Source organism: Ectobacillus antri, assembly GCF_003852715.1.
Taxonomy (GTDB): domain Bacteria; phylum Bacillota; class Bacilli; order Bacillales; family Bacillaceae_G; genus Ectobacillus; species Ectobacillus antri.
Genome location: NZ_RIAV01000001.1, coordinates 115,344 through 171,522 on the forward strand (window position 1 = coordinate 115,344; position 56,179 = coordinate 171,522).

General features: G+C 39.9%; 63 protein-coding genes and 2 riboswitches (2 of these 65 only partly in view). Of the genes, 44 read left to right on the top strand and 19 right to left on the bottom strand.

The genetic code is table 11. The features are described 5' to 3' along the window. Nucleotides 1-2,584, top strand: partial view of a DUF5057 domain-containing protein gene (locus tag EEJ45_RS00540; protein ID WP_124562829.1) — the 3' portion only. It extends 1,520 nt beyond the left edge of the window; only the last 2,584 of its 4,104 coding nucleotides appear in the window; the start codon falls outside the window, past its left edge; the stop codon is at nucleotides 2,582-2,584. A gap of 18 nt (nucleotides 2,585-2,602) precedes the next feature. Here EEJ45_RS00540 and EEJ45_RS00545 read toward each other — a convergent pair whose 3' ends face one another. The 3 genes from EEJ45_RS00545 to EEJ45_RS00555 are packed head-to-tail and all read right to left on the bottom strand — an operon-like array spanning nucleotide 2,603 to nucleotide 5,573. Then, nucleotides 2,603-4,327, bottom strand: coding sequence for a hypothetical protein (locus tag EEJ45_RS00545; RefSeq protein ID WP_124562830.1), 1,725 nt, complete (start codon nucleotides 4,325-4,327; stop codon nucleotides 2,603-2,605). 9 nt (nucleotides 4,328-4,336) lie between these two features. Then, nucleotides 4,337-4,960, bottom strand: coding sequence for a prepilin-type N-terminal cleavage/methylation domain-containing protein (locus EEJ45_RS00550; RefSeq protein ID WP_124562831.1), 624 nt, complete (start codon nucleotides 4,958-4,960; stop codon nucleotides 4,337-4,339). Continuing rightward, nucleotides 4,944-5,573, bottom strand: a complete 630-nt coding sequence (locus EEJ45_RS00555; RefSeq protein ID WP_124562832.1) for a type IV pilus modification PilV family protein — start codon at nucleotides 5,571-5,573, stop codon at nucleotides 4,944-4,946. The genes EEJ45_RS00550 and EEJ45_RS00555 overlap by 17 nt, the downstream gene beginning before the upstream one ends. 186 nt (nucleotides 5,574-5,759) lie before the next feature. Here EEJ45_RS00555 and EEJ45_RS00560 point away from each other — a divergent pair, with 186 nt between their 5' ends. The 10 genes from EEJ45_RS00560 to EEJ45_RS00605 all read left to right on the top strand — a co-directional run bounded on the left by EEJ45_RS00560 (nucleotide 5,760) and on the right by EEJ45_RS00605 (nucleotide 14,683). Next, the gene (locus EEJ45_RS00560; protein WP_124562833.1) at nucleotides 5,760-6,041 is read left to right on the top strand and encodes a hypothetical protein; all 282 of its coding nucleotides are present in this window, start codon (nucleotides 5,760-5,762) and stop codon (nucleotides 6,039-6,041) included. After that, the gene (locus EEJ45_RS00565) at nucleotides 6,038-7,276 is read left to right on the top strand and encodes a VanW family protein (protein WP_124562834.1); all 1,239 of its coding nucleotides are present in this window, start codon (nucleotides 6,038-6,040) and stop codon (nucleotides 7,274-7,276) included. Before EEJ45_RS00560 ends, EEJ45_RS00565 begins: the two co-directional genes overlap by 4 nt. 10 nt (nucleotides 7,277-7,286) lie before the next feature. Then, a complete protein-coding gene (locus EEJ45_RS00570) occupies nucleotides 7,287-8,939 on the top strand; it encodes a GspE/PulE family protein (protein WP_124562835.1) in 1,653 nt (550 codons plus the stop codon). A gap of 6 nt (nucleotides 8,940-8,945) precedes the next feature. Next, entirely contained in the window at nucleotides 8,946-9,977 is a 1,032-nt protein-coding gene (locus EEJ45_RS00575; RefSeq protein ID WP_380017951.1) for a type IV pilus twitching motility protein PilT, read from the top strand. A gap of 1 nt (nucleotide 9,978) precedes the next feature. Further along, on the top strand, nucleotides 9,979-11,184 hold the full coding sequence (locus EEJ45_RS00580; protein ID WP_124562837.1) for a type II secretion system F family protein: 1,206 nt from the start codon (nucleotides 9,979-9,981) through the stop codon (nucleotides 11,182-11,184). Between the two features lie 18 nt (nucleotides 11,185-11,202). Then, nucleotides 11,203-11,640: a type IV pilin protein gene (locus tag EEJ45_RS00585; protein WP_124562838.1), complete on the top strand. Its 438-nt coding sequence runs from the start codon at nucleotides 11,203-11,205 to the stop codon at nucleotides 11,638-11,640. A gap of 92 nt (nucleotides 11,641-11,732) precedes the next feature. After that, nucleotides 11,733-12,479 carry a prepilin peptidase gene (locus tag EEJ45_RS00590; RefSeq protein ID WP_124562839.1) on the top strand — a complete coding sequence of 249 codons (747 nt, stop codon included), beginning with the start codon at nucleotides 11,733-11,735 and terminating at the stop codon, nucleotides 12,477-12,479. Between the two features lie 15 nt (nucleotides 12,480-12,494). Then, entirely contained in the window at nucleotides 12,495-13,433 is a 939-nt protein-coding gene (pilM, locus tag EEJ45_RS00595) for a type IV pilus biogenesis protein PilM (protein WP_124562840.1), read from the top strand. Nucleotides 13,434-13,436: 3 nt separating this feature from the next. Further along, a complete protein-coding gene (locus EEJ45_RS00600; RefSeq protein WP_124562841.1) occupies nucleotides 13,437-14,009 on the top strand; it encodes a hypothetical protein in 573 nt (190 codons plus the stop codon). Further along, nucleotides 14,006-14,683 carry a hypothetical protein gene (locus tag EEJ45_RS00605; protein WP_124562842.1) on the top strand — a complete coding sequence of 226 codons (678 nt, stop codon included), beginning with the start codon at nucleotides 14,006-14,008 and terminating at the stop codon, nucleotides 14,681-14,683. Before EEJ45_RS00600 ends, EEJ45_RS00605 begins: the two co-directional genes overlap by 4 nt. A 154-nt stretch (nucleotides 14,684-14,837) precedes the next feature. Here the strand turns inward: EEJ45_RS00605 and EEJ45_RS00610 are convergent, their stop codons facing one another. The 7 genes from EEJ45_RS00610 to phaQ form a co-directional block, all read right to left on the bottom strand. Beyond that, complete coding sequence (locus EEJ45_RS00610) at nucleotides 14,838-15,704, bottom strand: formate/nitrite family transporter (protein ID WP_124562843.1); 867 nt, start codon at nucleotides 15,702-15,704, stop codon at nucleotides 14,838-14,840. A gap of 128 nt (nucleotides 15,705-15,832) precedes the next feature. Beyond that, complete coding sequence (locus EEJ45_RS00615; protein WP_124562844.1) at nucleotides 15,833-16,582, bottom strand: TerC family protein; 750 nt, start codon at nucleotides 16,580-16,582, stop codon at nucleotides 15,833-15,835. A gap of 14 nt (nucleotides 16,583-16,596) precedes the next feature. Beyond that, nucleotides 16,597-16,762: riboswitch (yybP-ykoY riboswitch) on the bottom strand. 69 nt (nucleotides 16,763-16,831) lie between these two features. Further along, nucleotides 16,832-18,148, bottom strand: a complete 1,317-nt coding sequence (locus EEJ45_RS00620) for a TrkH family potassium uptake protein (RefSeq protein ID WP_124562845.1) — start codon at nucleotides 18,146-18,148, stop codon at nucleotides 16,832-16,834. 247 nt (nucleotides 18,149-18,395) lie between these two features. Further along, complete coding sequence (locus tag EEJ45_RS00625) at nucleotides 18,396-18,581, bottom strand: alpha/beta-type small acid-soluble spore protein (RefSeq protein ID WP_124562846.1); 186 nt, start codon at nucleotides 18,579-18,581, stop codon at nucleotides 18,396-18,398. A gap of 115 nt (nucleotides 18,582-18,696) precedes the next feature. Next, entirely contained in the window at nucleotides 18,697-19,140 is a 444-nt protein-coding gene (locus EEJ45_RS00630; protein ID WP_124562847.1) for a MaoC family dehydratase, read from the bottom strand. A gap of 64 nt (nucleotides 19,141-19,204) precedes the next feature. Continuing rightward, complete coding sequence (gene phaP / locus EEJ45_RS00635) at nucleotides 19,205-19,726, bottom strand: polyhydroxyalkanoic acid inclusion protein PhaP (protein WP_124562848.1); 522 nt, start codon at nucleotides 19,724-19,726, stop codon at nucleotides 19,205-19,207. A gap of 99 nt (nucleotides 19,727-19,825) precedes the next feature. Further along, nucleotides 19,826-20,254, bottom strand: a complete 429-nt coding sequence (gene phaQ / locus EEJ45_RS00640) for a poly-beta-hydroxybutyrate-responsive repressor (protein WP_342769329.1) — start codon at nucleotides 20,252-20,254, stop codon at nucleotides 19,826-19,828. A gap of 202 nt (nucleotides 20,255-20,456) precedes the next feature. Between phaQ and phaR the strand changes: the two genes are divergently transcribed. Genes phaR through phaC form a run of 3 tightly spaced genes read left to right on the top strand, consistent with a single transcriptional unit; the run spans nucleotide 20,457 to nucleotide 22,808 of the window. Beyond that, nucleotides 20,457-20,888 carry a polyhydroxyalkanoic acid synthase subunit PhaR gene (gene phaR, locus EEJ45_RS00645; protein ID WP_124562850.1) on the top strand — a complete coding sequence of 144 codons (432 nt, stop codon included), beginning with the start codon at nucleotides 20,457-20,459 and terminating at the stop codon, nucleotides 20,886-20,888. Between the two features lie 40 nt (nucleotides 20,889-20,928). Then, complete coding sequence (gene phbB / locus EEJ45_RS00650; RefSeq protein WP_124562851.1) at nucleotides 20,929-21,672, top strand: acetoacetyl-CoA reductase; 744 nt, start codon at nucleotides 20,929-20,931, stop codon at nucleotides 21,670-21,672. A 50-nt stretch (nucleotides 21,673-21,722) separates the two neighbouring features. Then, the gene (gene phaC / locus EEJ45_RS00655) at nucleotides 21,723-22,808 is read left to right on the top strand and encodes a class III poly(R)-hydroxyalkanoic acid synthase subunit PhaC (RefSeq protein ID WP_124562852.1); all 1,086 of its coding nucleotides are present in this window, start codon (nucleotides 21,723-21,725) and stop codon (nucleotides 22,806-22,808) included. Nucleotides 22,809-22,833: 25 nt separating this feature from the next. Here phaC and EEJ45_RS00660 read toward each other — a convergent pair whose 3' ends face one another. Further along, nucleotides 22,834-23,169, bottom strand: coding sequence for a DUF3905 domain-containing protein (locus EEJ45_RS00660; RefSeq protein ID WP_124562853.1), 336 nt, complete (start codon nucleotides 23,167-23,169; stop codon nucleotides 22,834-22,836). A gap of 140 nt (nucleotides 23,170-23,309) precedes the next feature. Here EEJ45_RS00660 and EEJ45_RS18235 point away from each other — a divergent pair, with 140 nt between their 5' ends. Further along, on the top strand, nucleotides 23,310-23,462 hold the full coding sequence (locus tag EEJ45_RS18235) for a hypothetical protein (protein ID WP_164464156.1): 153 nt from the start codon (nucleotides 23,310-23,312) through the stop codon (nucleotides 23,460-23,462). A gap of 19 nt (nucleotides 23,463-23,481) precedes the next feature. On the opposite strand, the gene EEJ45_RS00665 is transcribed toward EEJ45_RS18235, so the two are convergent. Continuing rightward, complete coding sequence (locus tag EEJ45_RS00665) at nucleotides 23,482-25,236, bottom strand: B12-binding domain-containing radical SAM protein (RefSeq protein ID WP_124562854.1); 1,755 nt, start codon at nucleotides 25,234-25,236, stop codon at nucleotides 23,482-23,484. Between the two features lie 166 nt (nucleotides 25,237-25,402). Here EEJ45_RS00665 and EEJ45_RS18810 point away from each other — a divergent pair, with 166 nt between their 5' ends. The 3 genes from EEJ45_RS18810 (at nucleotide 25,403) to cbpA (ending at nucleotide 27,068) form a co-directional block, all read left to right on the top strand. Then, nucleotides 25,403-25,525, top strand: coding sequence for a hypothetical protein (locus EEJ45_RS18810; protein ID WP_278018320.1), 123 nt, complete (start codon nucleotides 25,403-25,405; stop codon nucleotides 25,523-25,525). A gap of 160 nt (nucleotides 25,526-25,685) precedes the next feature. Beyond that, nucleotides 25,686-26,300 (top strand): class II aldolase/adducin family protein, encoded by a 615-nt coding sequence (locus EEJ45_RS00670; protein WP_124562855.1) that lies wholly within the window; start codon nucleotides 25,686-25,688, stop codon nucleotides 26,298-26,300. 144 nt (nucleotides 26,301-26,444) lie between these two features. Beyond that, on the top strand, nucleotides 26,445-27,068 hold the full coding sequence (cbpA, locus tag EEJ45_RS00675; RefSeq protein WP_124562856.1) for a cyclic di-AMP binding protein CbpA: 624 nt from the start codon (nucleotides 26,445-26,447) through the stop codon (nucleotides 27,066-27,068). Here cbpA and EEJ45_RS00680 read toward each other — a convergent pair. Beyond that, nucleotides 27,065-27,820, bottom strand: coding sequence for a divergent polysaccharide deacetylase family protein (locus EEJ45_RS00680; RefSeq protein WP_124562857.1), 756 nt, complete (start codon nucleotides 27,818-27,820; stop codon nucleotides 27,065-27,067). The two genes, cbpA and EEJ45_RS00680, sit on opposite strands and share 4 nt — an antisense overlap. A gap of 281 nt (nucleotides 27,821-28,101) precedes the next feature. On the opposite strand from EEJ45_RS00680, the gene EEJ45_RS00685 reads away from it, so the two are divergent. Further along, complete coding sequence (locus tag EEJ45_RS00685) at nucleotides 28,102-28,389, top strand: aspartyl-phosphate phosphatase Spo0E family protein (RefSeq protein ID WP_245999788.1); 288 nt, start codon at nucleotides 28,102-28,104, stop codon at nucleotides 28,387-28,389. Nucleotides 28,390-28,448: 59 nt separating this feature from the next. Here EEJ45_RS00685 and EEJ45_RS00690 read toward each other — a convergent pair whose 3' ends face one another. Continuing rightward, a complete protein-coding gene (locus EEJ45_RS00690) occupies nucleotides 28,449-29,945 on the bottom strand; it encodes an ATP-binding protein (RefSeq protein WP_124562858.1) in 1,497 nt (498 codons plus the stop codon). A gap of 247 nt (nucleotides 29,946-30,192) precedes the next feature. Between EEJ45_RS00690 and EEJ45_RS00695 the strand changes: the two genes are divergently transcribed. The 3 genes from EEJ45_RS00695 to EEJ45_RS00705 all read left to right on the top strand — a co-directional run bounded on the left by EEJ45_RS00695 (nucleotide 30,193) and on the right by EEJ45_RS00705 (nucleotide 33,159). Beyond that, a complete protein-coding gene (locus EEJ45_RS00695; RefSeq protein WP_124562859.1) occupies nucleotides 30,193-30,642 on the top strand; it encodes a MarR family winged helix-turn-helix transcriptional regulator in 450 nt (149 codons plus the stop codon). 71 nt (nucleotides 30,643-30,713) lie between these two features. Beyond that, nucleotides 30,714-32,408: a M3 family oligoendopeptidase gene (locus tag EEJ45_RS00700; protein WP_124562860.1), complete on the top strand. Its 1,695-nt coding sequence runs from the start codon at nucleotides 30,714-30,716 to the stop codon at nucleotides 32,406-32,408. 232 nt (nucleotides 32,409-32,640) lie between these two features. Then, a complete protein-coding gene (locus tag EEJ45_RS00705) occupies nucleotides 32,641-33,159 on the top strand; it encodes a DinB family protein (protein ID WP_124562861.1) in 519 nt (172 codons plus the stop codon). 50 nt (nucleotides 33,160-33,209) lie between these two features. Here EEJ45_RS00705 and EEJ45_RS00710 read toward each other — a convergent pair whose 3' ends face one another. After that, nucleotides 33,210-36,245 (bottom strand): efflux RND transporter permease subunit, encoded by a 3,036-nt coding sequence (locus EEJ45_RS00710; protein ID WP_124562862.1) that lies wholly within the window; start codon nucleotides 36,243-36,245, stop codon nucleotides 33,210-33,212. Between the two features lie 186 nt (nucleotides 36,246-36,431). Here EEJ45_RS00710 and EEJ45_RS18565 point away from each other — a divergent pair, with 186 nt between their 5' ends. From EEJ45_RS18565 to queF, 5 genes are all read left to right on the top strand, one after another. Further along, nucleotides 36,432-36,545 (top strand): DUF6254 family protein, encoded by a 114-nt coding sequence (locus EEJ45_RS18565; RefSeq protein ID WP_222928020.1) that lies wholly within the window; start codon nucleotides 36,432-36,434, stop codon nucleotides 36,543-36,545. A 173-nt stretch (nucleotides 36,546-36,718) separates the two neighbouring features. Continuing rightward, nucleotides 36,719-36,762, top strand: a riboswitch (PreQ1 riboswitch). 260 nt (nucleotides 36,763-37,022) lie between these two features. Continuing rightward, nucleotides 37,023-37,679 (top strand): 7-cyano-7-deazaguanine synthase QueC, encoded by a 657-nt coding sequence (queC, locus tag EEJ45_RS00715; protein WP_124562863.1) that lies wholly within the window; start codon nucleotides 37,023-37,025, stop codon nucleotides 37,677-37,679. Then, nucleotides 37,676-38,158: a 6-carboxytetrahydropterin synthase QueD gene (gene queD / locus EEJ45_RS00720; protein WP_124562864.1), complete on the top strand. Its 483-nt coding sequence runs from the start codon at nucleotides 37,676-37,678 to the stop codon at nucleotides 38,156-38,158. Before queC ends, queD begins: the two co-directional genes overlap by 4 nt. Then, complete coding sequence (gene queE / locus EEJ45_RS00725; protein ID WP_124562865.1) at nucleotides 38,151-38,867, top strand: 7-carboxy-7-deazaguanine synthase QueE; 717 nt, start codon at nucleotides 38,151-38,153, stop codon at nucleotides 38,865-38,867. The genes queD and queE overlap by 8 nt, the downstream gene beginning before the upstream one ends. A gap of 17 nt (nucleotides 38,868-38,884) precedes the next feature. Then, on the top strand, nucleotides 38,885-39,382 hold the full coding sequence (gene queF / locus EEJ45_RS00730; RefSeq protein ID WP_124562866.1) for a preQ(1) synthase: 498 nt from the start codon (nucleotides 38,885-38,887) through the stop codon (nucleotides 39,380-39,382). A 102-nt stretch (nucleotides 39,383-39,484) separates the two neighbouring features. On the opposite strand, the gene EEJ45_RS00735 is transcribed toward queF, so the two are convergent. Both EEJ45_RS00735 and EEJ45_RS00740 read right to left on the bottom strand, forming a co-directional pair. Next, a complete protein-coding gene (locus EEJ45_RS00735) occupies nucleotides 39,485-39,667 on the bottom strand; it encodes a YkvS family protein (RefSeq protein WP_124562867.1) in 183 nt (60 codons plus the stop codon). A gap of 781 nt (nucleotides 39,668-40,448) precedes the next feature. Further along, nucleotides 40,449-41,012: a GNAT family N-acetyltransferase gene (locus EEJ45_RS00740; protein ID WP_124562868.1), complete on the bottom strand. Its 564-nt coding sequence runs from the start codon at nucleotides 41,010-41,012 to the stop codon at nucleotides 40,449-40,451. A gap of 89 nt (nucleotides 41,013-41,101) precedes the next feature. Here EEJ45_RS00740 and EEJ45_RS00745 point away from each other — a divergent pair, with 89 nt between their 5' ends. From EEJ45_RS00745 to nrdF, 6 genes are all read left to right on the top strand, one after another. Continuing rightward, nucleotides 41,102-41,296: a hypothetical protein gene (locus tag EEJ45_RS00745; protein WP_124562869.1), complete on the top strand. Its 195-nt coding sequence runs from the start codon at nucleotides 41,102-41,104 to the stop codon at nucleotides 41,294-41,296. A gap of 14 nt (nucleotides 41,297-41,310) precedes the next feature. After that, entirely contained in the window at nucleotides 41,311-41,658 is a 348-nt protein-coding gene (locus EEJ45_RS00750) for a hypothetical protein (RefSeq protein ID WP_124562870.1), read from the top strand. Between the two features lie 97 nt (nucleotides 41,659-41,755). Further along, entirely contained in the window at nucleotides 41,756-42,598 is an 843-nt protein-coding gene (locus EEJ45_RS00755) for an SPFH domain-containing protein (protein WP_124562871.1), read from the top strand. A gap of 740 nt (nucleotides 42,599-43,338) precedes the next feature. Next, complete coding sequence (nrdI, locus tag EEJ45_RS00760; RefSeq protein WP_124562872.1) at nucleotides 43,339-43,698, top strand: class Ib ribonucleoside-diphosphate reductase assembly flavoprotein NrdI; 360 nt, start codon at nucleotides 43,339-43,341, stop codon at nucleotides 43,696-43,698. Continuing rightward, nucleotides 43,685-45,769, top strand: coding sequence for a class 1b ribonucleoside-diphosphate reductase subunit alpha (nrdE, locus tag EEJ45_RS00765; protein ID WP_124562873.1), 2,085 nt, complete (start codon nucleotides 43,685-43,687; stop codon nucleotides 45,767-45,769). The genes nrdI and nrdE overlap by 14 nt, the downstream gene beginning before the upstream one ends. A gap of 17 nt (nucleotides 45,770-45,786) precedes the next feature. Continuing rightward, nucleotides 45,787-46,755 carry a class 1b ribonucleoside-diphosphate reductase subunit beta gene (gene nrdF / locus EEJ45_RS00770; protein WP_124562874.1) on the top strand — a complete coding sequence of 323 codons (969 nt, stop codon included), beginning with the start codon at nucleotides 45,787-45,789 and terminating at the stop codon, nucleotides 46,753-46,755. 22 nt (nucleotides 46,756-46,777) lie between these two features. Here nrdF and EEJ45_RS00775 read toward each other — a convergent pair whose 3' ends face one another. Next, nucleotides 46,778-47,551, bottom strand: a complete 774-nt coding sequence (locus EEJ45_RS00775) for a class I SAM-dependent methyltransferase (RefSeq protein WP_124562875.1) — start codon at nucleotides 47,549-47,551, stop codon at nucleotides 46,778-46,780. A gap of 161 nt (nucleotides 47,552-47,712) precedes the next feature. Here EEJ45_RS00775 and EEJ45_RS00780 point away from each other — a divergent pair, with 161 nt between their 5' ends. The 11 genes from EEJ45_RS00780 to EEJ45_RS00825 all read left to right on the top strand — a co-directional run bounded on the left by EEJ45_RS00780 (nucleotide 47,713) and on the right by EEJ45_RS00825 (nucleotide 56,117). Beyond that, nucleotides 47,713-48,678 (top strand): quinone oxidoreductase family protein, encoded by a 966-nt coding sequence (locus EEJ45_RS00780; protein ID WP_124562876.1) that lies wholly within the window; start codon nucleotides 47,713-47,715, stop codon nucleotides 48,676-48,678. 114 nt (nucleotides 48,679-48,792) lie between these two features. Next, nucleotides 48,793-49,509, top strand: a complete 717-nt coding sequence (locus tag EEJ45_RS00785; protein WP_124562877.1) for an IclR family transcriptional regulator — start codon at nucleotides 48,793-48,795, stop codon at nucleotides 49,507-49,509. An 84-nt stretch (nucleotides 49,510-49,593) separates the two neighbouring features. Beyond that, the gene (locus EEJ45_RS00790) at nucleotides 49,594-51,198 is read left to right on the top strand and encodes a M20/M25/M40 family metallo-hydrolase (protein ID WP_124562878.1); all 1,605 of its coding nucleotides are present in this window, start codon (nucleotides 49,594-49,596) and stop codon (nucleotides 51,196-51,198) included. Between the two features lie 330 nt (nucleotides 51,199-51,528). Continuing rightward, nucleotides 51,529-51,897, top strand: coding sequence for a GntR family transcriptional regulator (locus tag EEJ45_RS00795; protein ID WP_124562879.1), 369 nt, complete (start codon nucleotides 51,529-51,531; stop codon nucleotides 51,895-51,897). Beyond that, on the top strand, nucleotides 51,894-52,589 hold the full coding sequence (locus EEJ45_RS00800) for an ATP-binding cassette domain-containing protein (RefSeq protein WP_124562880.1): 696 nt from the start codon (nucleotides 51,894-51,896) through the stop codon (nucleotides 52,587-52,589). Before EEJ45_RS00795 ends, EEJ45_RS00800 begins: the two co-directional genes overlap by 4 nt. Further along, on the top strand, nucleotides 52,583-53,356 hold the full coding sequence (locus tag EEJ45_RS00805; protein WP_124562881.1) for a hypothetical protein: 774 nt from the start codon (nucleotides 52,583-52,585) through the stop codon (nucleotides 53,354-53,356). The genes EEJ45_RS00800 and EEJ45_RS00805 overlap by 7 nt, the downstream gene beginning before the upstream one ends. An 11-nt stretch (nucleotides 53,357-53,367) precedes the next feature. Further along, entirely contained in the window at nucleotides 53,368-54,267 is a 900-nt protein-coding gene (locus EEJ45_RS00810) for an ABC transporter ATP-binding protein (RefSeq protein WP_124562882.1), read from the top strand. Beyond that, a complete protein-coding gene (locus EEJ45_RS00815) occupies nucleotides 54,264-55,025 on the top strand; it encodes an ABC transporter permease (RefSeq protein WP_124562883.1) in 762 nt (253 codons plus the stop codon). The genes EEJ45_RS00810 and EEJ45_RS00815 overlap by 4 nt, the downstream gene beginning before the upstream one ends. Before the next feature lie 87 nt (nucleotides 55,026-55,112). Beyond that, on the top strand, nucleotides 55,113-55,439 hold the full coding sequence (locus EEJ45_RS18240) for a hypothetical protein (RefSeq protein WP_164464151.1): 327 nt from the start codon (nucleotides 55,113-55,115) through the stop codon (nucleotides 55,437-55,439). After that, nucleotides 55,403-55,606, top strand: coding sequence for a CPBP family intramembrane glutamic endopeptidase (locus tag EEJ45_RS18985; RefSeq protein WP_380018053.1), 204 nt, complete (start codon nucleotides 55,403-55,405; stop codon nucleotides 55,604-55,606). Before EEJ45_RS18240 ends, EEJ45_RS18985 begins: the two co-directional genes overlap by 37 nt. 58 nt (nucleotides 55,607-55,664) lie before the next feature. Further along, nucleotides 55,665-56,117 (top strand): GNAT family N-acetyltransferase, encoded by a 453-nt coding sequence (locus tag EEJ45_RS00825; RefSeq protein ID WP_124562885.1) that lies wholly within the window; start codon nucleotides 55,665-55,667, stop codon nucleotides 56,115-56,117. A gap of 39 nt (nucleotides 56,118-56,156) precedes the next feature. Here the strand turns inward: EEJ45_RS00825 and EEJ45_RS00830 are convergent, their stop codons facing one another. Further along, nucleotides 56,157-56,179 carry the final stretch of a DUF3913 family protein gene (locus tag EEJ45_RS00830; RefSeq protein WP_124562886.1) on the bottom strand. The gene runs 163 nt beyond the window's last position, so the window shows 23 of its 186 coding nt (coding positions 164-186); the start codon falls outside the window, past its right edge; its stop codon occupies nucleotides 56,157-56,159.

The following is a 56,179-nucleotide window of genomic DNA, read 5'->3' on the forward strand; positions in this document are numbered from 1 at the left end:
TGTAAACGAGGGGATGATTACACAATTTCCGCATCAATTAAAAGGAAATGTAAATGTCGCTTCTACACATGCGCAATATTTCGCGTTAGATTTGGAAGACCCCGCCGTTATGCCTTGGTATAATCTCAATCATAGTAAACTAGATAATAGCGATAGCTATAATCATTATTATATTTATTCTCGCAACAACATTACGTATACAGGTGCTGGTCATACATCAAATACGTTAACGCCAGATGAGCAATTGTTATTTATTAATACTATGTACACAGCGTTTGCAGGTGCAAATCATGCGCCGCTTATTACAGTACATAGTCCAAAAACGGGAACCGTTGTACCAAGCAATCAAAAGCAGCAGCTTTCATTTACTGTAGAAGATTTAGATGCAAAAGATCGCCTCGTCAACGTGCGTATCTTTGTCAATGAGGAAGAAGTAGGTACAACACGACGCATTGTTAGCGGAACGACAGTAAGTGAAGAGGTCGACCTAAAGAGACCGGACGGTGGACAAGCGACGATTCGTATTGAAGCAACAGACGATGCGAGTGCCAAACAAGTGGAAACCATTACATTACAGGTTGAAAAGACTGCGCCTGATTTAGAAGTGACAAGAATGTTCAGCAAAATGGGTATGGTAAAAGTAAATGAAGATACGATTAAAGTGGATTATACATTGCAGGCACAGAAGATTGCAGAGAGTGGTGTCAATGGACAAGAAGTAAAAGTAAGTGGATTGCGTCCATTTGCAATGCATCAAAGTATAGAGAAAAAGCTAGGACCACCAGGGACAAAGATGTCGTTTGATGATTTTATGAAGTCTACTAAACGGCTCAAGTTTACAGAATCGATTCCAAATGATGTGCAGGAAGGGTTAACAAAATCTGTAACAATAACCGAATTAAATAACAATCCAAATATCGCTGAGCTTATTGTATCGAGAAGTGAAAATAGAGATGAATATGAAGAGGAATTAATAGCATACGTAAATCGAACAAAGAATGCCACTTTGACAATCGCAATTGTAAGTAATTTAGGGAAACATCCAAACTTTGTAAAGTTTGCTCAATTTCAATTGCAACCTAGCAAATTAATCAAAGGTGAGATTGATGTTACATTTACAGGTATTGTGGATGATAATGTTTATGCATTAAACAATATCGTATATAGTGAAACCTTTCCCAAAGGCATAACTGTTGACGTCAGTTCATCAAGTATTTTGCAACAGCAGGTTAATAGCGACGGAACTACTACTGTAACGGGCTATATAGGAGATATCCTTTACAAGAGAGAGAAGCAGCTCTTTACAGCAGAAGAATTTCGCTTTTCTGTTTCCATGAAGGCTGTTGAGTCAGGAGATTTTACACTAAAGCAAGGAAACGTAACCTATATTAATGTGAGAGGAAAAGAAGAGAGAGCAGAGATAAAGCCACATGTTATTACAGCACGGCAACCATTAAAGGACATCAGGGTACCCGACAATATAGAGCTAAATATAGATAGCGTCCCGCAAAATGTTATTATCACGCAAACGCCAAAAGATGCGATTGTTGCTTCCTACCAATGGGAAGTGCAAAGTCCTATCGTAAAAGTTGATTCCATTACACATGAGATACTACCTATTCAGGTTGGCGAAACGAAGATTCGTGTAATCGCTACTGACATATTTGGAACGTCAATTACGAGCAACTGGATTACAGTTGTGGTAAAAAATCCAATTCGTGATATTCGCATGCCTGAGGAGATTACCTTACGAGTTGGCGAAACAAGGCCCCTCGGATTGGTAGTGATCCCAGAGAGTGCGATTGAAAAGTTGCAATGGACAAACAGTGCGGCCCACATTGCTTCTGTAAGCAGTGATGATTACAGTGTAACAGGGAGGGCTCCAGGGACAACGGTTATTACGGCGCGTGGTGAAGGTATGAATGGCGAAGTGATAGAAAAAGCTGTACGAGTAACCGTGCGTCCGTATCTTTCCGCTATTCGTGTCACGCCAAACGAGATAGAAGTGATAGAAGGGCAGACGCGCACGTTACAGCTCTCTGTACAAGTCGGTCCGGAAGATGCCGGAGATAAGGGTTTGTCATGGAGTTTGTCTAATCCGATTCATAGTGCCTTTATGCAAATAGAGGATGTGAATAGTGCAAATGAAGAAGAAACGACACAAGTTGTTTCACTTACTATAACAGGTAAGGTACCAACAAATTTGCCAATTCCTATTACTGTACGCGCACGCGATGGAGGTGGTGCGCAAACGACTGTTTATGTAATGGTAAAATCCTCATTTGTACCGCTAGAAGATTTATATTTTTCACCGGATCGCTTGATTATCTCGGTGGGAGAAACACGTGATTTACGAAATATGCTTCAATTTGTACCTGCAAATGCAACGAACAAGCGTATTGAAAGCTGGCATACAAGCAATCCACAGGCTGTTATTGTCAGCGGCGGTGTCATTGTAGGAAAAGTACCTGGTACTTCGGTTATCACAGCTGTATCGCAAGGAAAAGCAAAAACAGTGACAGTCACTGTTCAGGAGCAAGGTAGTATTTTACCAAATCCGGATTTGCCGTTATTGCGTTGGTAAGTGAAAAAGGCTTCCTCATCATGGTGAGGAAGCCTTTTTGCCAGGTGTAATCGTATAGTCTTCAACAAGCACTTGCAGTTGACTGACGTGGGGTAGCGCGTCCAGTTGCTGCAAAATGACGGATTTATCGTATTCAACAACAAAGCGAGAGGGTTTGTTTTCTTGTAGGCTTCTTGAAAGCAATGGCAACTGAACAATTTGATTCACAATGCCGCCAAGAGAAGAAAAGGTATCTTGGCGGATTGCATTAATCGTGAGCTCTTGCTTGGCGAACAGACCACCGTGAATTTTGAATAAAGAGCCGACGCCGTAAAGTTCCGCAGATGTGTCTGTATAGAAGAATGCTTCAAGCGGCTCCACGGCATCGCTTGTTCTTTGAAACTCGTTGATACGGCTGATGAGTAAATCATCCTGACTAAATGCTACAAGCTTACCTTCTTCAGTACCTGTAATATCTGTACTATAAATAGTAGTCTTACCGGTTGTATAAATGGTGGAGTTAAAGACAATTTTATCTTTTTCGTCACCTACATCCAATGCGTTACCACGAATAGTAAGGTTACCAAGTACAAGCAAGTTTCCTTCTATTGTGATGGGAGTTTTATTGCTGTACAGTTCTAAGTCACCTTGTACAATAAGCCATTGTTTTCGTGCGAGTTTCACATCGTTGGCAATCAAAAAGGGCTCTGTACGGTTTGTTTTTAATAAAATCACGTTTTTGTCAGCTGCTAAAGCAGCGAAGTTAAAGGAACTAGCACTTTGATCTACGGTGTACACGCCAGGATGGTCCTGTAGTTGCTCTGCAATTGTTCTTGCGCGTTCAGGATGGCTATTGTCGGGAATGTCTTCCGGTTTTAATGATAAACCAACATTCATTGCATGTAATTTATCAGCAACGGTTTTCTTGAAATCAATTGAAATAAACGGATCATATGGTTTTCTTATAAGAGGTGGTGCACTTTTTTGATAAAAATAAGGTGCCAATGTTTCAGGCTTTTGTCTCGACAGCAGCTGTTTATTAAAAGAAACGTGGCTGTTGCCATCAAATTTGGTTACATCTTCGTAAATGTCCAGTTGCTTATCTACGAATAAATCTCCTTGAATAGCTGGATAGAGCGTGTCTCCTTTTTGAAACGGTAAGGCGCTTGTTAGATTGTTGCTCAATTGATTTACATAGCGAGCAACATTGGCAAGGCTTACTGTAGCACCGTATACATTTCCAATAATTTCAGAAGCGCCGTTTAAGTTCAAGGCGTCTTGTGAACCGATTGCATATTGTAAAAAGCTTGGGGTAGGTGAAAGTAACACATTCCGTTCAATTGTTTTAGTGATTGTTGGTTGTGCTGGGTTCTCATCATTTATGTAAATGAGAGAAAGGGTGTAATAACGAGCGAATATATTGTGAACATCGGCGCCAAAGACTTCAGTTGTATGATCGCGAATTGTTAATACCGCATCGTTTGTGTATTTCTGCTGTAATGTTTCTTCAATTTCTTGCAGTTTTATACGATATTCTGCTTTAGAAAGATTGTCGAGTGAAATAGCACGAACAGACTTTTTAAAATCACTGATTACCAGATTCATTTCCTCGATTGCACGTTGTGTAGTCACAACATCTTCTTTCCGAATTTCCGCACGTTTGGCACCAGAGATGGTCAGAGAGAAGATTGTTAAGCCAGCTGTGACAAACACAAGGCTAATTAATAATACAAGAATAAGGGTAGAACCGCGTTCGTTAATCATAACTCCTCCTTAAAAACCAATCTCACTTTTGACATTCAGAGGCTGAATGCGCTCGTTTGCAGCTTTAAAAATAAATTGCAGCTCAACGATGCCGTTGCTGCACATCGTGACGGGCTCTACTTTGTTTTGTACGTAAGTAAAGACGGTGCTTTTACTCGTGCAAAGCATATTGAATTGAGAATCGGCACCTAGTTGAATATCTGTATCAGTGCCAAATGTAACATGTTTTAATACTTTTCCTTCTGCGTCCATTTTCTCAAACACCACTTCTCCATCAGCAATAAAAAGTTGTGCAGAAGGAATGGTATTATTTGTATATACATAGTGCAGGTCATCGTTTTGCAATATAGGCATCTCACTTTTTCGCTGAAAGAATTGTAGACTTTGTTGATTTGCATCGTAGCGTACATCGTCGTAATCTGATGAATATAGCTCGTTCATAATCATTGTTACAACATAATCTGCTTCATCACGCAGACGGGCTTCGATATTAATACTTTCATAGGTACGTAAGCCAAGACTTAGCAAACCATACATAGAGCCACCTATTATGGAGATAATGGTTATAGTAGCCATGAGCTCAACTAGTGTAACACCGCGTTCGTTGCTGATTCTTTTAACGAATGGCTTCATGAGCAATACTCCCTTCTAGCAGTACCCCTTCTTTCGTATCTTTTTCCTGTAAATCTACGTAAACAAAAATACGAAGAGCATCTGTATTACCTAACTTTTGCGGATTAGATGCAGTCAACTGCTTTTGTATTGAGGTAAAAGTTGTATTCGGATGCACCGATTTCAAGTGCTGCATGACGGATTGAATTTGATCTTCTCCCCATTTTTGTGGCATTAAAAAGATTTGAATGTTTTTGTTGTTGTATAGGACATTATTAATAGTAGGAGCAAGTATTTTGCCGCAACTGGTTTCATCCGTGAATAGAGAAAGCTGAAATGTTTGTTCCGATAGCTGAATAGGAAATATTTGTTTGCATATGCTTGTGTTGTCTAATATGCCTGGTTTGGTGTTAAGAGTGAGTACATACCCTTTTAACAACTCATAGTCCTGCTTTTCCATGTAGTGAAGTGCTCCTCTTGCCAGATTTACTGCTACTGTTTTTGTTTGATTCTCTTTTGTAAACATGTAAGCTCTTGGAAATACAGCGAATAAACCAACAGTTACAATTGAGAAAATAGTGATGGATGTGAGTACTTCAATGAGTGTGAGGCCGTTTTCGGATTTTTTTTGCATTTCAATCTTTCCTCTTCTACATTACTAGTATAATATAATGCTATAATACAATGGTGTTATACAAAAATGAAATGAAAAAAAGATGAAATTACTTAAATCAATTCAAAGTACGCTGCTTTTACAAAGTTTTATTCATACATAAGCAGTTTGAGTTACTAAAATAACACTTTGAAAAGGAGTATGAAGATGGCATATGTATTTCCAACCTTATTGTCGTCTGTCTTGCTGTTTTTGATTTTATATGTGATTAAGTTTAATCTAACGACCCTAGGTCATGTGATTATATCATGTATAGCGTTTTGTGCTGTTATGCTTTTTCTTTTGCTGCAATACGTAATTCCTTTATGGCAAAGTATATTGTTTGTTGTCTTGTTTATCGGAAGTGCTGTTTATATCTTATATAAACAAGCAGGGCATTTTTTATTTAGGGAAGAAGAGTTGGAACACAAAAAGGGAGATTGGATATGAAGCGTTTTGCTCGTTTGGGAATTGTAGTAGGTATTTCGTGTATCTTTGTTTTTGTTGTCCAATTCGGCTTGCGCACTGCCATGATGAAATTGTTTGATACTACAGCACCTTTTCAAGAAGGAACATATATTGGCTCTGTGAATGTGAGCGGGATGGGACGTGAGCAGGCGCAGCAAAATGTACAAAAACAAGTGGATGCTTGGCTAGCTTCTTCAAACATACAAATTACATACCAGGAAGCGACAGTGTCAGTTCCGGCTACAGCTTTTGTATTTGATGTACCTGGTAGTATAGCGAGTGCTAAGCAAAAAATGCGTACGCCACTGATTGTCACTGTGGATAGCAAGCAGTTGATTGCTTCCTTACAGTTCAGTCAGGAAGTGGTGGCAGCGATCAATCAGGAAGTACTGCAAAAGGCGTTGCAACAAGCAAGCGCAAATCTTGCACGAGATAAAACGTTTGTTGCAACCGAATTTTTACAAAAAGAAAGTATACATCGAGTTGTAGCACAGAGTGAAATTAAAGCGATTGACAAGTATAGGGATGAACTGGGCTTATGGCTCACTGAGTACGAAACGCTTACGTTAGAGCCGGGACATGAGCTATCGCTGCAGGAACTTGTAAAGGAAAAGCTGTCTCTAACAGACAGTGCACTGAGTGTCATTGCCACGCTTATGAACGAGGCCGCTCTATCTACCAATTTAGAAGTGCGTAAGCGCAGCATCAGTCTGCAACTACCGGCGTATGCAGAAGCGGGAACAGAAGCGCGGATTGAAAAAGATAAAGCAGACTTTATTTTGTATAATCCCAATAAAACACCTTACACAATGCGGTTTCAGTTAACGAATAGCAGTATGAGCTTATCTATAGAAGGTTTGCCATTCGCTTATATATATATGCCTTATACAGAAAGGACGGATGTAGCCAAAACGAAAATCGTACAGGTGATGACACCTGCTAAGCATGATGCGGTAACGGCTCGCAGAGAGGGAAGCGACGGCTTATTTGTGAAAGTATACCGAGATGTATACCGAGACGGGGCATTTATTAAGCGTGAACAAGTTGCTGAGGATCGATACTTACCGGTGAGTCAAGTGAAACACGCGCTCGTAATGCCAAAATTGCCAAGCGAAACTACCTCACAAACAGCTGTAGTACCTACGCCACCAACTACAGAGGCGCCTGTAACGCCTCCAAATACAAGTGCATCGGTCGTGCCGGCACTATCGGAATAAGGAGAAAAATATGAAACGAGTTCGTATACGTCTTGGAGATTTATTAGTTGAACATGGATTGGTAACAGAGGAACAATTACAGCACACGCTGAGTACCAAGGAACCTGGACAAAAGCTTGGTGATGCGCTCTTGCAACGAGGGTATATTACGGAGCAGCAGTTAATTGAAGTGTTAGAATTTCAACTTGGTATTCCACATGTCAGCTTATATCGTTATCCGTTTGATGAAACTCTATTTTCTCTTATCTCGAAGGAAACAGCAAAACGGAATTTAGTAGTGCCGCTTAAAAAGCAAGGAGACAAGTTGTATGTGGCGATGGTTGATCCAATGGATTACTTTGTCATTAACGATTTGCGTCTTTCTACCGGTTTTCAAATTGAGCCATTGATTGCAATGAAAGATGATGTACTCCGAACAATCAGTCGCTATTACGATTTACAGGATTCGTTTGAACAGTGGGATTTTCAACAAGAAACGATACCAGAGGAAGATGTGCAAGAGGAAGATTCACCTGCCGTTGTCCTTGTAAATCAGATTATTCAGGGTGCTGTCCAGCAAAAGGCGAGCGATATTCATATTGATCCACAAGAGACGAAGGTGATAATACGTTATCGTGTTGACGGACGCCTTCATACAGAGCGCATGCTTCCCAAGCATATGCAAGGCATGCTGACAGCACGTATCAAAATTATGGCCAATATGGATATTACTGAGCATCGTATGCCCCAAGACGGACGGATTAAATTTAACTATGAATTTCATCAACTGGATTTGCGGGTTTCATCATTACCGACAATTTATGGAGAAAAGCTCGTTCTCCGTTTGCTGGATCTCGGAAATACACTAAACGATATTACCAAACTCGGCTTTCATCCAGTAAACTTAGAGCGCTTTTTACACTTTATTCAAAAGCCACACGGTATGGTGTTAATCACTGGTCCGACGGGAAGCGGAAAATCTTCGACATTATATGCTGCGTTAAATAAGTTAAATAGTGAAGAAGTAAACATTATTACAATTGAAGACCCTGTTGAGTATCAGCTTGAAGGTATTAATCAAATTCAGGTGAATGCAGGAACGGGTATGACCTTTGCGACTGGACTTCGCTCCATTCTTCGTCAAGATCCGAATGTCATCATGGTTGGGGAAATTCGTGACCGCGAAACGGCGGAAATTGCGATTCGTGCATCATTGACAGGTCACCTTGTTCTCAGCACACTTCATACGAACAGCGCCATTGGAACCATCACACGTCTTGTTGATATGGGGATTGAGCCATTTTTGCTTGCTTCCTCTTTATCTGGCGTTGTATCACAGCGTTTAATTCGGCGCGTGTGCCGTGATTGTCGCATGGAAACAGCGGCAACGCAACGAGAAAAGAACATTTTTGCGCAGTATGGCTTGCGAATTGAAACAGTTACGCGCGGTCGTGGTTGTCCTACTTGTGGTATGACGGGCTATAAAGGCCGCTTGGCTATTCATGAGCTTCTTGTTGTGGATGATGCAATTCGTACGGCAATGGCAAATAACGCAAGTTTTACAAAGTTACGAGAATTGGCGATTGACAATCAAACCATTTTCTTGCTAGAGGATGGTTTATTGAAAGTACAGCAGGGCTATACAACAACAGAAGAAGTGCTTCAAGTAGCCATGGAGCAATAGGAGGTTGTGATGAACAAACTGCATGAATTACTGTATAAAGCATGTCGGATGCGCGCCTCTGATCTTCATGTGGTAGCTAATCTGCCTCCATCACTTCGATTGTACGGCGAATTACACCGCATGCAAGAGGTCATAACAGAAACAGATGTGCATGAAATGATCGATAGCATCATCACAGCGGAGCAACGTGCGCGCTTGCTCGCGCAAGGAGAACTAGACTTTTCGTATGAATTGCCAGATGTGGCACGTTTTCGGTTGAATATTTTTCGGCAACGCGGCTCTGTATCAATGGCAATTAGAATCATTCCCTTGCATATTCCGCTACTTAGCGATCTGCAGCTACCGCCCGTTTTACAAACGCTGATCACAAGACCGCAGGGGCTCTTGCTTATAACAGGACCGACAGGAAGCGGTAAATCTACTACGCTTGCGGCACTAATTGATCATATCAATCGCACCGAGCGCAAGCATATTATAACGCTCGAAGACCCTATTGAGTATATGCATACACACCGGCAAAGTGTCATTCAGCAACGTGAAATTGGACAGGATACAAGCAGCTTTGCAATAGGGCTACGCGCGGCGCTCCGACAAGATCCGGATGTGATTTTAGTCGGAGAAATGCGTGATTTAGAAACAATTCGTACTGCTATTACAGCAGCGGAAACCGGTCATCTCGTTCTAGCGACGCTGCATACTTCAAGTGCGGCGGCAACAGTAGAGCGTATCATTGATGTATTTCCGGCTGAGCAACAAAATAAAATTCGCCTGCAATTAGCCAATATATTAGTGGCCTCTGTATCGCAGCGCTTGTTTCCGCGCATGGATGGACAAGGAAGACTAGCGGCAACAGAGATACTCATTAATAATACAGCTGTTGCTAACCTCATTCGCACAGGAAAAATGGAACAGTTGCCAAGTATTATGCAAACGAGCAAAGAACAAGGTATGCATTTGCTAGAAGCAAGCGTAAAAGAGTATATGGCACGAGGACTAATTTCATATGAAGCCGCCAAGTTATTTATAGAGGGGGTGTAATATGCCACAGTTTCAATATGTTGTACGCACAAAAACAGGTAAAAGGCAAACGGGGAAGATATCTGCAGTTTCTAAGCGCGATGCGTATGACCGGCTCAGAGAACGAAAACTTCGCGTGCTAGAAGTTAAAGAAGTACCAGAAACGCTGTTAAACAAGGAGATTGCGATTGGGAATCCATTAAAGTTGAAAGATTTTGTGATCTATTTACGACAGTTTGCAACGCTATTAAGAGCAGGGATAACGGTTGTAGACGCAACGCGGATTTTAAGTGGCCAAACAGAAAGTAAAACACTGGCTCGTACGCTACAAGCGATTGAAGACGAACTACGTTCAGGACGAGCGTTGTCGGAAGCATACAATATGCATAAACGTTTGTTTGCCCCAATGTTCATCAGCATGGTGCGAGCAGGCGAAGCGACCGGAAAGTTAGATGAGTCGCTAGAAAGCATGGCGAATTATTATGAAAAACAGCTACGGACGCGTCAAAAAATCAAATCTGCTTTGTCTTATCCTATTGCGGTTGGGCTCATTTCTATGATTGTTGTTATTTTTCTATTGGTTAAGGTTGTACCAACGTTCGTTGAGATGTTTGAGGAAAATAATACTGAGCTGCCTCTACTTACAAAACTGGTATTGCAATCGAGCGACTTTATGCAACAATATTGGTGGATATTGATTTTTATGATTATTACCCTATATATAAATTTTTCGTTAATTGTCCACTACAAATCTAGTAAATATTATTACGATTATGCTATAATGAGAACACCCATAATAGGAAAATTAATTCAAAAAAGTGTTATAGCGCGCATGACACGAACGTTGAGTTCACTTGTAACAAGTGCAGTTCCTATTTTACAGGCAATATCAATCACAGAAGAAGTCGTCAATAATGAAGTTGTCTCTCGAGCGCTTCGCAAGTCGCGGGAATCCTTACAAAATGGAAGCACGCTTTCAGAGCCACTCAAGCAGAGCTGGGTCTTTCCGCCCTTGGTCACAAGTATGATTGCCATTGGAGAACAAACTGGTTCTCTAGACTATATGCTTATCAAAGTGGCAGATTTTTACGAAGCGGAAGTGGAAAGTGCAGCAGACGGCTTTAAAGCTCTTATTGAACCCGTTATGGTCGTGTTTTTATCAGGTGCAGTTGGTGTCATTGTATTAGCTATCATGGTGCCATTATTTAAACTATATAATTCAATGTAAAGAAAAGGAGATACATATATGTTGAAAAAAGTTCTTAAAAACGAAAGAGGTTTAACGCTAGTTGAATTACTTGCGGTAATCGTAATCTTGGGTATCGTAGCGGCAATCGCGATTCCGAGCATTGGCAGTATCATTCAAAAATCTAAAGAAGATGCATATAAAGCGGATGCTATTCAGGTTCTAAATGCTGCTAAAACATATGTTGCAAGCAATGGAATTCCAGATGGAAACTCTATTACAAAACAGTTGTTAGATCCTTTTGTCAGTGATGTAGATCTACCAGACGGATATACTGTTGCTGTTACTGATGATGGTAAAGTATTTGAATTAACAGCTGCAGCAAAAAAAGTAGGTACTGCTACAATTACTTTCACTGGTGCTACAACATCTGAAATTGATGCGGATAAAGAAAAAGGTACGAGAACAATTGGAGTACAAAAGGAAGAACAAGAATAACTATTTTATTGATGGGTATGAAAAGGAACAACAAGTTCCCTTTCTCATACCCTTTCTTTATATCATAAAACAAAAAGACAGGAGGACACGCGTTGATTGGGTTATATGTGTATGTGTTCGTTGTCGGTCTGGTGCTTGGGTCGTTTTACAATGTTGTCGGGATGCGGGTACCGGTGGGAAAGTCAATTGTCAGTCCACGCTCGGCTTGTACGAGGTGTGGGTATACACTGAGGTGGAGAGAGCTTGTGCCGGTATTGTCATACTTCTGGCAAAAGGGCAAATGCCGCGGATGCGGCGGAAAAATTTCACCGATCTATGCGGTCTTTGAGTTGTTAACAGGCGTATTGTTTATCTATGCGTTTTATGCAATTGGTTGGGACGCGGAGGTGTTCATCGCATGGGCACTCATTTCCTTACTGATAATAATTGTCGTCTCGGATTTATCATATATGTTAATACCGAATAAGATCGTATTGGTATTTTTAGTTGTATTTATAGGCTTATTGCCGCTTTCTCAATTGATGTGGTGGGAGCACCTGCTTGGCGCAGCGCTAGGGTTTGGTTTGTTATTTGCAATTGCCGTTATTAGCAAGGGCGGTATGGGTGGCGGCGATGTGAAACTGTTTGGACTACTGGGGTTAGTGCTAGGACCTAAGATGGTGCTGCTTGCTTTTATGCTTTCTGCGTTTTATGGGACGGTGTTTGGATTAATCGGATTGTGGACAGGTCATGTACAGCGCGGCAAGCCGATGCCGTTCGGTCCGTTTATTATGCTTGGAACGCTTACGGCGTATTTTGTTGGTACGCAATTGCTAGAATATTATTTTTTATTATTTTAAAAGCGGTGGGGACAGATGAAATTTTTATTACCGACAAAAAAAACAATTGGTTTAGAAATAAAAGATTATGTAATCCGCTATGCAGACAGCAAAAAAGGCCTTGCTGCGCCCCTCGTTGATGAAGTGTATTTGCCAAAGGGCATTATTGAGCAGGGTGTCATTGTCGATCCGCAGGCATTTGAAGTTATTTTGCGAAATTGTGTAAATAAGTGGGGACTGAAGAATAAACTTGTGCATTTTTTGGTTCCCGATTCGTACGTTGTTGTACGAAAGCAATGGATTCCAAGTGATGTAACCGATGAAGAGATTCGTGGCTATATCTTTTTTGAACTAGGGCGAACGATTCATTTGCCGTTTGACCAACCAACAATTGATTATGTGGTACTTGGTGAAAAAGAAGATAAACGTGAAATATTATTGTTTGCAGCACCGGAAGATGTAGTCGTAAGCTATGCGGAAATGCTCAAGCGCGTTAAGGTAAAGCCTATTTCTGCAGACCTTTCTTCTCTTGCATTTTTCTCATTGTATCGTTACATGCAACAAGTGACGAAAGAAGAAGAGATGTTACTTGTTAAGTTAGATTTATTTGATGCCAATTTAACAATCTTTCAAGATGGTGCACCTGTGTTCATGCAAACACAAAATGTGATGGTAGAAGGTGCGATCGAAGTGGCAGATGAAGGGGTTTTTGTACATGACCGTACGGCAATTATGCTTCAGATAGATGAACTCTTAGAGGAAATCGACCGGATTTTGCATTTTTATCAATATTCGTTTGGACAAGGTTCACGTGAAATTCAAAAAATTATGTTAATTGGTGATCACCCGCTTCGACAGGAATTGCAAAGTATCATAGAGAGTCGCTTTTCCTTTCCCGTTGAGCATCTAGACATTACCGACGAGTTATCACCTAAATATTATCCTGCTCTCGGCTTGTCTTTAAAGGGAGTGTAATGTATGAGTATCAATGTTAACTTATTGCCAAAACAAGAAAAAGAAACGTCATTTAAGTGGGTGCTTTTATTGGCGCTTGTGGTAATGATTGGATTGATAAGCTGGATGTATATGACGGTGACGAACCTTACAAAAGAGCGCGATATCAAGCAAAAGCAGCTCCTTGTTGTAAGAGCACAAACCGAGAAGAATGAGCAAAATGTGCCGGTACAACAAGCAGTTTCCATCAAGTCTTTTGTTGATGAATTAGAAACAACAAAATTACCAACTGTACCTTTATTAAAGCGCCTGACATCGTTGTTACCAGGGAGAGGCGTTTATGAAAGCTTCTCCTATAAAGAACCAAGTATAATCGTTCTAGATATCCGTTTTGATGAAAAACAAGATGCAGCTTTTTACTATAGTCGCTTACAAAGGGAGAAGTGGGTTAAACATGTAAAGCTTACAAAATTAAATGCCATCGAGCTACAGGACGAAGAAGGAATGGTGCAGGGGATGCCACGCTATGTAGCAAATTTTGAAATTGAACTACAGTCTGAGCAATTGAAATTGTTAAAGCAGGAGGGTAACTCATGAACGCCTCCAAACGTCAAATCAGTATTGCAGTAGCACTACTGTTATTAAGTGGTCTTGTATGTTTGTATATCTATTTTGCAGTTGTAAAGGAATTGCAATTAGAGATTGAGCAAGCGAAGCAAGAGATAAAAGTGGAGAACACGTTGCAAGCAAAGAGAAAACAAAAGTCAAAGACGGTGGCAGCTAATGAAGGCAATACACAGTTTATGCTGCAAAAGTTGCCAACTAGACCTTTGCTTGATCAGTATATTTTAGATTTAACTAATGCTGAAAGTATATCAGGTGTTGTCATACAAAGTACGGTTATCCAAGAGGGGGTAGGGGCCTCGGTTTCGGCAGAAGGAACGAAGGAAGGTAAGATAACAGAAGCACAGCTGAAGCCAATACCTGTTGTATTGAATGTAGAAGTGAAGTATACCGCATACGAACAACTGCAATCCTTTATTGATACTGTGGAAAATATGGCACGCATCACACATATACAGGGCATTGATTTTAAAGGGCGTGAGGAGATCGTCTCTGCTGATATGATGCAGGAGCCTTATAAGTGTACCGTAACACTTGCAACGTATTATGTACCTGCTAAAGAGTTAGATCAGGATGTATCGCAGTTTGAATTACCGGCGCTTTGCAAAGACCGAAATAATCCGCTTGAGCCGCAAGTATGTAAGTAAAAAGAGGCTGACTAAAAGAAGATAATGCTCCTTGAGTCAAGATGAAAAATAGACCATTACTGAAAACCCAGTAAAATCAAGGGTTTTAGTGATGGTCTATTTTTCATACTTCGTTTAAATTTCGTGAAAAAGAGGCTTTTGGGTCAATTCCTCTTTATGCTTCTGCTGTTTGTAATTCCACTTCTTCTATTTCTTTCACTTGTTCCTCTTTTGTTGCCTTTGACATGTTGAAGTATTGATATACCATACCAACAAAAACAGAGCCGCCGACAATATTGCCAAGTGTAACAGGAACCAAGTTGTGCAGTGCACCTGCTAACGTTACTGTATCAGGATGTGTGTGAATAAGAGATAGAGAGAAAATGGCCAAGTTAGCAATGCTGTGCTCGTAACCTGAGATAAAGAATGCAAAGACAATGAGCATCATCATGGCAATTTTTGCCCCATCTCCTTTTACACGAGTAGGTAAGAAGCAAGCCAAGCAAACGAGCCAGTTACACAAAATACCTTTAAAAAACAAATGCATGGTTGTTGCGTTCATTTTTGTATCAGCTACTTTGTTGAGGAGATGAGATTCTGTAATCGTTTCAAAAAGACCAGTTGCATAAAAGAGACTTGCAAAAAATACAGCACCTATTAAGTTACCAGCGTAACAAGCAACCCAGTTACGAAGGGTATCCATTACTGTTGTTTTCTTTTGCATGGTAGCAACTGTAAAGTACATCGTATTTCCTGTAAACAACTCAGCTCCGCCATACACAATGATTACAAGTGCAATGCCGAAAGCCACTGCGGCTGACATATAAGTTGCAGGAGAATCGACTACGCGGAAAAACTCACCGAGCCTGAAGGAGACAACCACGACAAATCCTATATAAATACCGGCCAAAATTGCACGAAGCATATATTCGGTCGGGTTCGTATCCAACATTTTTTTCTTTTTCACCGCTAATCCAGCTAAATAATCTACACCTTGTTCCATAAGGAGCACCTCTATCAATAAATGTGAATTTCTTAACATACCTTAAGATACATCTCTTTCCACACTCTTTCAATACTCTTTTATGTTTGTCACAGAATGTTCACATTTGTATATTGAAAATGCTTACATGATTAATATATAATGTAAAAATTGAAAAAGCGCTGTAGCTACAGCGCTTTTTCTGTTTCTTGTTTTGGTTTTGAAAAAAACCAACCACCAATTGCGATGCAAAGAAGCACACCCCAGAAAACAGCTTTCCAAGCAAGAGATTTTGGAAAATCATAAGGCAGAACACTTAAAGAAGGGTGAGACAATGTGTAAACAGCTAGTTTCACGCCTACCCAGCCAACGATGAGAAATGCGGCACTCTCAAGCCCTGGTCGTTTTTGGAGTAAGGCAACGAAATAGTTAGCGGCAAAGCGCATGATAATAAGTCCGATTACGCCACCTGCTAAAATAACTAGAAATTGTCCCGTATTTAAACCGCCAATTGTCCCGCTTCCGAGTTTCGGCAATGTTACGGCAAGTGCCACCGCTGCCAAAATAGAATCTACAGCAAAAGCAATATCTGCCAATTCTACTTTAAGCACTGTTAACCAAAAGCCGTCTGTACGTTCTTTTTGTTCCTTGACTACTTTTTTCTTCGTAAAATGCGATACAGCAATAAATATTAAATACAGCGCGCCAATCGCTTGCACTTGCCATACATCGACAAGAAACGAAATGAGAAACAGTGATCCGAAGCGAAAAATGAATGCACCAGCTAAGCCGTAAAATAAAGCTTTCTTACGTTGATCTTCTGGTAAATGCTTTACCATTATGGCGAGCACAAGTGCGTTATCAGCTGCTAAAATACCCTCTAGTGCAATCAGAATTAGCAATACCCACCCATACTCCAACAAAATTGCAAAATCCATTAACCATTCTCCTCTCATTTTGGCAGGAGGTCACAAAAAAGACCTCTGCCACCTTAGTGTTGGCAAAGGTCTTGCTAGACATGTTGGTAAATGTCAACAAAGCCGATGGAAAAATCCATGTAATGACGACTTTGTTACAGAAAGCTTAGCTTTCTGCCGCTACTCCCCTTTGGAGTTATTTTCTTATCACTATTTTATGAAGGAAGGATGGTTCTGTCAACAATTTATATGAGATAAATATCTTATTTTTCAACCTGTTAAGATATCTTCAGAAGGATGCTTAATTTTAACGGGTTTGGATTTCGAAATTGTAAAAGCCAGCGTTAAAGGACCAATTTTTCCTGCGAACATCATGAAGGAGATAATCAACTTCCCCATTACAGTTAAGTTAAAGGTGAGGCCCATTGTAAGACCTACTGTCCCAAATGCTGAACATATTTCAAAAATAATGAGTAAAGTAGGAGCCTTTTCAGTAATGGTCAGCGCAATAATTCCTAAAAAAATTAAACCAACCGCAACCATCGTGATAGATAACGCTTTAATAATAGTGCTGTCTCTAATAGATTTTTTAAATACAGAAACTTCCTGTTGCTCTCGTATGAATTTAATAACCCCAAGAATCATAATCAGAAATGTGGTGAGCTTAATACCGCCACCTGTTGAAGCACTACCTGCTCCAATAATCATAAGCACACACATAAATAAAATAGTTGAATCGGAGAGCTTAGCGATATCAAGTGTGTTAAAGCCGGCTGTTCTAGTCGTGATAGCCTGGAAATAAGCGCTCATTGTTTTGTCAAAAAAAGATAAGCCACTCATAGCTGCCCCGTTGTACTCTAAGAGTAAAATGAGCACTGTAGCAACCATATTGATAATTAATGTGGAAACCAGCATTAATTTAGAATGAAGGGTAAGTCTCTGGAAATTGCGTTTTTTCCATATATCAATTACAACTGTAAAGCCCAGACCACCAATAATAATAAGAGCTGTAATGACCATGTTTACAAGTGGACTGTGTACATGGCGCATTAAATTATCGGGCCAGATTGAGAAACCAGCATTGTTATACGCAGAAATGGCATGAAAGAAGCTAAAGTACGTCCCTTTTTGCCAACCATAGCGCGGTACCCATTCCAAACACAGCAACACGAACGCAACAAATTCAACCAATAAAGAAAAAATTAGAAGAGCCTTTGCGAGACGAATGACACCACCAATATTGATTTGATTTAAGGCCTGTTGTAACAAAATGCGATTGTGAAGACCAATTTTTTTACCCAGCATAATAAAAATAATGATTGCAAATGTCATCATACCGAGACCGCCAACTTGAATAAGTGTTAAAATCACGAGTTGACCGAACAGCGTAAAATGTGTGCCTGTATCTACTACGCCAAGGCCGGTTACGGTAAAAGCCGAGATGCAAGTGAATAAGGCATCCACCCAAGCTAACGGCTTTGTTGTGGCAAATGGTAACTTTAGTAAAAGAGTGCCCATGCCAGCCAAAACAATAAAGGCTAATGTTAAAAAGCGGGGCGGACTCATATGTACGTTTGCTTTCTTCATAGAAGCCTCCTATGACTATCTCATGGTGATATGCTTTGCTTGATTATCCCTATGCTCCTTATAGTATGTAACGATACGTGGCACTATATCCTTAAAATCAGGACAAGCAATATTTGTTTGTTGTAAGTCCGCAGTGGTTTGGTCACATCGATAAATAGAAAACAACATTTTTTATAAGTTGAAAAACTATATAAATTTTATATACGAAAAACGGGCGGAAAATCCGCCCGTAGCCATAGTTATAAAATTAACCGCGCAATTGACTTTGTGCCATCGCGACAAGACGTTTTGTTACTTCTCCGCCAACAGAGCCGTTGGAACGAGCTGCTGTATCAGAGCCAAGATTTACACCAAATTCACTTGCAATTTCATATTTGAATTGATCAAGCGCCTGTTCAACACCTGGTACTAATAATTTATTTGTACGTGCCATGTTTGTTTCTCCTTTATGTTATGCATTCCAGCGCTAGGCTGGTACTACTAGCATACGAACAATACATAACATGCATACGCGGAAGTATCAGGCGAACATGTCAGTTGTTGGATATCTATGTTAATTTCATTACAACTGCTGTACCGGTCACCACCACTTTCTCAAATTGATTATATACATTGGTGGTAAGTGTAATCATTTTTTTATCGTCGCGCTTTTCTGTTACTTCTGCAACGATACGAATGGTGTCATTAATTTTGACCGGTGCTCGAAATGATACTTGCTGTGATAGGTAAATGGTGTTTTTACCAGGCAATTGGGTGCCAAGAACGGTTGAAATATAGCTTGCAATTAACATGCCATGCGCAATGCGTTCTTTAAACATAGTGTGCTTTGCAAAATCCTCCAATAAATGTACAGGATTTACATCACCTGTTAGTGCTGCGTACGCTTCAATATCTTCATGAGTAATGGTTTTGACAAGTAAGGCCTGCTCGCCAATTGTGATATCGGCATAGGGACGCTCAGAAACGTGGGCCGCCTGTTCAAAAATGTTCATGTGTTCCTCCTTTTTATATAGCGAAAGCGCGCTGAGGACGGAATGAAGCGGATGATATGCACTGTTAAAGAGAAGGGAGAAATTGTTTTGCGCCTTCTTGTGTTTTTCTTAAAAGCTCAAGTTGCATAGTTTTCAGCTCATTCATAAACTGATTCATCTGTTTTTGAGCCTCTTCGCGTTGTGAATGTTGTTGAGAGAGCACTTGTTTAAAAGCCTCCTCAAGCTGTCCTGCTGTTTGAGCAAGAGCGTTTAGTGAAACCTTAGCAGGAGAAACTGAAGTTTGCTGCATTTGCTGTGATACTTCGTTCCATTTTTTCTGCCATTCTTCAATTTGTGAGGAAAATTGACCAGCGGCAAATTGCTTCATATATTCTGCATATTGCGCACCCGCTTGCATTGTATGTTGCTTCATTTCTTGCTCCATTGCTTCAAGTCCCTGTACCATTTTCTGCAAAGATTCTTGTTGGTGCTTCATCGCTTCAAGTGTGAACTGCTCCATTTGCTTTGCTGTTGATGCTAGTGACGTAAGAGAATGCGACCAATTATTCCAAAAAGCTTCTACCAGTTCATAAGATTTGTTTTCCATTATTATACAGCCTCCTATTAAGTAATATGCTTACAAAGGTGAAAAGCAGGTTTCTATGGAGCTGAGCGAGCCGCTTCCGCTTTTCTATTGTCAATGCAGTTATTCTGCAGAGTGACTTGGTTTGGTTGTTTGTGTTGTTTTATTTGAGTCTTGGATGTTAGTAAACGGAAAGAATGCGTTTGTGTACATGTTGAAGAAGGTGCCGAGCATTTTCTGGTAGTGTGCGAAGGAGCCTGCGCATGCAGAAAGGTATTGTTCGCCATATTCTGTGATGGAGTAGATTCGTTTGGCTGGTCCACCTTCACTTGTGTCCCATGTAGAAGAGATTAGGTTTTCTTTTTCAAGCTTTCGAAGTGTGCGATACACATTACCTTGATCGATAGTAGAAAAGCCCATGTCAATTAGCGTTTGAATGAGCCTGTAACCATGCATGTTCCAATCTTTTAAGCAAAGCAGTACAAAGGGTACAAGAAAGTTCTTCGGCGCGTGTGAGCCGCTGTCATCTGTCATTTTGTGTTCATCTGTCATTTTGTGTTCATCTGTCATTTTAACCACCTCATCTTACATAAAGGTACGTATTTCTTATAGGTGTAATTTACACTTATATGTTTTCTGTGTCAATAAAAAGTTAAGAAAATACAAAAAAATCAAAATATACTTGATATGAAGGGTGGAATATCGGAAAATAAAAAATAGAAAGAATTTTTGTTATACATAAAGGGGTGGGAGAATGATGGATCAAAAGTTTGACCCAATGAAGGCTTGGAAGGATGCTTATGATCAAACGGAAAAGTATTGGGGTAAGACGTTGAATGAAACGCTTAAAACAGAAGAGTATTCCGCTTGGATGGGTAGTGTGTTGGATATGAACTTGTTTTATCAGAAAATGATTAACGATGTAACCAAAGGGTATCTTGAGAAAATGAATGTACCTACACAAGAAGATATTGCTCGTGTTGCATCTTTAATTGTAAATTTGGAAAACAAAGTGGATCGCATTGAAGAATTTTTGGAAGATAAAATGGATGGTTTAGAACAGTCTTCCACATCCAAACGAGATATGACAAAGCTCAAGAGTGATCTCCGTATACTTGAAAACAAAGTGGACAAAATTTTGAATTATTTAGAAAAAGCAAATCAACCGGAAGAGTCGAAGCGTTAAGCTTTTGATTCTATAGATATCTTTGTGAGGAGGAGTAGGCATGGTTCAATTACAGGGCAAAGTAGCGATTGTAACAGGCGGAGCAAAAGGAATCGGAGAAGCGATTACCACGGCTCTTGCAAAAGAAGGTGTAAAAGTAGTTATTAATTACAACAGCAGTCAGGATGCAGCACAAGCTTTGGTGAACAAACTTGTTTCAGAAGGGTGCGAGGCGTACGCAGTACAAGCGGATGTTTCAAAACTTGAAGAGGCTCGTACATTAATTGATGAAGCGGTAAAGCGTTTTGGTCAAGTTGATATTGTAATCAACAATGCGGGCATTACAAGAGATCGTACATTCAAGAAATTAAGCCGTGAAGATTGGGACCGCGTTATTGATGTAAATCTCAGCAGTCTTTATAACACGACAAGTGCAGTTCTGCCTTACATTACTGAATCGGAAGCTGGGCGCATCATTAACATTTCTTCCATTATCGGTCAATCTGGTGGATTTGGACAAACCAACTATGCTGCAGCAAAAGCAGGTATGGTTGGTTTTACAAAATCACTTGCGCTTGAGCTGGCTCGTACGAATGTAACAGTAAATGCAATTTGCCCAGGTTTTATCGATACGGAAATGGTGGCCGAGGTACCAGAGGCAGTGCGTGAGCAAATCGTTGCAAAAATACCGAAAAAGCGCTTTGGTGCACCTGAGGAGATTGCAAAAGGTGTGCTATATCTATGTCGTGATGGTGCCTATGTAACAGGACAACAGTTGAACATCAATGGTGGCTTGTATATGTAATACATAAGAAGAGGTGCATTTGCACTTCTTTTTTCAAAGGGGGATAAAAAATGCCGACATTATTGGAAGAATGGGAAAAGCAATTGGAATTATATCCTGCAGAGTATAAGCAGGCATATAAACGCTTAAAACGTGCAGGTGACGTATTATGGCGTGATTCGGAGCCACAGGTAGGGTTAACACCGAAACAAGTCATTTGGACCAAAAACAAGTCAAAGTTATACCGGTATATTCCAAAGAACGAGAAAACGCATCGTGTACCACTATTATTGGTTTATGCATTAATCAATAAGCCGTATATCATGGATTTAACACCGGGCAATAGCTTGGTTGAATATCTAGTGGATCGGGGGTTTGATGTATATTTGCTGGATTGGGGTACATTTGGTCCGGAAGATCACACGCTGCAATTTGATGATTTTGTAATGGATTATATTGCAAAAGCGGTAAAAAAGGTGCTTCGGACATCAGGAGCAAGTGAAATCTCCATACTTGGCTATTGTATGGGAGGAACACTGACATCTATTTACGCGGCGCTGCATCCGAACATGCCGATTCGAAATCTTATTTTTATGACAAGCCCCTTTGACTTTTCCGATACGGGCTTATATGGACCGCTTTTAGATGAGAAGTATTTTAATCTAGATAAAGCAGTTGACACATACGGCAATATCCCACCGGAAATGATTGATTTTGGCAATAAGATGCTAAAGCCAATTACGAACTTCGCAGGACCGTATATCTCTTTATTAGACCGTTCTGACAATCAACGCTTTGTAGAGAGCTGGAAACTGGTACAAAAATGGGTAGCGGATGGTATTCCATTTCCAGGTGAGTCCTACAGACAATGGATTCGTGACTTTTACCAGCAAAATAAGCTTGTTAAAGGTGAACTGGAAATACGGGGGCAAAAGGTGCGCTTAGAAAACATTAAAGCGAGCGTACTGAATATTTCTGCCGACCGCGATCATATTGCCATGCCATGCCAGGTACAAGCATTACACGAGCATATCTCCAGCAAGGATGCTGAGTATGTTTGCTTGCCAACTGGTCATATGTCTGTTGTATACGGTGGTACGGCACTTAAGAAAACATATCCAACAATTGGTGATTGGCTTTTAAAACGATCTAAGTAAACAGCCTGCTTTTGCAGGCTGTTTTTTATTCCATAATACCGTATTGCGGATGCATAAATAATTCAGGACCGTTATCAACACGCTTTTCTTCAAGCAATTTCTGATTTTCCTCAGAAGTCCAGCCGATGTCATTAGTGGGATGAATCCATTCTTCACCTGCCATTATGGCAGGATCTATTTCGTCACTCCAATTGTTTAAAGGACTATTAGCGGAATTGTACAGGCTGTCTCCGATTATTACACCATACTCATTCACAAACGGTTCTTCCATTGTAATACCCGTTCCTTTAAACGAGGGAAAGTTCATTTGATGTGGAATAGTTTCATCTAAAATAGGAGAGGGTACTTGTTCTTTTTTCATTACAATTCGCTCCTTGTCTGTATGCAAAGTATTGCATGTCGTGTTTCAGAAAGTGCAAGTGTTTGCCAGCTTTTTCTTTTCATCATTTTTATTATTCCACACATACTAAAAACCAAATCATTTTATAGGGGGATATTATTATGGCAAAACGTAAAGTAGCATATCAACCAGCAACCAATCATAATAAAACACCAAAAGAAAGCCTACCGGATGCAGAATTTGCGGTGGAATATGCAAATGAAAATGTAAACAAATATGCAAATCGCAATTCTAAAAAGGGAACGAAGCAGTAAAAAGCTGAGGCGCATCGCCTCAGCTTTTTACTGCTTCGTTCATACCATATAGTTCACATTCCTGTGTTTTAGGATTAAAGTATGCAGCAACAACAGAAGGTGTTTGTACAATATTGCCACTATGCATGAATGTTTCAAAATCAAAGCATATCGGCTCCACAATCATATGCTTGTTTGCCTCTTTCTCAGACAACCCTAGAGATGCAAAGGAATCTCCAAAGCGAGCAGGTTGCTCTGCAATCATACGGTATAATTCTGTTAACTCTTGCTTAGATAGACGCTCATCCCACCAAGGTTTACGAGGACGATGCTTATGATGACGCAAATAGTCAAGTTTCATTAAGTCCTTAATAATTGGCGTTTGCGGCACTTCCATTTCGTCTAGGAATTGATAGAGGCGTTTAAATAAATCTTCCAGTTGATGTCCAATACGCGCCCAACCTTGTTCATCCCAGTAGCTACCAAAGTCTTGGAAAAAGTCGAACGGTGTTGCGAACACTTCATTAACTAAATATTCTAACGTGTAATCCATTCTGTGGGCATTCCAGTACTTCTCCAGCACATCCTCAACTTGTTTGATACGAATAATATCAGAAAACGGTAGAATGTTATTTCCTAGTATTTCATATGGTGCACGATCCATATATACATAGTCATGGTCTTTTGCACGTAAACGCAAGCCAGTACCGCGCAGCATTTTTAAAAAGCCAAGCTGCAACTCTTCAGGACGCATCGCAAATACATCGTTAAAGGTCTTTTTAAAGGAATTATAATCTTCTTCTGGAAGGCCAGCAATTAAATCTAAGTGCTGGTCAATTTTCCCTCCATCTTTTACCATTGTGACTGTACGAGACAGTTTTTCAAAGTTTTGACGACGCATAACCAGCTCGTTTGTTCGGTCATTTGTTGATTGTACACCAATCTCAAAGCGGAATAGACCTGCTGGAGCATTGTCATTTAAGAACTGAATCACCTCTGGGCGCATAATATCCGCTGTGATTTCAAATTGAAACACAGTACCAGGCACATGTTCATCAATTAAGAACTGAAACATATCCATTGCATAGCTACGACTAATGTTAAACGTACGATCCACAAATTTAATGACCCGGGCACCATTTGCCATTAAATAGCGAATATCATCTTTAATACGCTCACGGTCAAAATAGCGTACACCTACTTCAATAGAAGATAAACAAAATTGACAGCTAAATGGACAGCCGCGACTTGTTTCAATATACGTGATGCGTTTGCCAAGGTGCGGGATATCTTCCGGAAAGCGATACGGAGATGGAAGTTCGTTTAACTTCAGCTTTTCGCGCTGGGGTTTCATAATAAATTTGCCATCCTGTAAAAAAGCGATGCCATCTAGCGTTTCGTATTGCTTGGCACCTTGTATCTCAAGCAATAAGTTTTTAACAGCAGCTTCTCCTTCACCGATAATAATGAAATCAAGCTCTGGAACACGCTCTAGCCACTCTTTTACATCGTAGGAAACCTCAGGACCGCCTGCAAACAAGATTAGGTCAGGATTAATTTTTTTTAGCATTTTTATGACTTGTATTGTTTCTTCAATGTTCCAAATATAACAGCTAAAACCAATTACATCAGGATTTCGTCTGTATAAGTCTGTTACGATATTCATAGCAGGATCTTTAATTGTATATTCCGCCATCTCTATATCGAATTCGGGTGCGGCATAGGCTTTAATATACCGGATCGCCAAATTGGTATGAATGTATTTTGCATTCAAAGTACTCATGATTACGTTCATTTTATCAACCTCGACTCTAATTTTAGTCATAACTTCTAGTATAGGCACTTCAAAACAAAAATACAATGGAAATTGTACATACACAACTTTTTGTACACTTTTCCAAACCTACATCATATAATTTACTAAGAGAAAAAAAGTTGACTGAAGGAAAGAAGGGGTGAGAATGAACCAGCGCACACAATTCAAGCTTGCTTTGTATACAAGTGTACTACAGAAGTTACAAATTATTAGTAAGGGAGAAAAGCAGGATATTGTTACAAATAATGTGTCGAAGCCAGCTCATTGAAAGCTGGCTTCGACACATTATTTTTTTAGGAAATAAATGTCTTTCTGGGTAGAAACATTATTGACAAAATAGCGCTATATATGTGATAATTCAATTAAATTTTAAGAATTATCAAAAAATTAAACGTTTATATAAACAAACATTATGCGGAGGTGAAAGTATGTTGTTTTTTTTAAGAACGTGGAAAGATTTGAGTGAAATTAAAACAGAGTTAGCACTTCGAGATTGGTTTTACGGGACGAAAATTAGTTTATCCATGCGGGCGTCTAATGAGCCTGTAACGTTTATTATCAACGCAGAAGGTAAAGATAAAGGACTCTATAATGAAGAAGATTTTGTGGTTGTAAACGCGGCGTGTGAGCCTGTATTTGAAGGTACGCCGGCTGAAGAATCTTGTTTGCATGCAGCAGTATATAAAAATACAAGTGCAGGATGTGTATTGCAAGTACAAACGGTAGATTGTCATCTTGTTTCGGAGATTTACGGTGAGCAAAAAGAAGTAACGTTTGAACAAAAAAATGTAGCACGTGTATTTGGAAGAGACGGTATTGAATCATTAAAAATACCAATTGTAGAACATGAACAAGCATTTCTTGCTTTATTAGAAGAACAGCCCCATCCTGATCGTGGTGCTGTACTTGTAGAAAACTACGGTTTGGTTGTATGGGCGAAGAAGCCGCATGAAACAAAGAAGTGGCTGGAAGGGTTAGAATATTTGATGAACTATCATGTGAAACTCTTGATGATAAAAGGAGCAAGAAGCTCCGTAATCTAATCCGAAAAGCACTCCTTGGGATTTTCCTGAAGAGTGTTTTTGCCTGTAGCGTGACGCAGTAAATTTTTTGTAAGCGCTTTAAATAAACATAAATCTGCGTTTCTCTTACTATACATGTTACATGTGTAGAAAGGAGGGAGTGTGATGCGTGTTAAGTATCACTTTATCCCGAAGAAACAAGTTGTATCCAGTTGTATATCTAATACGGTAGAGAGCACGTTAGAGCTCATGAACCAAAGTGGGTACCGTTGCATTCCTACTCTAGATGAGAGTAAAAAATCATTTTTGGGATTGATTTATAAGGTGGATTTGTTGGAATTTCTGTACAATGGTGGTGACCATGAGAATACAATTGTGTCTCTTGTAGAAGATGCGGAGGCTTTTGTATTTGAACGAGACTCTTTTTTTCGTGCTTTTTATACCATTCGTCGTTTGCCGTTTCTAGGGGTATTAGATGATCATCATGAGTTTTTAGGAATTTTAACACATGCAAATATATTTGATGTACTCGAGGATTCATTTGGAATGAACACGGGTGGCTATACGTTAACAATTGCCACCCATGAAAATAAAGGTACGATTAAAGAGCTTGGCAGTGTATTGCGGAACTATAATATCGGGGGGCTACTGACGCTTGATAACGGCGATAAATATGTCAGGCGCTTAATCGTCAATATTACTGATGAGTTATCCACAACAGAACTGGAAAAACTGATTACAAAGCTTGAGAAGAAAGATTTCCGCGTGAGTCGCGTAGATAAAATTTAGTGTGATAGACTTGGACGTACTAAATCAGAAACGAAAACAAAGCGGGTGTTTTGTTGTAGCTTTGGTATATAAGAGGAGATAACAGAAGCTGTAATCTCACCGGGAGGGCCCACGTGACCAATGGCAATCATGACGGGCTCTTTTTGTGTTTTTTCAAGTAATAGGTTTGCTTGCTTGGTAATATGTGCATGTGTGTATACATCATCAAAAAACAGTTTATTTTCAACTGTTGGTACATCTAGCTCATCAGCTATTTTTTTTACAACGCTTTTGGGATTGGTTTTGCTGTCGAGGTAAAATAAACCATGCGCTTTACACGTTGCAAGTACGATGCGCATAACTCGTTCATTTGCGGTTGCCTTTGAACCCATATGGTTATTCATTCCGATTGCATGCGGTACGTCAGCAATAGCCATTTCGACGCGCTTTTGAATTTCTGCATCACTTAAATCAGTCGTAATTGCATTTGGACCAAGCCAGCTTTTTTTTCCTTTTAAGGGCTCCATTGGTAAATGTATAATCACTTGATAACCATTTTTAAAAGCAGCCTCTGCATCTGCTTTTGTAGATGGCAAAAATGGCATCACAGCAGCAGTCAGTGGAATGGGCAGGGAAAACATTTTGTTCGTCCCCTTCATATTGTTGCCAAAGTCGTCAATTACAATGGCTAATTTGTGATGAGTTGCCGCTGAGATGTGAAGTGGGAAACAAAATAAGCTACATGATAAAGCGAGATAATAGAATGCTTTCATTTATAGTCCTCCTTCCGCGTAGTACTTAGTTTTGGCGTTTTTTGACGAATATACTCATGTTGTTGTCGAATGTGAGAGGTCTAATCTTTTGTTGGGGCAGATAGAATCAAGGTTTGTTCGAAAATTGCAGAAAACACAAATGAAAAAAATGTCTTTTATTGCGAATGTATTTACAAAGATAGAATAATTTGTAATAATTCTGATGGTAAGGTTAATAATTTGTAAATTTACTGAATAATACAGTACATACATACATGAGTTTGATAATATGGATGAGGGGAATGAGGGACAAAGTCATGTTTGCCGCAAGACGAAAGCACAAAATGGACAAGCTGTTACTGGAAATTAAGATGAAACAGGAAAGAATGATTCAAATTGGATTATCAAAGGGATTTAATAACCCTGAAACCATTGAAGCGAGTCAAAGTTTAGATGTGCTGATTTTGCAATATCAAATTCATAAAGAGAAATTAGATAAGTCTTGGGATATAAGGGATTCATTTTTGCGTATAAGGGACCAGTTTTCAAAAGCTTCTATTCAGTCATTGCTTGCGAGTTTGTTACGTTAACAGTACGCGTCATGCGCTTTTTATAGAAGTAAAAGAAGCCGCTCCAATGAGCGGCTTCTTTATATTTCTGTATATAGAGGAAGACTTATGGTCACCTGTGTTCCTTTATCTTGACTGCTTGTAATGGAGATATCTCCATTGTACATATCGACAATTCGTTTACATACAACAAGCCCGAGTCCGGTTCCAGTTGCTTTACTCGTAAAAAACGGATCAAATATTTTTTGTTGTACTTCCTCAGGAATACCAGTTCCTGTATCAGTAATGCGCAGTTGTGCAAAACGACCCTCTGGTTTGACCTCAATTAAGAGTGAATCATGTGTTTTCATCGCTTCAAAGGCATTTTTTGTGATGTTTAAAATGACTTGTTTAATTTGATCTTTTGAGCAACGAATAAGAACTGGATGATTTCCGAGTACTGTTGAGAAGTAGACACTATGCAAATTTGCCTCGGATTGAATAATGAGCGAAACTTCACTCACGATATGACGCAAATCATAAATTTGTTGCGCGATGGCAGTTGGTTTTCCTAAAATCAAAAATTCGCTTACAATTTCATTAATTCGTTCAATTTCTTTTTGAATTACAGAAAAATACATTTGGTCTTGTTCACCGGTGTATTTTTCACTCAGCAACGCCACCAATCCTTTAATTCCTGTTAGGGGATTACGAATTTCATGGGCGGTACTCGCAGCTAAAGTTCCTATCAGCTCAAGTTTTTGTGCTTCATTTTCACGCCTTTCTTTTTGAGTTTGACGTTTTAATAGAGCATATTTCAGGAGTAAAAATAAGACGTTCGTTAAAAAGAGTACGAATAATCCCTCAGCAAGAAGTTGCTGATACAGTGCAGTCTTATTAATAGGTAATGGGTAAACAGAAACATACCACGGTGCTTTGTCAAGTGCTATGGTTACCTTGCGAATCCCCTCTGTTGAATAATCATCCTTATCTTTTAGAAAGACCCGATATTGTAAATCGGATACTTCAAAGTGATATTCCGGTTTTAATGTTGTAAGCATGTCGCTGGCATAATCTAATCGAAGGCTTGCCATTACGATACCGGTTGTTTGTATTTTTTTGTCAATAACAGGCGTAGCAGCGACAATGACATTTTTCCCACCCATACGACCATTCATTGGAGGAGATAAAACCGTTTTTTGTGTTTTTAATGCTTCTTGGATATATGGACGGTCAGATACGTCTGCAGTTTTTGTAATTGGATGAGAAGCGAGATAAATAACGCCATCTGTTTGTGCATAGTAGAAGCCTGAAAAGCGCGCATCTCGTTTGTCCACACTATTTAGAATTTCTTGAATTTGTTCAGAGTCATTGTTCGTTCGGTTCACTACCATTGCCAAGGTTTCCAAAGCAGAAATGGCTTCACCGATAAATCGGTCGAGGTTATCTTTGTATAAATCCGCAATAATCCGTGCTTCTCGTTTATTTTTTTTCTCCATATTGGATTGATGGTATATAAATAGAAAAGTGCAACAAGCTGTCGTAGGTAATACGACGAGCAGTGCATAAGATAGAATCGTTTTTAAAATAGCATTCACAAGCTGTTCTCCTTTGTTCCAAATAGACTTAACAGACTTGGGGAAGTCTTTGTAAAAGCCACAGGTATAAAATAAAGACATGAAAAGATATATCCTATTTAGGAGTTAATAAATGTTATCTTTAGTATATAAAACTTTTTATAAAAAACATAATGATTTCCAGTTAAAGATATAAAAATATATTGACAATTTCCAATTGTTTCCGTTATTATACTTTTATTTCAAGATATTTAAAGGGTGAGATGAAATGAGCAAGTATCAAAAAGAAGAGATTTCTCTTTCACTAAAGGTGTTTATCGGTCTTTCGCGTGTACATCGTGCATTGATGGATATCTCTAATAAATCTGCGCAAGAAAATGAGTTAAATCCGACTGAATTTGCAGTGCTAGAATTGTTATATCACAAGGGCAGTCAGCCATTGCAACAAATTGGTGAAAAGATTTTAATTGCTAGCGGCAGTATTACCTATGTTGTGGATAAGTTAGAAAAGAAGGGATTGGTGCTTCGCCGTCCATGTACATATGATAGACGTGTTATCTTTGCGGACTTAACAACAAAAGGGACGAAACTGATGGAAACCGTATTTCCCATTCATGAAGTCAAGTTACACGAATCACTGGCTATGCTTACAGCGGCGGAAAAAGAACAATTGCTGCAACTGCTGAAAAAGGTCGGAAAGTATTATTCGCGAAGGTAATTAAAAAACAGGAATTTATAGATGAGCATGGAATAAAAAGAGAGATATCTATAATAGGAGAGTGAGTAGAGATGGGGTTTCAACACTATACATATGTAAGACCTAATATGAAAGAAGTAGAAGCTCGTTTTACAGAAGCGCTGATTCAGTTTGAAAAAGCAACCTCCGCTAAGCAACAGGAGCAAGCAATGGAGCAAATTAATGCGGTGCGTAATGATTATCATACAATGGCAAACTTATGCTATGTCAGACATACAATTGATACAAATGATGAGTTCTATAAAGCTGAGCAAGAGTTCTTTGACGAAACAATGCCGGTAGTGAAGGGATTTGTCTCAAAATACTATCAGGCGCTTGTTGAATCTTCGTATCGTGCGGAATTAGAACAATTATATGGGAGCCAACTGTTTGCACTTGCTTCCTGTGAACTGCAGACGTACTCTGATGAAGTACTAGCGGACTTACAGTTAGAGAACAAGTTGTCTTCGCAATATACAAAGCTGATGGCTTCCGCTAAAATCGAATTTGAAGGCGATGAGCGTACGCTGTCGCAGCTTGTACCGTTTACGCAGCATCAAGATCGTGATGTTCGTCGCAGTGCCAACGAGGCCTATTATGGCTTTTTGGCTGAGCATGAAGAGGAGTTGGATGAAATTTACGACAAGCTGGTGAAAGTGCGTACAGAAATTGCAAAAAAGCTTGGATTTACAAATTTTGTTGAGCTTGGTTATGCGCGCATGTTCCGTACGGATTATAATGCTGAGATGGTGGCTTCGTATCGTAAACAAGTATTAGATCATATCGTGCCGCTGGCGACCAAATTACGCGAGCGTCAACAACAGCGTATTGGTGTGGATAAGCTGAAATTTTATGATGAAGGCTTTGAGTTTCCATCTGGTAATCCAGTTCCAAAAGGAAATGCTGAATGGATTGTTGCAAATGGCAAGCAAATGTATAAAGAACTATCTCCGGAAACCGATGCGTTCTTTACATTCATGCTAGAAAATAATTTAATGGATCTGGTTGCGAAAAAGGGAAAAGCAGGCGGCGGTTATTGTACATTTATTGAAAATTACAAAGCGCCATATATTTTCTCTAATTTTAATGGTACATCGGGCGACATTGATGTACTAACACATGAAGCAGGTCATGCGTTTCAAGTATATGAAAGCCGTAATTTTGTGGTACCTGAGTATAACTGGCCAACATATGAAGCGTGTGAAATTCATTCAATGAGCATGGAATTCTTCACTTGGCCATGGATGGAACTGTTCTTTAAAGAAGATACAGAGAAATATTATTTCTCACACTTGAGCTCCGCCCTGTTGTTTTTACCGTACGGAGTGAGCGTGGATGAGTTCCAGCACTTTGTCTATGAAAACCCAGATGCAACGCCGCAAGAGAGAAAAGCGGCATGGCGCGAAATTGAGAAGAAATACTTGCCGCATCGTGACTATGATGGACAAGCTTTTCTAGAGAAGGGTGGTTTCTGGCAACGCCAAGGTCATATCTATAATTCGCCATTTTATTATATTGACTATACACTTGCACAAATTTGTGCGTTTCAGTTCTGGAAGCGTTCGCGTGAAAATAGGGAAGAAGCTTGGGCAGATTATGTGACGTTATGTCGTCAAGGCGGTAGCAAGTCCTTCCTTGAGCTTGTGGAAGTAGCTGGCGTAACATCTCCATTTGCTCCTGGGTGTGTTGAATCTGTGGTCGAAGAGATTCAAGCATGGCTTGATAGCGTGGATGACACAAAGATGTAAAAGGAATTTTCTGATAATTTTATCGACTTTATGAGTTGTTCATGGGATAATAAGGAAGAAAGCTTCCTATATATGTACAGATAGGGCGCTTCCTAGGAGGCGCCTTCTTATTTCAAAGACTGTGTTAAAGTATGATGTCAATCATTAGCATTTGTGGATTGGAAAAGTGAAACCTTGTAGCAAAAATCAACAAGGAGCTTTAATAGGGCTATTTCAAAAAGGGGGAGAAAGTATGACGCAAACAAGTATTCAAACCATTTTGGAAACGTTAACAAACACAAGAGATAAAGTTGTGAAAGAAGTAGCGAGTCTTCACGATACACAGTTGAACGCTAAGCCGAAGCGAGAGAAGTGGAGCATTGCGCAAAATTTACATCATTTGCATTTAGTAGAGCAGGCCGTTACGTCTGCTATCACGTATGCTCTTCATAAAACAGAGCGCGTACAAGTTACGTTAAAACCCGTGCAGGCTACGTTAAACCGTGCTTACAAGCGCGAGGCACCTGAGCAAATGAAGCCAACAGATACTATCATGAAGCAAGATGAAATACAAGACTTACTACAAACGTCTCGCCGTGAGCTGTTGCATGTGATTCATAGCGTAACCGATGAACGAGATTTGTTTGAGAAAGCAGCAAAGCATCCTGTGTTTGGTGAAATCAATGTGCAGCAATGGCTGGAGTTTTTAGACTATCATGAAAAAAGGCACTTGGCGCAGATACAAGAAGCCAAGAGGGCCTTGCATTCATAATAGAAATAAAATGAGAAAGAAGACCTTGTGCTTGTGCACAAGGTCTTTTCTTATCGCTCTTGTTTTGCTTGTTTACGGAAGAACAATTCGTACATAACTGGAATAATAATTAGCGTTAGCAATGTAGATGAAGTTAAACCACCAATTACTGTAATAGCTAAGCCTTTTGAGATCAATGTTCCTGAAGAAGTTGTTAAGGCTAACGGAATTAAGGCAGTAATTGTTGCGAACGCCGTCATTAGGATTGGACGCAAACGCGTTTTACCTGCTTCAATCAAGGACTCGCGAATTGGCATGCCCTTCTTGTCGCGGTTTTGGCCAATACGGTCTACCAGTACAATTGCATTTGTCGTAACGATACCAATCAACATTAAGAAGCCAATCATTACACTAACTGATAATGGTTCTTTTGCTAAGAATAACGATACAAGAGAACCAATTGGTACGAAAATAAGTGATGAAAGGATGATGAACGGAATGCGCGCTTTGCCGAATGTAATCAACATTGTCAAGTACACAAGACCAATTGCAATCAACATTGCAAGTCCAAGATCTTGGAACGTTTTAACAGTTTCATCGCTACCGCCGCCGCCTTCAAGTGATACATCCTTAGGCAACTTCAAATCTTTTACACCGTTTACTACATCTTGTGTAACCTTTTGTGTATTGTCGCCTTGAATTTGTGCACTTACACGTGCGTACACCTTACCATCAAGCTTTTGAATAGCTGTAAAGGATTCTACTTCCTTGACGTTAGCTACTTCTGTCAGAGCAACAGGACCGCGTTGTCCAAACAGTGTCACTTTTTCTAAATCAGCAAGAGAGCTCAATTCTTTGTCATAAGACAATTGTACGTTTTGATCTTTACCGTCAAGTTTTAACGTACCAACACTTACCGGTGTTGTTTGATCGGAAATCGTGCCGAGAATTTGGAAGCCAGATAAACCGTATTCAGAAGCTTTTTCCGGCTTGATTTCCACCAAGTATTGTTTTTGTTTTTCCGTGAAGTTGTTTGACACATATTTTAAATCTTTGTTTTTCTTCATATATGCTTCAACTTTACCCGCGGCTTCTTGCAGAGCCTCTAAGTCATTGGAGTACAAATCAATATCCACATTGTTGTTGGAAGGCGGACCGCCGCTGGATAATTCTTGTACGCCAAGCTTTGTACCTGTAGCTTCCGCATCAGTAATACGTTGCATGTCTTTTTCTAGTTCCTTAATGAAGCTTGTAACATCCGTGCCTTCTTTTAGGTTAATAAAGTAGTTTGCTTTATTTTCACGTTTTAAACCGGTTGTGAAATCACGGCTTCCGACACCAGTTGTCACTTCTTTAATTTCTTTTTTATCTGCAAACATTTTTTCAAGCTTTAATGATACATCGTTGGTTTTATCAAGAGATGTAGAAGCAGGAAGTTCAATCGCTGCTACCAATGTTTTTTGCTGCTCGTTCGGAATAAACGTAAAGCCAAGAGAAGGAACGACAGCAAATGATCCAAATAACAAGACAAACGAACTGATAATCACAATCGCTTTATGGTTTAGAGACCAAGCAATAGCACGTGCATAGAAGCGTTGTAAGCCCGTTTCTTCTTCTTCTTTTGGCACCTTCTTAAAGGAGAAGCGTGCCAAAATTGGTACGACTGTAACTGCAACCAGCAAGGAAGCCAATAGGGAAAAGACAATCGTTAACGCAAATGGTAAGAAGAACTCACCTGTGATACCACCTACAAAGCCGAGCGGCAAGAATACAACAACCGTTGTAATTGTAGACGATGTAATCGCCATTAAAATTTCGCGTGTAGAATCTTCAACGAGTTCATCCGACATACCATCTTTTGAACGACGTACGCGCCGGAAGATATTTTCAATAACAACGATACTATCGTCAACAACACGACCAACCGCAACAGCCATACCGCCAAGAGTCATAATATTTAACGAAATATCAAGACGATTTAGGAAAATAGCCGCAAATAACAAAGATAGCGGAATGGAAATAATCGCGATAATCGTTGCACGAATATTACGAAGGAATAACAGTACAGCTAAAGAAGCAAAGAGAGCACCTAATAATCCTTCTTTTACAAGCGTTTCAACTGAACTTTTAATGCCTTCCGCAGAATCAAAACCGATGGCATAGTCAACCTGATCATCGTACTTATTCAATACTTCTGTTACTTTGTCAGCAACTTCAACTGTATTGGCATCTTGCTTTTTAGTAACAGCCATAGACAAGGAGTCTTTTTGGTTGTATCGTGTTTTTTCTGCTTGCTCGGTTACTGCTTCAATCTTCGCAATATCTTTTAGTAATGGCAGTGTAGGAGCAGTGCCTGGTGCACCTTGTTTTGCAAGTGGAGATGTTAACTGGAGATTTTCTAGCTTCTCCACTTCACCTAGCTTTTCTTCCACACGAACCGGTACTTGCAGCTCGTTCACGTTAATACGCCCTGCCGGGAAGGATAAAAACTTAGCATTGATTTGTTCTTTTACGGCGTTTAGAGACAACCCGTATTGCAGTGCTTTTTCCTTGTCGACGGTGATGCGAATTAAATCTTCTTTTGTACCGCCGACAGATACGCTATTAATACCTTGAATTTTGTTTAGTTCTGGAATAATTGATTCGTCCAACAATCGTTCAACATCTGTATCGCCTTTCGCAAATAAAGAAATGTTGTAAATTGGGAAGGAACCGAATGAGAAGCGATTTACCTTTGTTTGTACATTATCAGGCAGCTTCGCATCTTTGATAAACGTATTTAGCTGCTGTTCAATTTTATCCATGTCAGCATTAAACGGAAACTCTAAGTTGATAATACCGATGGATTCGTAGGAAGAAGAGCTTACTTTTTTGACTCCTTCAATCCCTTTAAATTTATCTTCTAGCTTTGTTGTGACTTGTTCGTTCACATCATCGGGAGAAGCCCCCGGATACACTACTTCAACGGAAACCTGAGGAAATTCAATGTTTGGTAACAAATCAACCTTCAGGTTCGAGAAGGAATAGGCACCCCCGAGAATGAGAAGGAACGAAATGATGAATACAGCAACGGCATTCTTCAAACTGAATCTTGTTAAAAAATTCATAGTGACATTCCTTTCTGGTATAATAGAATTAACTTCTTTATTGTAGCTGATTCTTCTGCATTGTGCATCTATTTTGTATCAGTTTTTTGTAACTTTTGTATATGTTTTGTGAATGTAATGTGAACAGTATATTTTTTTCCCTTCCGTGTTATCCTAAAAGAGACTACATAATAAGGGGCTGTGCATATGTCTGATAAAAAGCGTGAAATAGAAAGACAATGGAAAGCGCGTAAAGAAAATCAACAACCACATGGTAAAGTGAAATCATTAGTCGAGCTTGCCGGCGAGGAAAAGAAGTAAACGTGATGATGTTCATCACGTTTTTTTGTAGTACGTTGGACTATATGGGAGATGGTTGTAAAAAATGATTGTTAAATTTCTGAAAAATAAGAATACGTTTTTTCTAATGTGCGATCTTTCTAAATATGGTAGAATAAATAGCGCTACAACAGAAGAAAATCCATGCGTAAAGCATGGGAGAGGTTCGCGAACTCCCTCTATAAAAAACTAAGGTAAACAACATCCTTAGGTGTTGTTTTCTGTTTTTTAAGACAAGAAAAGTATAAGAACCTTATGCTCTGCGTCTGAACGAGCCGGTTCCGCTTTTTGGTGGTGTCCAGCTCCACCAGCTAGACGCTACTGCTTAAGAACCTCGGTCCTCACAAGGCAAAAAGCGCCTTGCGGGTCCGAGAACCTTATGCTTTGCGTCTGAACGAGCCGGTTCCGCTTTTCTTGAGTTCAAGGTCTCTTTCTTCTATAAGAAAAGGAGAAATGAGTATGAAGAAAAAAGCAGTTGTTGTGTTTAGTGGGGGACAGGATAGTACAACGTGTTTATTTTGGGCACTGCAGCAATTTGATGAAGTTGAGGCGGTTACATTCAATTATAACCAACGTCACAGTCTAGAAATTGAGTGTGCAGCTGCGATCACAAAGGAGCTCGGTGTCAAACATACGGTGCTCGATATGAGTCTGCTTAATCAGTTGGCCCCAAATGCGTTAACGCGCAACGACATTGAAATTACACAAGAAGAGGGCGCGTTGCCATCAACATTTGTAGATGGAAGAAATTTATTGTTTCTTTCCTTTGCGGCTGTTATGGCTAAACAAATGGATGCCAAACATATCGTAACCGGTGTATGTGAAACAGATTTTAGTGGGTATCCAGATTGCCGTGACGTATTTATTAAGTCTTTGAATGTAACGTTGAATTTAGCAATGGATTATCCATTTGTTATTCATACACCGCTGATGTGGATAGATAAGGCGGAGACATGGAAGCTTGCAGATGACCTTGGTGCCTTGGAATTTGTGAAAGAAAAAACGTTAACATGCTATAACGGTATTATGGGGGATGGATGCGGAGCATGTCCGGCATGTCACCTGCGTAAATCGGGCTATGATATATATATGAAGCGAAAGGGTGTGAATGTATGAGTAGCCTTTTCGGATTTCGCATTGTAGAAAACCTGCAAAAAATAGATCAAGATATTAATCGCAAGCAATTGCGCTATCATAATAAACGTGTGCTGGTCAGCAAGGAGTTTACCTTTGACGCGGCGCACCATTTACATTGCTATGAAGGGAAATGTAAGAATTTGCACGGCCATACGTACAAAGTTGTATTTGGCATCAGTGGTTTTGTTGATGAAATTGGTCTTGCAATCGATTTTGGTGATATCAAAGAAATTTGGAAAGAAGAAATTGAGATTTATTTAGATCATCGTTATTTAAATGAAACGTTGCCGCCGATGAATACGACAGCTGAAAATATGGTTGTATGGATTTTTGAGCAGATGGAATTGGCGCTCAAGAAGCGTCCACAATACAAGGGGGCTCGGACAGAATTTGTGCGCCTGTATGAAACGCCGACAAGTTATGCCGAGATGAGACGGGAGTGGATGGAACTTGAGTAGTATTCCTGTTTTGGAAATCTTTGGCCCAACTATCCAAGGGGAAGGTATGGTGATTGGACAAAAAACCATGTTTGTACGCACTGCCGGTTGCGATTATCGCTGCGCTTGGTGTGATTCGGCTTTCACATGGGACGGTTCGGCTAAAGAGCAAATTCGGCAAATGAGTGCAGAAGAAATTTGGCAAGAGTTAAAAGAGCTTGGTGGGGATAATTTTTCGCACGTCACATTGTCAGGTGGGAATCCTGCATTGCTGAAGTCACTTGGCGTTTTGGTTTCTTTACTTCAACAGAACGGTATACGGACGGCAATTGAAACGCAGGGCAGCAGATGGCAGGATTGGTTGCTTGCGGTCGATGAAGTAACTTTTTCGCCAAAGCCGCCAAGCTCAGGTATGACGACTGATTTCTTAGCGCTCGATTATATTCTTGAAAAAATGAAGCATAAAGATATTAGCTTAAAAGTGGTTGTATTTGATGAACAAGATTTTGCGTATGCCAAACAAGTGCATGAACGCTACCCAGACGTTCCATTTTTCTTGCAAGTAGGCAATGAGGATGTACACACTACAGATGATGATGTCCTTTTGTCACGACTACTGTCTCGTTATGAGTGGTTGATTGAACGAGCTGTACAATGTAAAGAAATGAACGATGCGAAGGTATTGCCACAGCTACATGCCCTTGTATGGGGCAATAAGCGCGGTGTATAAGAGAGGAGAATGAACAAATGGCAGGACGTAAAGATGAAGAATTACAAGATGTAACATTACTAGGCAATCAACATACAAAATATTTATTTGAGTATGACCCGGCAATTTTAGAAACTTTCGATAACAATCATCCAAATCGCGACTACTTTGTAAAATTTAACTGTCCAGAGTTTACAAGCTTGTGCCCAAAAACAGGACAACCAGATTTCGCAACCATTTATATTAGTTATATTCCAGATATTAAAATGGTAGAAAGCAAATCATTGAAACTATATTTATTTAGTTTCCGTAATCACGGCGACTTCCATGAAGATTGCATGAACATCATCATGAACGATCTGATTAAGCTGATGAATCCACGTTACATCGAAGTATGGGGGAAATTCACACCGCGCGGCGGCATTTCTATCGATCCTTACTGCAACTACGGTCGTCCGGGTACGAAATATGAAAAGATGGCGGAGTACCGTATGATGAATCATGATCTCTATCCAGAGACGGTGGATAATCGATAAGTTGAGATAGAAGTGGCCAAAAAAGTCGGCAAACTGACCGGATTGTTTCAAAAAGTGACAGAAAAAGGGTATCTCCCAGTGCGAGATACCCTTTTTGAGGTATTATGCTTCTTGTACAATTCGATAGTTTTTGTGATTTACAACTGTTAGTGGTTCTAAATCAAGGTCTTTATAATTTTCCATGATAGTAATATCAACAATGACGGAGTTTTTATTGACCTTTTGAACGCGGCCCTGCAATCCGTTTTTAAATTCAATTACTTCTCCGGCTTCCGCAATTTTCATAAGCATTCTCCTCATAAGTAAATAGTTTAGTAGGTAAATCAATCATGTGAAATACAATGCTAGCATTGGATGTAGATTATCTTATGACTACATAAAAATGGTGTGTCATATCAATGCGTTGTATTTATATACTTTCTCCTATTTTGAACTAAAATGTTACGTTTGTAAATGTTTTCATGACAAATTTTTGAAAAGAAACAAAAATTCGCTAGCAAGCAAATGGCAGGGTTTTATTTATACGTTATAGAAAATAAGTATATAAATACATAATGAAGAAATTGACATTCTTTTAAACGGTAGAAAAGACCTGAGAATAGGTGTAGTAACGATTAGTACCTAAAAAAGCTTCGTAAAAGCATACAGTATATAGTCAGAAATTTTCGTGCTTTTGCTCTTGTAAAGTAATTATATAAGTTTACATAGTTTTTTCGACATAGAAACAGCAAGAAAATCACAGCTTCAGAACGCCTCGCTACGTTTGGATGTTCTTACTTGACACGCGTATCTCTTAGGTCCTGACCACTACCTTACATTGCCGGTCTTATTTCCCACTCCAAAAAGAATCTCTGTTTTTCTAGCTGTACTTATCATAGGTATGAAAAATTTGCTATAGATTAGGATGCTATTTTAAGAGGGGAGACAAAAAGATGGAGATAGCTATTATTATAGTGATTCTAGTTGTACTATTTGTCAGTCTTATGAAAAGCAGACCGAAAAAGACACAAGATAAAACAGATGATATAAATCATGGACAGTAGGGGACAGTTTCTGTGACTGTCCCTTATATTATAAAGGTTTTAGATAAGTGTGCAAAGGATTCTCCGACTAAAGTAATTGTATAATCCTGTGTATAGCCTCGATATCTATATAAAGATAAGGCTCGTGTATTGGATAAGTCAGCTAAAATGGCGATTTTATGATAGCCGAGCATCAGGCACTGTTCTTCCGCTTTGCACATAAGTGTACTACCAATGCCTCTGCCGCTATAATCCGGATGAACAGAGAGTGTATCAATATAATATTCGTCATCACCGGCTTCCTTTTCCAAAATAATAGATGCATCTCCATGTAATTTACGGAGGTATGTAACAATTGGTTCATCAAGGCGACTTGCTTCGCTACCGTGATATAAAACAATAACACCCACAGGATGACCATCTTGCTCAGCTATCAGACAGTTTTCATAGCTAAGACGGTTTCCGGGCTGACTGAACCAATAACGAAGCCCGGTAAGAACTTCTTCATACGTGTTACCTCCGGTTAGTTTTTCGGCAATTTCATGAAGGGCGTTGTATAGTAATACAGCTACTTCTGCTTGATCAGTTATAGTAGCATTTCGAATCATAACAATTTCACTCCGTTCGTAAGATAATAACACAATACTTGTGTCTGTGTGTAAAGCAAGGTAAAATGAAGTATTGCAGAGGTGAAAATATGGATAACAATTTCGTAAATGAGATTTTAGATAAATTAAAAAGCGGGGAGTTACATGAGTATACAGTTACGAAAGAGACATTTTATCAGTTTCGAGAGGTACTTGTAAAGCGCCCTGATTTTAAGCATTTTCGTGGCATTGCCGGGCGCGGGGGACAGGTAGTATACACCTATATGGAAGTTGCCCGCTCATAAAGGAGAGTGAAACGGTGAAGGAGTTTGAACAAAAGAGCTTGTTTGGCTGGGATTATATGTGGCGTAATAAAGAAGGAAAAAAAGTGGTAGGCGCTCTTTTATTTCCAAGCCAACGTAAAAAAGAAGGGCGTTACCTTTGGGAGATTAAAAAGCGTATTATTAATGCCTATAAAAGTCAAGATTATGTATCTATGACAATCTTATATCATGACTCATTTTTAGATTTAGATGCTCGCGTGTGGACCATAGAGGAAAAGAGCGGCAAAATTATCGTAAAGGACGCGGCGGGAGAGTTTTATCATATTCGTATGAGTGATGTGCTGCATATTGACAAGCAGCACGATGAACGTACAAATGAGTAAGAAGCAGCGATTATGCTGCTTTTTTTGTTGGAAAATAACGGGTATAGAAATATAATGAAGATGAGGGAAATTTTATGAAAGAGAAGGGGGAGACGCTATGAAAGAACAAACAGTTTGGAAGATAAATGGCTTTATAGGATTGTTGCTTTTGGTTGTTATTGTAGTATTCGCTTTGTATTACAGTGTTGTACAGTATAATCCGCTGTATGCAATTGGAGCAGGTATATTAGCACTTCTTGTGGCAAGCGGGATGACTATTGTTCAACCAAATGAATCCGTTGCGGTTATTTTCTTTGGGAAATACCTGGGTACCATCCGCGAAGAGGGGTTCTTTATCACTATCCCATCAATACGTAAAAAAGTATCACTTCGTGTTCGAAATTTCAATAGTGATATGTTAAAGGTTAATGATGTAGACGGCAATCCAATTGAAATCGCTGCAGTTGTAGTGTTTAAGGTAACTGACACGGCAAAAGCACTATTTGATGTAGAAAACTACCATGAATTTGTGCGGATACAGAGTGAAACTGCGTTGCGCCATGTAGCAACAAAATATCCATATGATACGAGCGATGATAAAGCGTGGTCGTTACGCGGGAATGCGGAGGAAATCGCCAATGAAATCGCTCAAGAATTGCAGGAACGGTTGAGTGTTTCTGGTGTGCAGGTTCTAGAAGCACGTTTAACGCATCTTGCATACGCGCCTGAGATTGCTGGTGCGATGCTGCAGCGACAACAGGCCAATGCGGTACTTGCTGCACGTCAAAAGATTGTAGAAGGCGCTGTAGGAATGGTAGAAGCAGCACTGCGGCAACTCGAAGACAAACAGGTAGTTCAGCTTGATGATGAGATGAAGGCCCAAATGGTGAGTAATCTCATGATTGCAATTGTGTCTGAAAAGGGTACACAGCCTGTTATGAACGCAGGAAAAGTAAAGTAAGAGAAAGTGATGCCAGGACATCTTCTTTTCTCAGAGGGTAGCGAGACGTTTGCAATATATAGCAAATACAAAATTTTGTTTTTATGAAATACTTTTCGTTTTTTTGTAACAAATGAAAATGATATGTTTTAGTTGTGCTGAGTTTGTAACAGTGTTTTGCTATCATATCTACAGTGTGGGCAACTCTGTTGAATGTTTTGTAACAATTTCAAGACAAGAACGCGCAGCAGGTGCCAAGAGAAAGTTTACAAACATATAAATCCTTTGTAAAATGCCAGTATAGTTCAGTAATGAGAAAGGAGAGCAGTAGGGTTTTATTTCCGCACTTTCTTGTTGTTGCCGAACCTATAAATACTCATACGCGAAAAGCTCCGTTGTACCCCGGGGCTTTTCGCGTATTTTTATTTGTGAAATGGGGAAAGTGAGATAAAAAATTTTTGCCAACTTTTGCTGATATGTCGTGGTTTATGGCGAATCAATCGAAAGTCAGGCATGTGAATTCATGCAAAGTCGTTGACAAGATTTTTAAAATGGTCATTATTGACATGGCTCTTAGAATGTAGTTTGATATGTTTTGTACGTCATAAAGGGAACAAAATGCTCCTGTCGAAAAACCAAATCTTTTGTTCAAAATAAATTTATGCATATATATTGTGTGTTATCGAAAAACATAATACAATATATTGAGAGTAACTTTATTAGAGAGAATATTTTTAATTTTCGAAAAAGGAGACTTCGATATGCGAATTGTGTATGATTCTATGACAGGAAATGTAAAACGATTTATTCATAAACTTGGTATGCCCGCCATGCAGATTCGCGACGATCTAGTAATGGACGAAGAATTTATTCTTGTGACATATACAACAGGGTTTGGAAATGTACCTGAGCGTGTAGACCGATTTTTGGAGCAAAACCACTGCAATTTAAAAGGGGTGTCCGCAAGCGGTAATCGCAACTGGGGCAATAGCTTTGGCGCAAGTGCCGACAAGATTGCAAGCAAATATGGAGTGCCGGTCATATCTAAATTTGAGTTAGCTGGTACAAGCAAAGATATACAAATTTTTAAAGAAAGGGTGCTGGAGATTGCGACACATTGAGTTAAACAATGAGATTACTAGGATGGAAGACGGCTTTTATCAACTCGATAAGGATCAAGAAGCGCTACAGGAGTTTATGAAAGAAGCAGAAGAAAAGACAGTGCAGTTTTATAGTGTGCGTGAACGCATATCCTACATGATTGAGCACGATTATTATTACAATGTATTGGACGAGTATTCACTAGAACAAATTGAAGCCGTCTATGCGATTACATACGATGCAAATTTCCAATTTCAATCTTATATGGCAGCATCCAAGTTTTACAAAGACTATGCGCTTAAAACAAATGATTTGAAACAATATCTGGAAAGTTATCCGGACCGCGTTGCTATCGTATCTCTCTATTTGGGTAGAGGCGATGCTGAAAAAGCGCAGCAATTTGCGCGCATGATCATCAGGCAAAACTATCAGCCGGCCACACCGACGTTTTTAAATGCAGGAAGAAGCAGACGCGGAGAGATGGTAAGCTGTTTTTTATTGGAAATGGATGACAGTTTAAATTCCATTGGCTTTAACATCAACACGGCGATGCAGCTTTCCAAAATTGGTGGGGGAGTTGCGCTCAACCTTTCAAAATTGCGTGCGCGCGGTGAGCAAATTAAAGGAATTGACAACGCGGCAAGCGGTGTAATGCCGGTTATGAAGCTTCTAGAGGATTCATTTTCCTATGCGAACCAGCTCGGACAGAGAAAAGGCGCTGGGGCTGTGTATTTAAATATCTTCCATTGGGATATTATGGAGTTTGTTGATTCGAAAAAAATAAATGCTGACGAGAAGATCCGCATTCAATCGCTCTCGATTGGAATTATTGTGCCAAGCAAATTTTTAGAACTCGCTGAAAAGGATCAGCCCCTATATGTGTTTGCACCGTATACGGTGTTTAAAGAGTACGGTAAGCACTTAGATGATATTGATATAGACAGCATGTATGATGAGCTTGTGGCTAATCCGAACGTCAAAAAGCGTAAGCTGGATCTCAGTGCGCGTGATATGCTAATTAAGATTGCGATGATTCAATTAGAATCGGGTTATCCATATCTAATGTTCAAGTCGAATGCAAACGAGCAGCATCCACTGAAGGATATTGGTGATGTGAAAATGTCTAATTTGTGTACTGAGATCTTTCAATTACAAGAAACGTCAGAGATCAATGATTATGGTGAAGGTGATGTCATTCGTCGCGATATTAACTGTAACCTTGGTTCTTTAAATATTGTGAACGTAATGGATAACAAAGAAATCAAAGAAGCAGTTTACGCTGGTATGGAAGCTTTAACAGCTGTTTCGGACATGACGGTCATACCAAATGCGCCGACTGTCAAAAAAGCGAACGAGGAGCTGCATTCTGTAGGTTTAGGTGCGATGAACCTCAACGGTTACTTAGCGAAAAACAAAATTGCATACGAGAGCGAAGAAGCGAAGGATTTCGTTCGCACGTTCTTCATGATGCTGAACTACTATTCAATAGAAAAAAGCATGCTGATGGCAAAAGAACGCGAAGAAACCTTTAAAGACTTTGAGAAGTCCGAGTATGCGAAGGGCACCTACTTTGAAAGGTATGAAACAACAGACTACAGACCGCATACCGAAAAGGTGCAGAAGCTCTTTGAAGGAATTTATGTACCGACACCAGAGGATTGGAGCATGCTGAAGGAAAAGGTGCAAAAGTATGGCTTGTATAATGCATATAGGCTTGCAATTGCACCAACACAATCCATCAGCTATATTCAAAACGCGACATCAAGTGTTATGCCGATTGTAAATCAAATTGAATCTAGAACATATGCGAATGCGACGACGTATTACCCGATGCCGTTTCTTTCAAAAGAGACGTTCTGGTACTATAAGTCTGCCTACGACATGAATCAGTTCAAGTTGATTGACTTAATTGCAGAGATTCAGCCGCATATTGATCAAGGCATTAGCACGATTTTGTATGTGAACAGCGACATTTCCACACGCGAATTGGCACGCTACTATATTTATGCCCATAAAAAAGGGTTGAAGAGCTTGTATTACACGCGGACGCGCAAGTTGACAGTGGAAGAATGCGTAGCATGTGTAGTTTAAGGAGAGGGTGAACGGAAATGCGTGCGGTTAACTGGAATAAAAAAGAAGATGATTATAGCTTAATGTTTTGGAAGCAAAATATCGCCCAGCTTTGGACAGAGGATGAAATTCCAGTCTCCTCTGACAAAAATGTTTGGGTAGGGCTTTCTAAAGCGGAGCAAACAGCTTACAAGCGCGTACTAGGCGGCTTGACGCTGCTTGATACGAAGCAGGGCGGTGAAGGTATGCCGCTAATTTTGCTGCATGTCGACAATCTGCAGGCGAAAAGCGTGCTTGCCTTTATGGGAGCAATGGAAGAAGTGCATGCGAAGTCATATAGCCATATCTTCACAACGCTTGCCACAGAGGAAGAAATCGATAACATCTTTAAATGGGTAGATGAGCACCCGCTGCTGCAGCGAAAAGCAGAGTTAATCACAAACTATTATCATCGCCTGTTTAAGCCAAAAGTATCAAACAGAGAATTGTACATGGCGATGACAGCCAGCGTGTTCCTTGAAAGCTACCTGTTTTACAGCGGTTTCTTTTATCCGCTCTATTTGGCGGGACAAGGAAAAATGACAGCGAGTGGTGAAATTATCAATCTCATAATTCGTGATGAGAGCATTCACGGTGTATTCGTTGGCTTGCTTGCACAAGACATCTTCGCCAAAATGTCCGAACAGGAGCAACGAGAAGTGAAGGCGGAAACGCTAGAGTTGCTTTTAGCACTTTATGAAAACGAAAAGGCGTATACAGAAGAGATTTATGCTGAGATTGGCTTGGTGGAGGAAGTCAACCGCTTTGTCCGTTACAACGCGAACAAAGGCTTGATGAACCTTGGTTTGGAACCGTACTTTGAGGAAGAAGATATCAATCCGATCGTGATGAACGGATTGCGCACAGATACGAAAAACCATGATTTCTTTTCTGTAAAAGGAAATGGTTATGTGAAAGCGACGAATGTTGAAAAACTAACCGACGACGATTTTGTGTTTAATTTTTAATCATTCTATAAAAACACCGCACTCAGCGGTGTTTTTTACATGTAATAAGAACGGATTGACCTTGGAAACTAATTATGCGTTCATCTTGTACGGTGATATGGAAGTGTTGTTTTGCTGATAAAGAAGCGGACAGCATATAACGTTCTAGCGATTGCTTTACATTCGCAGGTAAACCCATTCGTGCAAACCAGCTTTCAAATGGAAAGGTTTTTGCAAACGTAAGCAGTTGCTCAACTGTGAACCCTGCTTTTTCAAGTTCATTTATCCACTGCGTTTTCTTTAACGCTCGATTATGACTAGGATCGCGTGTTTTTTCTACCGTATTATAAAATGTGTCTAGCGCATCATCTTCTGGTGCTACATTATCAATTAGTAAAAATGTACCACCTTTTTTTAACACACGATAACTCTCTGCAATAAAAACAGAAACGTCCGGAAAGTGGTGCGGTGCAATGCGGCACGTGACAATGTCAAAGCATTCATCCGCAAATGGTAGTTGCTCTGCGTCTCCCTGGATAAACTCTATGTTATAATAACCGTTTCCTTCAATAAACTCTTTTGCCTTTTGTAGCATGTTTTCTGTTAAATCCAGTGCCACCACCTTTTCAACTAAGGGGGCAAAGCCATTCGCCACATGCCCACCACCCGTTGCAATATCTAACACGACATCTGTTTTTTTGGCACCAGAGAGCATTAATAGTGTTTGTAAATCTTGTCCCTTAGCATGAATTTCACTTGTTACATAATGTGCGGCGTTCTTGCCGAATTGCTCCTGTACCTGTTTTTTAATGTTCATTTTTACCATCTCCTCTATCTTTATCCTACAACAAGCGTATACAGTTGCCTATTTGTTATTTCTTTTTGCAGTCATAAGCAAAGGTTATCAGTTGCATCTTGTAGGTCTTTTCCTTTTTAATATATATGCACCATAAAATTTATGATAATTGAGGGATATATATGAAAGCACTTGTTTTTGAAACGTTTGGAGGACCTGAGGTATTACAATACCAAGATCTTGCTGACCCTGTGATTGGCTCTGATGAAGTATTAGTAGAAATGCGCGCCATTGGTTTGAATTTTGCTGATGTGTATCGCCGTAAAGGCAATTACCATCTGGAGGGTAAGCCACCTTACATTCTTGGCTATGAAGGAGCGGGGGTTGTTATAAAAGTCGGAGAGGAAGTAACTGATGTAGCAGTTGGTGACCGTATTGGCTTCGCTGACGTACCGTATGCTAATGCTGAGTTGGTTGCGGTACCTAAGGATAAGGTGATTCCGTTACCAGAAGAGATTTCATTTGAAACGGCAGCTGCTGTATTACTTCAAGGCTTAACGGCACATTATTTAACTAGAGACAGCTACCGAGTGCAAAGCGGAGATGTTGTACTTGTTCACGCGGCAGCAGGCGGTGTCGGGCAGTTGCTTGTGCAAATCGTCAAATTGCTCGGTGGTACGGTAATCGGGTTAACTTCATCGAGGGAAAAAGCGGCCGCAGCGAAAAAAGTAGGTGCAGATCATGTGTTGTTATATAGCGAGGATTGGAAGCAACGGGTTCTTGACATAACAAAAGGACGCGGTGTGGATGTTGTATATGAATCAGTTGGTTCTACATTAGAAGACAGCTTTGCGGCTACTCGCATTGGTGGTACCGTTGTATTTTATGGCATGGCAGGAGGCGATCCGAAGCCGGTGGATCCGCGCATGCTGATGGATACGTCAAAAACGTTAACAGGCGGAGACTTATGGAATGTACTTACATCGCACAAAGAGCGTGTACTTCGTTCATCAGAGCTTTTCAAATGGATTCATAAGGGGCTCGTTGTAGTAGCACAACCAACTACTTTTACCTTAGCAGAGGGTCAAAAGGCGCATGCGTACCTAGAAAGCCGTGAAAGTACAGGGAAAATTTTATTGGTTCCATAAGAGTAAAAAGATAGCGGATTATCCGGCTATCTTTTTATGTTTAATTGACTGAAAAATCAAAAAACAATATAATGAAAATGGAATCTTATTCTGCTATATGGAAAGAGGTGTCTTATGGTTCAATCGATTAATCGAGCAATGCAGATTGTGGCAACTTTACATAGCAACCCTCAAAAAAAAGAATGGCCGCTATCGGAGTTGGCGGAACAACTTGCTTTGCCAGCCAGTACGATACACCGTTTGTTACAATCGCTTTTAAAACATGGATTGGTAGCACAGAACTCTGTTACAAAGCATTATTCAATTGGATATAAATGGATGGAAATTGGACTGCAAGCACTTGATGCCATTGATTTTCGCAATGTAGCACGTCCTGTTTTGGAAAGTCTTGCCGCAGAGGCGGAAGAGAATGTATATGTGAATATTGTCAGCGGTTCGGACGGCATGATTATTGAAAAAATTGAAAGCCCACTTAAAATCCGCGTCGCAGAAGACCTTGGACTACGTATGCCTCTTTGGGTCGGTGCCCCGAACAAAGTGCTGTTAGCGCATATGCCTGTACAAGAGCAAAAGAATATTCTAGGGGAGCAACGGACACTAATAGAACAACTTCGCGTCATCAGAGAACAAGGGTACGCAATTAGTGTAAGTGAAAAAACAGAGAACACGGCATCTGTCGCGGCGCCCGTTTTTGATTTCACTCACAGAGCAATCGTGGCCATTAGCGTCGGGGTGCCAGGCTTTCGATTTACACCAGAACGTAAGCCAGTGCTAATTGAGCTTGTAAAAAATGCGGCAAAGCGTATTTCCATGTTACTTGGGAATGCATAGCGTATAGGATAGCGCATTATAGTTTTCACACTTTATGTTCATGATTTGGAAATAAATTTCATAATACGGAAAAGGGGATGTGAAATGCAGAAGGTTGAGACAAGGTGGCAAACAAAAGAGGGATTGTTACAGTTAATCAAAGAGCTTGTTCATATTCAAAGTATTACAGGTTCAAAAGAAGAAATATCTTTAGCACTGTACATTCAGCAACAGCTACAATTACTTACTTATTTTCAAAATAATCCTGAACATGTAAAACTTCACCCAACAGGAGACGGCCGCTTTTCTGTGGCCGCACTTGTCAAAAAAGAAGGGGCAACCAATACTGTGGTACTCGTTAGCCATTTTGATGTTGTTAATGTAGATGATTATGGAAAGTGGAAGGATTTAGCGTTTCGTCCTGATGAGCTGACTGCACAGTTTTATGAAAATGCGCATGTACTTCCTGCAGATGCACGCGCCGATGTAGAAAGCGGAGAGTGGTTGTTTGGCCGCGGCATAATGGATATGAAATGTGGTGTGGCATCGCAATTGGCATTGGTAGAACGAGCGGCAAACGGTTTATTTGACGGCAATATTTTATTGCTGGCGGTATGTGATGAAGAAGTGAATTCAAAAGGCATGATAAGCACTGTGCCGCTTTTGCTGGAATGGGAGGAAAAGTACAATCTACACTATGTAGCTTGCTTAAATTGTGAGCCGATGTTTGCTCGTTATCCGGGAGACAGTACAAAGTATATATACACCGGTTCTTTAGGAAAGATACTGCCTGGCTTTTTTTGTTACGGAAAAGAAGCGCATGCCGGTGAACCGCTCGCTGGCTTAAATGCCAATATGATGACATCTTATATTACATGTGAATTAGAGCTGAATACAGATTTTTGTGAAGAAGTGGAGGGAGAAATCACACCGCCACCAACGAGCTTGCTGCAAAGAGACTTAAAAAAAGAATACTCGGTACAAACACCTCATAAAGGTGTTTCTCTCTATAACGTGTTTCTCATGGAAAAGTCAATTATGCAGATTACTGATGAATTACGAGCTGCAGCTGAGCGTGCAGCTCGGGCAATAGAAGGGGCGTATCGGAAGCAGGCGCAGCAGTTTGCAACGCTGCAGTGCTCTGTTCCACAAGAGATGTCAGTACGTGTTATCAGCTTTGCGGAACTATTGTCGTATGCAAACCAAATGTATGGAAGAGAACGCATTGCCGCTCTGACTGCACAGGGGCAGGATGAGCGAGAACTTGCTATTTCGTATGTTGACGAAATGGTCACGTTATGCAGCGAATTGGCACCATGTATCGTATTGTTTTATGTGCCACCTTTTTATCCGGCTGTAAGCTCGCGGCATCATGAAGGTATTCGTACTGTTACAAAGTGTGTACTTACGCAAGCATGGGAACAGTATGGTATTGCCATTCAAGAGCAAAAGTACTTCGGTGGTTTATCCGATCTCAGTTATACAGGGTTGTCACAGCCGTTAGATAAGTTATCAGAAAATATGCCGCTGTGGGGAACGATATACGAGTTGCCTCTCCAAGAATTGCAAAGCCTGCATCTACCCGTTCTCAACATTGGACCCGTCGGCAAAGATGCACACAAGTGGACGGAGCGCCTTGATGTAGCTTATGCAACAGGACCTTTACAAGAGCTGCTACGCGATGCAGTCGAACAACTATTAAACCCGTAAAAACGGGTTTTTCTTTTTTTATTCCAGTTTGTTGTTGATTTCCGTTATAAGGCCTTTTATGACCTCGCTTTTTCTGCGGGAGGCTACAACTACCAGCTAGCAACATAAAACTTTCATACAGCTATCTTTACGGCGAATAGGTGGAATTTAACATGTTAAATGCCGAATCCATATGAATTCGTTGTGAACGGTTAAAAACAAGATTACATAAAAAGGACTATATTGGGGTTACAGGAAAGATGGAGTGAAAAATAGTGAATATATATTTACATCTTTTGTATATTGGTGTACTATTTAACTAACACACCAAAACAGTAGGAGGTGGTTAGGATGAAATTTGACGCTAATATCCCCATCTATATACAAATTATGGATTACATAAAAAAAGAAATTGTGACCGGACGTTTGCGCGAGGGAGATAAGGTGCCGTCTGTACGAGAGCTAGCTAGTGAATTGCAAATCAATCCAAACACAGTGCAGCGAACGTTTCAGGAATTGGAACGAGAAGGTGTCTTAGAAACACGCCGAGGTATGGGAAGGTATGTAACAAAAGAGAGGGAGAAAATCATGGAACTAAAAAAAGACATGTCCAAGGATCTTTTAACTCATTTTATAGCAGGAATGCGGGCACTCGGATTTTCAGAAGAAGAGATAAAAATGCTAGTAGAAATATCGCTGAGTAAGGAGGAGAAAGCATGAGTCTTATACAGATCTCCGAGGTGACAAAGTCCTACGGAAAGAAAAAAGCGCTTCATGATGTAAGTATAACGGTAGAGTCCGGAAAAATTATTGGTTTAATAGGCAATAATGGTAGCGGCAAAACAACACTTTTAAAGTTGTTAGCGGGACTGTTACAGCCGAGCAGTGGTAGTGTTACAATAGATGGCACAAAGGCTGGCGTACATACAAAGCAAATGGTTTCATTTATGCCAGACACAGTGTTTCTAGAACAATGGATGTATGTGAAAGATGCAGTGGCCTTTTATCATACCTTTTACGAAGACTTTGATGCTGTAAAAGCAGCCACGATGTTGTCCGAAATGAAAATTGCACAGGAAGTAAGGATTTCGTCACTTTCAAAAGGAGCCTTAGAAAAAGTACAGCTTATTCTCACACTGTGTCGGCGTGCAAAATTATACGTACTGGACGAACCGCTTGGAGGGGTAGACTCAGTTGCACGCGAGCAAATTCTACAAATATTGCTAGCTTTCTATCATGAAGAACGGACCATGATCGTTTCTACGCACCTCATTCAAGAGATTGAAATGTTATTTGATGAAGTGATTGCTCTGCAGGACGGCAAAGTGCTTCTTCATATGAATGCTGAGGAGCTTCGGTTGCGTCACGCAAAGGCTGTACATGAGTGGTTTAAGGAGGTATTTTCATGTTAAAGCTACTACGCTATACGTTTCAAAGCAATGCACGGTTTTTAAAAGTATTGGTTGCGGTTTTTATAATCATGCAAGTGTTAATTATCTTAAACATGACTGTATTTCACCAAATTGGATCAAACCAAATAGAACGAGAGACTCTTAGCTTTATTTTTACCTTCTTGCTATTTGTAGGTACGCTGATAACCTTATTGTGTCATACATTTAGTGTGTTTCGTAACATCATTAAAAGTTCTTTGATTCGTCTATTACCTATTCATAGCTGGAAATATAGCCTAGCTTCTTTATGTTATTGGGTTATTGTAGCGGCTTTTATTCAAATCCTGGCATTTATCGGTGTGCAGCTGATTAGCTTATTAGCTACGGAAACAGAGTATACAGAGATTTTAAGACAAATACGCGTTATCGACTATATGTGGATAATTTCAGCAGGTTATCAAATGAGCTTAAACATCTTAATACAACTCTTTTTTTCATTTGTGCTCGCTTATTCTTTACCCATTATGTCTAAGAACAAGGGAATACTCAGTACGATTCTGTTTTTTGTGTGTAATGCTTTAGTGACTGTTATAACTTCGAAGATATCTGAGTTATTTCCTAACGGGTATATTCTGCAAGCAGGACGTATTCCTTATGAAGGTGGAGAAGTTCAAATTGGATTATTTTCAGAGGGCATTCATATATACGGCAGCTTTGTGAATATAATCAGCTTGCTTGGGTTATTTATTGCAACAGCCTGGTTAATTGAAAAACGAGTGGAGATATAGGAGGGACTATAGTGGAAAAAACAGTTGTATCATTGCGTCATGTACACAAAACAATTAAAAAGCATGCAATTATTAAAGATTTGTCTTTTGAGGTACGAGAAGGGGAAGTATACGGTTTTCTTGGTCCGAACGGTAGCGGTAAAACAACAACAATTCGCATGATGACAGGTCTTATTTCTATGACGTCCGGCGACATTGAGATTTGCGGTCATAGCATCCGCACAGAACGAGAAAAAGCGCTTGAGCATATTGGGGCAATTGTTGAAAATCCGGAGCTGTATGAGTATATGACTGGTATGCAAAACCTAAAACATTTTGCAAATATGGCAGCAACAACCATTGAACCTGTACGTATACAAGAGATTATTAAGCTTGTGGAGCTACAAGATGCGATTCATAAAAAGGTAAAGACGTATTCTCTTGGTATGAAGCAGCGTTTAGGAATTGCGCAAGCGCTATTGCACAGACCGAAAGTGCTTATTCTAGATGAACCTACAAATGGTCTTGACCCGGCTGGTATTCGCCAACTCCGCGATTATTTGCAATATTTAGCGAAGGAAGAAGGCATTGCAGTGCTTGTATCAAGCCACCTGCTGAGTGAAATTGAGCTGATGTGCGATCGTGTGGTCATTATTCAGAATGGGCAGTTCGTTCGAGAGTACGCTTTAAAGGAGCAACAAGACGAGATATTGACAGTGATGATTGAAGTCGATCGACCAGACGATGCCCTGCACTTTGTAGAAGGGAAAATAGAGAAGAACATGATTGTTGTTCGTAGCAGTCGTGAACATATCCCTCATCTTGTGAAAAAGCTCGTCATGCAGGATATTTTAATATATGGTGTCACGGTGAAAAATAAATCGCTCGAGGAAGAGTTCTTACTTTTAACAGAAGGGAGTACTATGCAATGAGTCTATTGAGAAATGAGCTATTGAAGCTACATGCGAAAAAAGGCACATACTTATTTTTACTTTTACTAATTGGATTTACGGGGTTGTCACTAATTGCGGCTAAGAAATGGTTGCCTGCTCAAATGGAAATTAATACTCCCCTTGCATTTGCCGATATGAACTTAGAGGGGCTGCTTTCTATCGTTGTATTATATGGTGTTGTTATCGGTGGCAAAATGATAGCAGAGGAATTTCAAAAAGGAACCATTAAACAGCTGTTGATTCGTCCAAAAAAGCGCATTTCCATATTGTTATCTAAATACATGATCGCTATATTAGCAGTGATCATAGTTACAGCATTTGCGGGCTTTTTATCTTTGCTTGTCGGTTTGCTTACCTTCTCAGGCGGAACAGGCGATGTGGGTACGTATGTACAAGGAATGGTATATCAATTACCACGCTTAATCTTCTATACGACTCTCACTTTTACAATCGGGGTTCTTGTGCGAAACGCGGTTTTACCTATCGTTATTACCTTGTTTATTTTATTCTCAGAAGGACCAATTTTATTGCTACTTAGTAGCTATAATTGGGCCAAACTGGTCATTTTCTTTCACTTATATCCTGGTATGTACGACAGCAATCCTATGCTGAATAAAGGGATGAAGCCGATTTTTCCGGATTTCACAATGTCAACATCGTTGTTGGTGGTCGGTGTTTATTTACTGATATGTATTGGTTTGGCTAGTGCTGTATTTCAAAAGAAAGATGTTTTATAAAATCTCTGTATCTGCAGAGATTTTTTTCATTTTATCGCAGATAAAATGAGATAGATCTTGTAAAATATAAGTATACAAAACTCGGAGGTGTTAGCGATTACAACATTTGCGAAGATACGACTGCGAAGCTTTTTCCTCTGGATGCTGCTACTTGGTGTAGCAATTGTAATTCCTATTTTTGCCCTTGCAGATTACGGGATTATTAGTGAAGAGCTATTAAATATTTTAATTGAAACGTGTTTGTTTTTTATCTTTCCATTGGTTTGGTTACGTGTGAAAATGACACAGCATAACATTGCGTTCAGTAGCTTGTTGCGTCAACCCGCTACATGGAACTGGCGCTTGATTGTAACATCGCCCCTGATTTTATCACGGATATGCTTAACGAACCTACCATTGATCAAACAAGTGTAGCAACAACAATTTTTAGCTTAATTTCAGCATGTGTATTCGCTCCGATTATGGAGGAATTGATTTTTCGTGGCTTTTTCTTGCATCGTATGACGCATAAGTGGGGGCTTAAAAGAGCAGTTATTGTGTCTTTCAACTCAATTTGCAAGAGCATGATCATGTTAAATTAGACATACAAGACAACAAAGTGATTATTACGAAGGTGGAGTAATGAGGAAGGGGTACATTATGAGGACGGTTGCAATGACAGAGGAGTATGCGGTACAAATCGCGAATTGGGATTATGAATATCCATATGAGTTTTATAATATGGAGGGTAGTGAAGAGGCTGTCCAAGAACTGCTTGCCGGCTCCTATCAAGCAGTAGTAGCTGGAGAAGATGTGATAGGCTACTTTTGCACAGGCAAAGCGGCTCAAGTACCCGCGGGGCAATTGGCGGGAATTTATGATGAGCCTGGTATTGATATTGGTGTGGGGATGAGACCAGATTTGACGGGACAAAAGCGCGGTCGACCGTTTTTTTCCTTTGTACTGGACCATATTGACCAAGGTGGTTTAGATTTGCGTTTGACGGTTGCGGCTTTTAATCGTAGAGCTATTCACTTATATGAGGTCTTCGATTTTCGAATTGTGAATTCTTTCTTACGTGGTAATACAGAGTTTTATGTGATGAAACGATAGATCTGACAAAAAGAGCCGAAATGTGAACGGCTCCTTTTTCTATGCGGTGATGATTACTTCAA

Coding starts and splice junctions, on each gene's coding strand:
- EEJ45_RS00545 (WP_124562830.1), bottom strand. CDS start 4,327: ATGATTAACGAACGCGGTTCTACCCTTATTCTTGTATTATTAATTAGC.
- EEJ45_RS00550 (WP_124562831.1), bottom strand. CDS start 4,960: ATGAAGCCATTCGTTAAAAGAATCAGCAACGAACGCGGTGTTACACTA.
- EEJ45_RS00555 (WP_124562832.1), bottom strand. CDS start 5,573: ATGCAAAAAAAATCCGAAAACGGCCTCACACTCATTGAAGTACTCACA.
- EEJ45_RS00560 (WP_124562833.1), top strand. CDS start 5,760: ATGGCATATGTATTTCCAACCTTATTGTCGTCTGTCTTGCTGTTTTTG.
- EEJ45_RS00565 (WP_124562834.1), top strand. CDS start 6,038: ATGAAGCGTTTTGCTCGTTTGGGAATTGTAGTAGGTATTTCGTGTATC.
- EEJ45_RS00570 (WP_124562835.1), top strand. CDS start 7,287: ATGAAACGAGTTCGTATACGTCTTGGAGATTTATTAGTTGAACATGGA.
- EEJ45_RS00580 (WP_124562837.1), top strand. CDS start 9,979: ATGCCACAGTTTCAATATGTTGTACGCACAAAAACAGGTAAAAGGCAA.
- EEJ45_RS00585 (WP_124562838.1), top strand. CDS start 11,203: ATGTTGAAAAAAGTTCTTAAAAACGAAAGAGGTTTAACGCTAGTTGAA.
- pilM (WP_124562840.1), top strand. CDS start 12,495: ATGAAATTTTTATTACCGACAAAAAAAACAATTGGTTTAGAAATAAAA.
- EEJ45_RS00600 (WP_124562841.1), top strand. CDS start 13,437: ATGAGTATCAATGTTAACTTATTGCCAAAACAAGAAAAAGAAACGTCA.
- EEJ45_RS00605 (WP_124562842.1), top strand. CDS start 14,006: ATGAACGCCTCCAAACGTCAAATCAGTATTGCAGTAGCACTACTGTTA.
- EEJ45_RS00610 (WP_124562843.1), bottom strand. CDS start 15,704: ATGTTAAGAAATTCACATTTATTGATAGAGGTGCTCCTTATGGAACAA.
- EEJ45_RS00615 (WP_124562844.1), bottom strand. CDS start 16,582: ATGGATTTTGCAATTTTGTTGGAGTATGGGTGGGTATTGCTAATTCTG.
- EEJ45_RS00620 (WP_124562845.1), bottom strand. CDS start 18,148: ATGAAGAAAGCAAACGTACATATGAGTCCGCCCCGCTTTTTAACATTA.
- EEJ45_RS00625 (WP_124562846.1), bottom strand. CDS start 18,581: ATGGCACGTACAAATAAATTATTAGTACCAGGTGTTGAACAGGCGCTT.
- EEJ45_RS00630 (WP_124562847.1), bottom strand. CDS start 19,140: ATGAACATTTTTGAACAGGCGGCCCACGTTTCTGAGCGTCCCTATGCC.
- phaP (WP_124562848.1), bottom strand. CDS start 19,726: ATGGAAAACAAATCTTATGAACTGGTAGAAGCTTTTTGGAATAATTGG.
- phaQ (WP_342769329.1), bottom strand. CDS start 20,254: ATGACAGATGAACACAAAATGACAGATGACAGCGGCTCACACGCGCCG.
- phaR (WP_124562850.1), top strand. CDS start 20,457: ATGATGGATCAAAAGTTTGACCCAATGAAGGCTTGGAAGGATGCTTAT.
- phbB (WP_124562851.1), top strand. CDS start 20,929: ATGGTTCAATTACAGGGCAAAGTAGCGATTGTAACAGGCGGAGCAAAA.
- phaC (WP_124562852.1), top strand. CDS start 21,723: ATGCCGACATTATTGGAAGAATGGGAAAAGCAATTGGAATTATATCCT.
- EEJ45_RS00660 (WP_124562853.1), bottom strand. CDS start 23,169: ATGAAAAAAGAACAAGTACCCTCTCCTATTTTAGATGAAACTATTCCA.
- EEJ45_RS18235 (WP_164464156.1), top strand. CDS start 23,310: ATGGCAAAACGTAAAGTAGCATATCAACCAGCAACCAATCATAATAAA.
- EEJ45_RS00665 (WP_124562854.1), bottom strand. CDS start 25,236: ATGAACGTAATCATGAGTACTTTGAATGCAAAATACATTCATACCAAT.
- EEJ45_RS18810 (WP_278018320.1), top strand. CDS start 25,403: ATGAACCAGCGCACACAATTCAAGCTTGCTTTGTATACAAGTGTACTA.
- EEJ45_RS00670 (WP_124562855.1), top strand. CDS start 25,686: ATGTTGTTTTTTTTAAGAACGTGGAAAGATTTGAGTGAAATTAAAACA.
- cbpA (WP_124562856.1), top strand. CDS start 26,445: ATGCGTGTTAAGTATCACTTTATCCCGAAGAAACAAGTTGTATCCAGT.
- EEJ45_RS00680 (WP_124562857.1), bottom strand. CDS start 27,820: ATGAAAGCATTCTATTATCTCGCTTTATCATGTAGCTTATTTTGTTTC.
- EEJ45_RS00685 (WP_245999788.1), top strand. CDS start 28,102: ATGAGGGACAAAGTCATGTTTGCCGCAAGACGAAAGCACAAAATGGAC.
- EEJ45_RS00695 (WP_124562859.1), top strand. CDS start 30,193: ATGAGCAAGTATCAAAAAGAAGAGATTTCTCTTTCACTAAAGGTGTTT.
- EEJ45_RS00700 (WP_124562860.1), top strand. CDS start 30,714: ATGGGGTTTCAACACTATACATATGTAAGACCTAATATGAAAGAAGTA.
- EEJ45_RS00705 (WP_124562861.1), top strand. CDS start 32,641: ATGACGCAAACAAGTATTCAAACCATTTTGGAAACGTTAACAAACACA.
- EEJ45_RS00710 (WP_124562862.1), bottom strand. CDS start 36,245: ATGAATTTTTTAACAAGATTCAGTTTGAAGAATGCCGTTGCTGTATTC.
- EEJ45_RS18565 (WP_222928020.1), top strand. CDS start 36,432: ATGTCTGATAAAAAGCGTGAAATAGAAAGACAATGGAAAGCGCGTAAA.
- queC (WP_124562863.1), top strand. CDS start 37,023: ATGAAGAAAAAAGCAGTTGTTGTGTTTAGTGGGGGACAGGATAGTACA.
- queD (WP_124562864.1), top strand. CDS start 37,676: ATGAGTAGCCTTTTCGGATTTCGCATTGTAGAAAACCTGCAAAAAATA.
- queF (WP_124562866.1), top strand. CDS start 38,885: ATGGCAGGACGTAAAGATGAAGAATTACAAGATGTAACATTACTAGGC.
- EEJ45_RS00735 (WP_124562867.1), bottom strand. CDS start 39,667: ATGAAAATTGCGGAAGCCGGAGAAGTAATTGAATTTAAAAACGGATTG.
- EEJ45_RS00740 (WP_124562868.1), bottom strand. CDS start 41,012: ATGATTCGAAATGCTACTATAACTGATCAAGCAGAAGTAGCTGTATTA.
- EEJ45_RS00745 (WP_124562869.1), top strand. CDS start 41,102: ATGGATAACAATTTCGTAAATGAGATTTTAGATAAATTAAAAAGCGGG.
- EEJ45_RS00755 (WP_124562871.1), top strand. CDS start 41,756: ATGAAAGAACAAACAGTTTGGAAGATAAATGGCTTTATAGGATTGTTG.
- nrdI (WP_124562872.1), top strand. CDS start 43,339: ATGCGAATTGTGTATGATTCTATGACAGGAAATGTAAAACGATTTATT.
- nrdF (WP_124562874.1), top strand. CDS start 45,787: ATGCGTGCGGTTAACTGGAATAAAAAAGAAGATGATTATAGCTTAATG.
- EEJ45_RS00775 (WP_124562875.1), bottom strand. CDS start 47,551: ATGAACATTAAAAAACAGGTACAGGAGCAATTCGGCAAGAACGCCGCA.
- EEJ45_RS00780 (WP_124562876.1), top strand. CDS start 47,713: ATGAAAGCACTTGTTTTTGAAACGTTTGGAGGACCTGAGGTATTACAA.
- EEJ45_RS00785 (WP_124562877.1), top strand. CDS start 48,793: ATGGTTCAATCGATTAATCGAGCAATGCAGATTGTGGCAACTTTACAT.
- EEJ45_RS00790 (WP_124562878.1), top strand. CDS start 49,594: ATGCAGAAGGTTGAGACAAGGTGGCAAACAAAAGAGGGATTGTTACAG.
- EEJ45_RS00795 (WP_124562879.1), top strand. CDS start 51,529: ATGAAATTTGACGCTAATATCCCCATCTATATACAAATTATGGATTAC.
- EEJ45_RS00800 (WP_124562880.1), top strand. CDS start 51,894: ATGAGTCTTATACAGATCTCCGAGGTGACAAAGTCCTACGGAAAGAAA.
- EEJ45_RS00805 (WP_124562881.1), top strand. CDS start 52,583: ATGTTAAAGCTACTACGCTATACGTTTCAAAGCAATGCACGGTTTTTA.
- EEJ45_RS00815 (WP_124562883.1), top strand. CDS start 54,264: ATGAGTCTATTGAGAAATGAGCTATTGAAGCTACATGCGAAAAAAGGC.
- EEJ45_RS18985 (WP_380018053.1), top strand. CDS start 55,403: ATGCTTAACGAACCTACCATTGATCAAACAAGTGTAGCAACAACAATT.
- EEJ45_RS00825 (WP_124562885.1), top strand. CDS start 55,665: ATGAGGACGGTTGCAATGACAGAGGAGTATGCGGTACAAATCGCGAAT.